The sequence below is a fragment of the Nocardioides pocheonensis genome (genome assembly GCF_003725535.1).
In the GTDB taxonomy this organism is placed as follows: domain Bacteria; phylum Actinomycetota; class Actinomycetes; order Propionibacteriales; family Nocardioidaceae; genus Marmoricola; species Marmoricola pocheonensis.
The window spans coordinates 40,501-88,481 of the sequence record NZ_RJSF01000037.1; the positions used below are offsets into that span (position 1 = coordinate 40,501).

The window sequence follows — 47,981 nt, forward strand, 5'->3', positions numbered from 1 at the left end:
GCCCGTCTACGCGCGCATGCGCCAGGAGGAGGCGCGTCACGCGAACGCCCGCGAGGCCGCCCAGGCGTCGGCCGACCTGCTGGCCGCACAGCTCGCGGAGCACGGCCTGACCTACGGCGAGTTCGTGTGGTCGCTGATCGTGGACCACCAGGAGGTCGCGGTCGCGCACTGACCAGCGTGGGCACGCGCGTCAAACCGGCGCATCGGGGAACAGGGTGGGGACATGTTCGCGATGCGCAGGAGGACGAGAGTGGACCCCAGGGTCGTGGTGGTGACCGGAGCGAGTGCCGGCGTGGGTCGTGCGACCGCGATCGAGTTCGCTCGTCGAGGCAGCAAGGTCGCGTTGCTGGCTCGCGGAGTCCGCGGTCTCGAGGCTGCGGCGCGCGACGTCGAGGCGGCCGGTGGCACGGCGCTGGCGATCCCCACCGACGTGGGCGACTACGACCAGGTCGAGGCTGCGGCGGCGCGGGTGGAGGCCGAGCTCGGTCCGATCGACGTCTGGGTCAACAACGCCTTCTCCGCAGTGTTCGCGCCCTTCACGAAGATCTCCATGGACGAGTTCCGTCGCACCACCGAGGTCACCTACCTCGGCTACGTGTACGGCACGAAGGCGGCGCTGGACCGGATGGTGCCCCGCGACCGCGGCACGCTGGTCCACATCGGCTCCGCGCTGTCCTACCGCGGCATCCCTCTGCAGAGCGCCTACTGCGGCGCCAAGCACGCGATCCAGGGTTTCCACGAGTCGTTGCGCTGCGAGCTCCTGCACGACGACAGCAACATCCGCACCACGATGGTCCAGCTGCCGGCGGTGAACACCCCGCAGTTCGACTGGGTGCTGAACAAGCTGCCCGAGCACCCGCAGCCGGTGCCGCCGATCTTCCAGCCCGAGGTGATCGCGCGCCAGGTCGTGTATGCCGCGGACCATCCCCAGCGTCGCGAGTACGTCGTGGGCGGCAGCGCGGTCGCCACGATCTTCGGCAACCGGGTGGCCGCCGGCGTGCTGGACCGCTACCTCGGCTTCACCGGCTACAAGTCGCAGCAGACCGGCGAGCCGGCCCGCCCGGACCAGCCCTCGAACCTCTGGGAGCCGGCCGACGGCGAGGACGGGCACGACTTCGGCGCGCACGGGTCGTTCGACGCCTCGGCGTCCAGCTCCTCCGCGCAGGCGCGCCTCACCCGCACGGGCCTGAGTCCCTTGCTGGTGAACCTCGGCGCGGCTGTGGGTGCGGGCGCGAAGATGGTGGCGGCCGACCCGAAGGCCTTCATGAAGGCCCTCCTGGCACGTCCGGCGTGACGTCGGGGCAGACTGCACGCGTGACCGAGACCGAGTGGTGGCGCTCCGCCGTCGTCTACCAGATCTACCCGCGCAGCTTCGCCGACAGCAACGGCGACGGCGTGGGTGATCTCGACGGCATCCGCGGCCACCTCGACCACCTCGCGACCCTCGGCGTGGACGTCGTCTGGCTCTCGCCGGTGTACCGGTCGCCGATGGACGACAACGGCTACGACATCAGCGACTACCAGAACATCGACCCGCTGTTCGGGTCGCTGGCGGACCTCGACGCGCTGGTCGACGAGGTCCACGCCCGCGGCATGAAGCTGGTGATGGACCTCGTCGTGAACCACACCTCCGACGAGCACCCGTGGTTCACCGAGTCGAGGTCGTCGAAGGACAACCCGAAGCGCGACTGGTACTGGTGGCGCCCCGCCCGCGACGGCACCGTCCCGGGTGAGCCGGGCTCGGAGCCGAACAACTGGGGCTCGTTCTTCTCCGGATCCGCGTGGGAGTACGACGAGACCACCGGCGAGTACTACCTGCACCTGTTCTCGCGCAAGCAGCCCGACCTCAACTGGGAGAACCCCGAGGTCCGCCAGGCGGTGTACTCGATGATGAGCTGGTGGCTCGCCCGCGGCATCGACGGCTTCCGCATGGACGTCATCAACCTGATCTCGAAGGACCCGGCGCTGCCGGACGGCGAGGTCCGGCCGGGGGAGGAGCACGGCCAGCTCGGCCGGTCGGTGATCGACGGTCCGCGGGTGCACGAGTTCCTCGCCGAGATGCACCGGGAGGTCTTCGCCCCCCTCGACCGCGAGCTGCTGCTCGTCGGCGAGACCCCCGGGGTGACGATCGAGGAGGCGCGAAAGTACACCGATCCCGCCAGCCGCGAGGTCGACATGGTCTTCCAGTTCGACCACGTGCAGGTCGACCGCGGCGCGTCCAAGTGGGACGTGCTGCCCTTCGACATGCGTGTCCTCCGCGCCGACCTCGTGCAGTGGCAGGAGGGGCTGGCCGAGGTCGGCTGGAACTCCCTCTACTGGGACAACCACGACCAGCCGCGTGCGGTCTCGCGCTTCGGTGACGACGGGGAGTGCCGGGTCGAGTCGGCCAAGCTGCTCGCGACGATCCTCCACCTCCAGCGCGGCACGCCGTACCTCTACCAGGGCGACGAGCTCGGGATGACGAACTACCCGTTCCGCACGATCGAGGAGTTCGACGACATCGAGTCGGTCAACTACTTCCACGAGTCCGTGCGGCAGGGCGAGGACCCCGACGACGTCCTCGCCCGGCTCCGGGCGATGAGCCGCGACAACGCCCGTACGCCGATGCAGTGGGACGACTCGCCGCAGGCCGGGTTCACGACGGGCACGCCGTGGCTGGCGGTGAACCCGAACCACGTGGAGATCAACGCTGCCCGCCAGGTCGGCGTGCCGGGGTCGGTGTTCGAGCACCACCGCGCGCTGATCGCGCTGCGCCACGAGGAGCCGGCGGTCGTGCACGGCGACTTCACGATGCTGGTCCCCGACGACGACCAGCTCTTCGCCTTCACCCGCCGTCACGAGGGCACCGAGATGGTCGTCGTCGCGAACTTCTCGGGCAAGCCGGCCGAGCTGCCCGGCGTCCTGGCCGACCGGTGCGAGGGCGCGGAGCTCGTGATCGGCGACCGGACCTCGACCGACCTGCTGCCGTGGGAGTCGCGGGTCTACCGACGCGCGGTCAGCTAGTCGACCAGGCCACCGTGCTCAGCAGCGCGAGCTCGGCCTTCCGGCTGTCCAGGCGGGTGTGCTGCACGACCACCGGCACGTCGCTGACCAGCACCGAGGCGTAGTCGGTGTCGCGGGGGACCGGCTCGGGGTCGGTCAGGTCGTTGAACCGCTGGTGCACGGTCCGGCGGGCCGGCACGGTGAACCGGTAGGGCCCGACCGGCTCCTGGTCGGTGAAGTAGAGCGTGACCTCGACGTGGGCGTCCTGGTCGCCGGCGTTGAGGACGCACGCGGTCTCGTGGCTCTCGAACGCGCGTCCGGAGCCGGTGCTGTCGCCGGGGATGTAACCCTCCGCGATCACCCACGTGGTGCTGCCGAGCGGGTCCATTCAGTCTCCTTCCGGGTGCAGGGCGTCGCTGAACGGGTCCTCGCGCCTCCGCAGCCAGCGGTAGCCGTGGCCGCCGAGCACGAACTTGACCGGGTCGTCTCCGGGAGGCGGGTACTCCCGGTCGGAGAGGACGTCGACGAGCCCCGAGAGGCGGACGTCGGCCAGCTCGCAGGTGACGTCCTCGCCGGCGAGGTTCACCGCCGCGACCAGGTGCCGGCCGTCGAGCTCGTGGCAGAGGCACAGCACGCTCGGTACGCCGGTCTCGAGCACGGTGCACGTGCCCGCGCCGATCTCCTCGGCCCCGAGGCGGGTTCTCGTCAGGTGGCTGACCTGCGCCATCAGGCTCTCGCGGTTGCACGCCTGGGCAGCCACGTTGACCCGCTCGTAGCCGAACCGGCCTCCGCTGATCGGCGCTGCGGCGAGCCGGTCGGCCGGAGCCAGCGAGAAGCCGCCGTTCTCCGCGTCGGTCCACTGCATCACCGTGCGGACCGCCTTGCGCTCGGGCCGGGACAGGTCCTCGCCCATGCCGATCTCGTCGCCGTACAGCAGCACCGGCGTGCCGGGCAGGCTCATCAGCAGGGCGTGGGCCATCGCGATGCGGCGGGTGTCACCGTCGAGCATCGGCGCCAGGCGCCGCCGGATCCCGCGGTCGTAGACCCGCATCTCGTCCTTCGGCGCGAACCGGTCGAGAACCTCGGCGCGGTCCTCCGTGCCGAGCTGCTCGAGGTCGAGCTCGTCGTGGTTGCGCAGGAACGTCGCGTACTGGCCGTGCCGGTGCGGCGTCGGGCGCCGGGCGATCGCTCGGGCCAGCGGCTCGGACTTCTCTCGAGCCAGGCTCAGGAAGGTGTTGTTGTTCAGCCAGAAGTCGATCAGCATCGAGAGCCGGTCGGGCGGGCCGATGTAGTCGGCGTACTTCTCGGGCGGCACGTCGACCTCTCCCAGGAGTACGGCGTCCGGGTGGTGGAGCGCGGCGAACTCGCGGAGCTCGGCGAGCAGCCAGTAGCCGTCGTCGCGCGGGTCGGCCGCCCGGGCGCGCTCGACCATGTAGGGCACCGCGTCGATGCGGAACCCCGAGACGCCCATACGGAGCCAGAACGCCATGATCCGGCGGATCTCCTCGCGCACCTTCGGGTTGCCGAGCTCGAGGTCCGGCTCGAAGTCGTAGAAGACGTGCCGGTAGAACTGCTGCGCCTCGTCGTCCCAGGTCCAGACGCTGTCCTCGACGGTCGGGAAGACCGGCTCCACGTCGGTGTCGTGGGGCTCGTCGGCCCAGACGTAGTAGTCCCGGTACGGCGACGTCCGGTCGCGGCGGGCCTCCTGGAACCAGCGGTGCTGGATCGAGGTGTGCTGCGGCACCAGGTCGACGATCACCCGCAGGCCCAGCGACTCGGCCTTGTTCAGCAGCATCGCCAGGTCGGCCACGTCGCCGAACCGTGGATCGACGGCGAGGTGGTCGGTCACGTCGTACCCGCCGTCGTCGTACGGGGACTGGTAGAAGGGCAGCAGCCAGATGCAGCTGGCTCCCAGGCCACGGATGTGCTCGAGCCGCTCGGTGACGCCACGCAGGTCGCCCCAGCCGTCGCCGTCGGAGTCCAGGAAGAACGCGACGTCGACCTGGTAGATCACCGCGTTGCGGTACCAGAGCGGCTGCATGGCCGCAGGTACCCCTGCGGCAGTGCGCCCATGCCACGCCCCAGCGGCGACAGCTCACTGACCGCCTCGACGCACCGGCTACGTGGGCCCCGTGGGTCTCGAACCCACAACCCGCGGATTAAAAGTCCGCTGCTCTGCCAATTGAGCTAGAGGCCCCGCGGGTCAGGCTTGTGGTGAGAACCCTCGGACAGTGCGACGGGTCCCACCAGCTTCACCGCGTGCCGAGGGTACCCGGTGAGGGCGGAGCGGTCTCAGCTCGCGACGGCGCGCACGACTTCCTGCTCGACCGGCTCGATGAGGATCCGGATCTGGCTCGACCCCGCGCACGGAAGGGCTCGGGCGCGCAACGGTGTGCGCAGCGCGCGCCCGGCGATCTGCACGGCCCAGCGCAGGTCGGCGAGCTGCTGGTCGGTCAGCCGATCGACCGTGGCGACCATCTGCCCGCAGCGGCGTACCGACTCCGCGACGCGGGAGACCAGAGCCTCGCGGTTCTCGTACGAGGGCGGTCCATCGACTCCCAGACCCATCTGGCCTCCTCCCGGTCCAGTTGCTTCGCCTGTCGAGGACCCGTCATGTCCTCCGCCTTCACATCGTCCGGATCGGCGGCAAGGTGAGACGAATCGGGCTGTCATCGGGATTCGAACATGAATCCATGGCCGGCCGGCGTGGCGCGTCGGTGGATCGCCGCAGGTGGCCGGTCGCGCGCACCGGGTACGGCACGCGACGACCGGCCGACCGAGGCGTCGTCAGACGACGCGGCCGTAGGTGACCGCCGACGTCCAGATCCGCTCCCGCTTCACCCGCTGGCCCGGGTACGGCGCGTGCACGATCGTGTGGTGGCCGGCGTAGATCGCCACGTGGTAGACGTGACCGCCGTCGTGGAAGAAGACCAGGTCGCCCGGACGGGCCTCGCGGGCCGAGATCCGTCGGGTCCAGCCCTGCTGCGCCGACGAGTTGTGCGGCAGGTGCTTGCCGGTGGCGATCCGGTAGGCGTAGGCGGTCAGGCCCGAGCAGTCGAACGCGTTGGGGCCGATCGCGCCGTACACGTACCGGTCACCGGACTGTGCCGCGGCGACCCGGAGGACGTGCAGGCCCTGCGCGGCGGTGATCGCGTGCCGGTGGTGGTGCCGGCGGTGGTGCCGGCGGTGGGCGGTCGTGGTGGCCGCCGCCAGCGAGAGGTCCGGGGCTGTGGCCTGGACGGGGGACGTCGCGGCGGGCGTCGACGTGGCGTCGGGCGCCGTGCTGCCGAACGTCGAGCCGCCGAGCACTGCCAGCGTGGCGACGGTGGCCGCCATCGTGGTGTTCAGGGCAGGGCGCAGCAATCCACGGGTCAGTGGGGACATGACAGTTCTCCTCGGTACGCCTGCGAAGGTCGACCTGTCGGATTAGGCCCCTTGGTTGGCCTCCACCGGTGCTGGTGGTTCACCCCGAGCCGCGGCACGTGGCCTCGGCGTCCTGCTTGGTTTCTCCGCCCTCGCCGCAATACGGCTTTCGCTCGGTCTGCACCTGGGCCCGCGGCGAGGTTCGGCGTGATCCAGGTCGCCCCACGGCTCTGGCACGCGGGGACTTCGCAATTCAGTGTGCAGACGCCCGCACGCTGCTCGGACGGCTCCCGGGGGCGCTGTGAGTCAGCCCACGGTCGATCGTGAGCGGCTTCACACGGGCTCCGGGCGCGGCACCGCGACAGCGGCGCAGCGATCGGCTACAGGACGACGCTCAGTCCGCGGACTCGGGACCGGCGGCCTGGTAGTGCTTCACGATCTCGACGAACTGGGTGGGATCGACCTGACGGGCAGAGATCGTGACGGGCTTGCCGCCGTCGCCGCGGAGCACCGCCTTCCAGGAGCGGGAGGACGGTCGGCCGCGGAAGGTGATCTCCGTGGCGGGGTCGCGCAGATCCCAGCCGAGCGTCCGGTTGCCCTCGGCGATCTCCAGCAGCCCGTTGCTGATCGACACGATCGGCGGCGACCAGCTCAGCAACGCCCACCACGACACCATGGCGAGCGAGGTCAGCCCGGCAGCACCGAGGACGGCGTCCTGCGTTCCCTCGGAGACGGCCCAGAAGATCGCGATGACGGCTCCGGCGGCGAACACGGTGAAGAGCGCACCGAAGACGTAGCTCATCACGTTGCCGGGCCGGAACTCGACGAAGCGGGGGACGGGCTCGGTGTCGGCCGGGCGCGGCGTACGGGCGTGCGTGGGTACGCCGCTGCGGGCCGCGGCGGGAAGGGGGCCCTCCGTGGACGGCGTCGACGGGCTCTCGGGGGCGCGACCCGGCGCGCGCGGTGCGGCGGCCTTCGCGGCCCGCTCGCGTGCCTGGCGCTCCCACTCGGCGCGCTCGGCGGCGATCCGCTCCTTCTCCGCGCGCTGCGCGGCGATCCGTTCCTGCTGCTCCTGGAAGGCCGCCAGTCGACGCTGCTCGCGCTCCTCGGCCTCCAGGCGCTGGCGCTCGGCCTGCTCCTCGGCGAGGCGCTCCTGCTCGCGCAGTGCGGCCTGACGGCGCTCCTCGAGCGCCGCGATGCGCTCGGCCTCGGTCTGCTCCCGCGCGAGCCGCTCGGCCTCGGCCTGTTCGGCGGCGGTCTGCTCGGCGGCCAGACGCTCGGCCTCGATCCGCTCCGCCTCGGCGCGCTCGGCGGCGATCTGCTCGGCCTCGGCCTGCTCCCGCGCGAGCCGCTCGGCCTCGGCCAGCTCGGCGGCGATCCGCTGCCGCTCGGCCATCGCGGCCTCGAGGCGGGCGTGCTCGGCCCGCTCGGCCGCGAGCCGCTCGGCCTCCGCCTGTTCGGCGGCGGTCTGCTCGGCGGCCAGACGCTCGGCCTCGATCCGCTCGGCCTCGGCCTGCCTCGGCCTCGGCGGCTCGGCCTCGGCCTGCTCGGCGGCGATCCGCTGCCGCTCGGCCATCTCGGCCTCGAGGCGGGCGTGCTCGGCCTGCTCGGCCGCGAGCCGCTCGGCGGCGATCCGCTCGGCCTCCGCCTGCTCCGCCGCAGCCCGCTCGGCCGCCAGCCGCTCGGCCTCGGCCTGCTCGGCGGCGATCCGCTCGGCCTCCGCCCTCTCGTGGGCGCGGCGCTCCTCCTCGACCCGCAGTGCTGCCAGGCGCTCTCGCTCGGCCTGCTCGGCCGCGGATCGGATCGCCTCGAGGCGCTCACGCTCCGCCTGCTCGGCCGCACGCCGCTCCGCCTCGAGCCTGACCTGCTCCAGCCGCGCGTCCTCGGCGTGCTGGGCGGCGGCCCGTTCGGCCTCGATCCGCTCGGCCTCGGCGCGCTCGGCGGCCAGTCGCTGCTCCTCGGCCTCGATCGCCGCGCGACGCAGGTTCTCCAGGCGCGTCTCCTCGGCGTGCTGGGCGGCGGCCCGTTCGGCCTCGATCCGCTCGGCCTCGGCGCGCTCGGCCGCCAGTCGCTGCTCCTCGATGGCCAGCGCGGCGAGCCGGAGGCCCTCGATGCGGGCCTCCTCGGCGTGCTGGGCGGCAGCCCGCTCGGCCTCGATCCGCTCGGACTCCGCGCGCTCCGCAGCGAGGCGTTGCTCCTCGGCCTCGATCGCGGCGATCCGCGCCGCCTCGAGCCGCTCGGCCTCCGCCTGCTCGGCGGCGAGCCGCTCCGCCTCGAGGCGCTCGGCCTCGGCGGCCTCGGCGGCCAGCCGGACCTGCTCGGCGTGGAGCGCGGCCCGACGAGCCCGCTCGCGGTCGGCGGCCTCCTGGCGTGCCCGCTCGAGGCGCTCGGCCTCGGCGCGCTCGAGCGCAGCCTGCTCGGCCGCGCGGAGCTCCTCCTCGACCTTGAGGGCGGCGAGCCGGGCCTCCTCGCGCCGCTGCGCTGCCTCACGGATGGCCTGGAGCCGCGCGCGCTCGGCCTGCTCCGCCGCGAGCCGCTCCTGCTCGGCCCGTGCGGCGGCCTGGCGGGCGATCTCGGCCGCCTCGGCCGCGACCCGCTGGCGCTCGGCCTCGTCGGCAGCGGCCCGTTCCCGGTCGGACTGCTCCGCCGCGAGACGCTGCTCCTCGGCCAGGCGGGCCGCGTGCTGCTCCGCCTCGGCCGCGGTCTGCTCCGCGGCGAGACGGTCAGCCTCCGCCTGCTCGGCCGCCCGCTCGGCAGCCACCTGCTCGTCCTCGGCCAGGTCGGCTGCCTGCTGGGCGGCGAGGCGCTCCTCCTCGGCCCGCTGCGCCGCCAGGCGCGCGCGCTCGGCCATCTCGGCCTCGTCGCGCTCCCGGTCCAGCCGGCGACGCTCGGCGCTCTCCGCCGCGAGCCGCTCGTGCTCGCTGGCCTCCGCCTCCGCGACCTGCGGATCCAGGTAGGCCGTGAGGAAGTCGGCCGGGGGCTCGCCGCCGTCGACCTCGAGGTCCCAGCGGGGGTCGTCGACGACGTGCTCGACCGGGGCCGCCTGCCCGGAGTCGTCGAGCGGCACGTCCAGGTAGGTCCCGAGGAACTCGGTCGGTTCGTCGGTCGGCGTCGCGACGAGCTGATCGGTGGTGTCGTGCACGGCGGGAGCGAGCTCTGCGGACACAGGCGCGGAGTCGTCGTCGACCTGCTCGGCCGCCGGGGCCTCGACCGTCGCCTCGACCGGGTCGGTGCCGCGACGGCCGGCCTTGCGCCGACCGCGGCGACGTCCGGCACGGCGTACGCCGGCCTCGGGCGCCTCCGTGGGCTCCTCGGTCGTTGCTCCCTCGTCGACGGCGTCGTGCAGCTCACCCGCCGTGCGCTCGGTGATCGCCGGCCAATCACCGGTCGCCCAGGGCTGCTCGGCGAAGTCCTGGGCCAACGTGGTCACGCGGGGCTCGTCGTCGGCCGGCGTCGGCTCATCGGCCGGAGCATCTCCGTCGCTGGCCTCGTCCGGGGCCGGCTCGTCCGTGGGCGCCGTCGGAGCGTCCGCGCCACGGTTGCGGGCGAGCCTTCCGAGCAGCCGGCGGCGAGGCGCGACCTCGTCGAACGCGTCGCCGTCGTCGATGGAGAGACTGAGCACGGCGAGCGGATCGCGGGACTCCTCGTCCGCGTCCGAAGGGGCGGTGGCGCGCTCGGCGCCGTCCTCCTCCTCGACCTCCTCCAGGCCGTCGGAGGCGATCCGGAGCGGATCGATCAGCTCGGTGTCAGCAGGCACGCCGAGCCGGGGGTCGAGCTCGTCGGCGGAAGCGGATCGCGTGCGGCGAATACGTGCCACGACCCCACCCCTTCCTCGTTCCTGCGATGCCCTGGTCTCCGCCCGCTCGTGCGCGCAGAACCCTTGCACGTCTCCGGCTCGCGCGTCGGCGGTTCGCGACGAATTGTCGCATCCCTGCTCCCGATATCCACCCAACGAGCCAGGGCACGAATCGGCACGCTCCGAGCGCGCTCGGGCGCCCGAGCGCCGAAGCCCGGTACGGCGCGCCGTACCGGTTGACCCGGCAACCCTGCGGTCGCCTCGCTCCGGGTCCGATCCGCGGCGATCCACACGAAGTCGGCCGCACCCATGTGACAAGGGGGACCGAGTTGGTACTGTCGGTCCTGCAGATGCAAGTTCCAGCAGTACACCAACGCTTGTTGGAGTTTGTGATCCAACGGCGTTTCTTCTCTTGACGAGGCGGGACGACGTATCACTGCATCTGCGCTGAGACAACCGAGGTGGTCGTCTCTCGCCCAATAAGGAGAAACAGCAGCATGGCTCAAGGCACCGTGAAGTGGTTCAACGCTGAGAAGGGCTTCGGATTCATCGCCCAGGAGAACGGCGGCGACGACGTCTTCGTTCACTACTCGGCCATCCAGACCCAGGGCTACAAGTCGCTCGACGAGAACCAGAAGGTCGAGTTCGACGTCACGCAGGGCCCGAAGGGCCCGCAGGCGGAGAACGTCCGCCCCATCTGATCGAGTAGACCAGCGCAAGGGGCTTCGACCATTCGGTCGGAGCCCCTTGTGTTTTGGGTGTAGGAAGTTTCCACGACAGTGGCGGGGGCACACTGGCAGCAATCGCGAAGGCCGGGGGAGAGACGAGGGAAGGCACGTCGTGTCCACTGACCCGTTCGACGTCGAGCTCGAAGACCCCGAGCTCCTCGACGAGGTCGGCCTGACCGCCAGTCTGATGGTGGCCGCGAACCAGTCCGACGGCCCGCTCCCTCTGGCGGAGATCGACCGCCTCCTCGGCCTCGGCTGATCCCGCTGCAGGCCCGCGCCGACCGCGCAGCGGGACCGGTACGCTCAGGCGTGGCCTGCCCGGCGCCGAGGTCGGGTCCCGGCTTGCCGGGCGGTGCGGTCCACCGCCTAGCATGTGTGCCGTTCTGATCCTGCTCTCCAGGAGTTCACCGTGGCGTTGAGGTTCAAGCCAGTCGACACTGCCTTCTACACCCTGTTGACGACGTCGGCGACGCACCTCGTCGACGGCGCCGCGCTCCTGGCGGAGATGCTGGGTGACGGCAACGATCGGCAGGGGATCGCCGCGCGCATGCGCGACGCCGAGCATCACGCCGACGAGACCACCCACGAGATCATCCGGCGGGTCAACAGCACGTTCGTCACGCCGTTCGACCGCGAGGACATCTACTCCCTCGCGTCCGGCCTGGACGACGTCATGGACTTCATGGAGGAGGCCGTCGACCTGACCCTCCTCTACGAGGTCGAGAGTCTTCCCGCCGAGCTCGCCGAGCAGGTCGAGGTGCTGCAGCGGTGTGCCGAGCTCACCGCGGAGTCGTTGCCGCGGCTGCAGGCGATGAAGGACCTCGAGGAGTACTGGATCGAGATCAACCGCCTCGAGAACGCCGGCGACAAGAGCTACCGGCGCATCCTCGCCAAGCTCTTCAGCGGGTCGTACGAGGCCCTCGAGGTGCTCAAGCTCAAGGACATCGTGGACTCGCTCGAGCACGCCATCGACGCCTTCGAGCGGGTGGCGAACATCATCGAGCAGATCCACGTCAAGGAGTCCTGACCGGTGGATCTTGCGATCGTGGTGACGGTCGTCGCCGTCGCCCTCGCGTTCGACTACACCAACGGCTTCCACGACGCGGCCAACGCGATCGCCACCTCGGTGTCCACCCGTGCGCTCACGCCGCGCCTGGCGCTGACGCTCGCGGCGATCATGAACTTCGTCGGCGCGCTCCTGGGTCAGCAGGTCGCCCACACGGTCAGCGACACGATCGCCGTACCGTCGGGCAACCACGGCCTGGTGATCGTCCTCGCCGCGCTGCTCGGCGCGATCACCTGGAACCTCATCACCTGGTACTTCGGGCTCCCCTCGTCGTCCTCGCACGCCCTCATCGGCGGGTTGGGCGGGGCTGCGCTGGCGGCGGGCGCCACGGTGCACTGGAAGACGATCCTGGACAAGGTCGTCATCCCGATGGTCCTGTCGCCGGTCGTCGGCTTCATTGCGGCGTTCCTGGTGATGCTGCTGATCATGTGGGTCTTCCGCCGCCGCAACCCGCACAAGGTGCAGCGGGGCTTCCGGCTGATGCAGACGGTGTCGGCCGCAGCGCTCGCGCTCGGTCACGGGCTCCAGGACGCCCAGAAGACGATGGGCGTGATCCTGCTGGCCGTGATTGCGGCCGGCTACTACCCGAGCACCCAGGAGAGCCTCCCGCTCTGGATCGTGATCAGCGCGGCGTCGGCGATCTCGCTCGGCACGTACGCCGGCGGCTGGCGGATCATGCGGACGCTCGGCCGCAAGATCATCGCGCTCGACCCCCCGCGCGGCTTCTCCGCCGAGTCGGTCGGCGCGGCCGTGCTCTACACGACGGCGTTCGTCTACCACGCGCCGATTTCCACGACCCACACGATCACCTCGGCGATCATGGGCGCCGGAGCCACGCGGCGCTTCTCCGCCGTGCGCTGGGGCGTCGCGCGGAGCATTGTCACCGCCTGGGTGCTCACCTTCCCGGCGGCCGGCCTGGTCGCCGCCGCGGTCTACATCGTCATGAAGTTCATCTTCCAGCTGCCCTGAGCCGGCCGGGCGCCGGCGTACGGCGGTCCCGGGGTGGTCCTCGCGCGCGTCGTACGGGGACGTGGGACTCCGCGTCGTACGGGGACGTGGGACTCCGCGTCGTACGGGGACATGCGAATGTCGCGCCCCGGTCACGTGGTGCGCACACCAGCCCCTTCCGCGACATTCGCATGTCCGGCTACGACGGGAGATGCCCCGCAGGCTCGCCACGGGGCTGTGGACGGCGCCAGCGGCGGCAGCGACCGATCGGCCACCCTCGGCGGGTGGACCTGATCAGCCACGTCACGCTGCTCGGCGGCGCGTGCACGAGAGCCGTGCTCGTCGAGCGCTGCGGGCGTGCCGCGGTCGATCGCGCGCTGCGTGCGGGCGTGCTGGTGCGGGTGGCGCGTGGGCGGTACGCCCTCCGCACCGCCAGTACGGCGGTCACGGCGGCCGCGACCCTCGGCGGGGTGGTCTCGATGAGGAGCGCCGCCCAACGACACGGGTGGGGGCAGAAGCTCGTGCCGGAGCGGCCGGACGTCACGTTCCCGCGCACCCGCCGGCTGCCGCTCGAGGCCCGGGAGCTGGTCGTGCCGCACTGGTCCGACATCGCCCCGGAGGACGTCGTCGAGGGGATGACCGGGGTGCGCCGGACCCTGGTCGACTGCATGAGGATGCTGCCGCTCGAGGAGTCGGTCCCGATCGTGGACAGCGCCCTCCGGGCGGGCGACGTGACCCACGAGGAGCTGAAGGCGATCGCTGCCGGCATGCGTGGGCGCGGACGCACCCGCGCGATCCTCGTGGCTGAGCGGGCGACCGCGCGGGCGGCCAACCCCTACGAGTCGACCCTCCGCGCGATCGCCTCGACGATCCCCGGGCTGGACGTGATGGCCCAGCACCCGGTCGAGGTGTCGCCTGACCTCGTCCTCCACCCCGATCTGGCCGATCCCGTCCTGGGGATCGTGATCGAGGCCGAGAGCTTCGAGTGGCACGGCCGGCGCGCCGCGCTCACGCGGGACTGCGTGCGCTACAACACCTTCGCCTGCCGCGGCTGGATCGTGGTGAGGTTCAGCTGGGAGCAGGTGATGTTCGACCCCGCCTACGTCGTGACCGTGCTGGTGGACGCCGTCGCGCTCGCACGGGGACATGCGAATGTCGCGCGTGGGTCGCCTGCGGCCGCCGCGTGACCCGACAGCGACATTTGCATGTCCGGCTACGCGGCGGCCACGCGGGGGCACGCCGGCTACGCGGCGCCTGCGCGGCGCCTGCGCGGCGGCACGCCGGGCACGCCGGGTACGCGGGGGGACGCGGCGTACGCCGGCCAGGGCGCCGACCCGCCGGCGCAGCACGCCGGCCGCCCCCGCTCAGCCGAAGCGGCCGGAGATGTAGGCCTCGGTGGCCTCTTCGTCCGGGACGCTGAAGATCTTCTTGGTCGGGTTCATCTCGATCAGGCGGCCCGGCTTGCCGGCGCCGGCCAGGTTGAAGAACGCCGTGTCCTCGGAGACCCGGGCGGCCTGCTGCATGTTGTGGGTGACGATCACGATCGTGTAGTCGGACTTGAGCTCGTGGATCAGGTCCTCGATCGCGGAGGTCGAGATCGGGTCGAGGGCCGAGCAGGGCTCGTCCATCAGCAGCACCTGCGGCTCGACGGCGATCGCCCGGGCGATGCACAGCCGCTGCTGCTGACCACCCGAGAGCCCCATGCCGGGCTTGTTGAGCCGGTCCTTGACCTCGTTCCAGAGGTTGGCGCCCTGCAGCGCCCGCTCGACCGTCGCGTCGGCGTCGGAGCGAGACAGCCGCTTGTTGTTCAGCCGCAGCCCGGCGAGGACGTTCTCGTAGATGCTCATCGTGGGGAACGGGTTCGGGCGCTGGAAGACCATGCCGACCATCCGGCGGACCTCCACCGGGTCGACCGCCGCGTCGTACAGCGACTGCCCGTCGACGCTGACCTTGCCCTCGACGCGGGCTCCCGGGATCACCTCGTGCATCCGGTTCAGCGTGCGCAGGAAGGTCGACTTGCCGCAGCCCGAGGGACCGATGAGGGCCGTCACGGAGCGTGCCGGGATGGTCATCGTGACACCCTCCACGGCGAGGAAGTCGCCGTAGTAGATGTTCAGGTCGGAGATGTCGATGCTCTTGGCCATGGTCTTCCCTCTCAACGCCCGCGCTTGGGGGCGAAGAACTTTCCGGCGAGGCGCGCGATCAGGTTCAGCGCCATCACGATGATGATCAGGATCAGGGCGGCTCCCCAGGCCATGCCCTTGAGGATCTCCGGGTTGGTGCCCGGCTGGGTGTAGCTGGAGTAGATGAACACCGGCAGGCTCGCCATCTGGCCGTTGAAGAGGTTGAAGTTCACAGAGTCCGTGCTGCCGCAGATGATCAGCAGCGGCGCCGTCTCGCCGATCACCCGGGCGATCGCGAGGGTCACTCCCGTGATGATGCCCGCCATCGCCGTCGGGAGCACGACCTTGACGATCGTGCGCCACTTCGGCACGCCCAGCGCGTACGACGCCTCGCGCAGGTCCGCGGGCACGAGCTTGAGCATCTCCTCGGCCGAGCGGACCACGATCGGGATCATCAGCAGGGAGAGCGCCACGCCGCCCCCGAGGCCGAGCTGCGTGCCCGGCCCGATGATCAGCGAGAAGAGCGCGTAGGCGAAGAGGCCGGCGACGATCGAGGGGATGCCGGTCATCACGTCCACCAGGAAGCGGATCCAGCCGGCGAGGCGGGACTGGCCGCCGTACTCCACGAGGTAGATCGCGCTGAGCAGCCCCACCGGCACGGAGATCACGGTCGCCGCCAGCGTGATCAGGAGCGTGCCGACGATGGCGTGGTAGATGCCGCCCGGCTCCCCGACCACGTTGCGCATCGACCAGGTGAGGAACCGGCCGTTCAGCTCGGCGGCACCCTCGGTGACCACCTTGAGCACGAGGGAGACGAGGGGGACGAGCGCGATGGTGAGCGCCACCCAGACCAGCGAGGTGACCAGCCGGTCGGTGGCCGCGCGGGCGTTCTCCACCGCGCGCGACCAGACGGTGAGACCGACGACGTGCAGCACCATCGCGAGCACGACGATGCCGGTCAGGCTCCAGCCGAGGGTCAGCCCCACCAGGGCGGCGGCCGCGGCGGCGAGCCCGACCACGAGCCAGGGCGCGTACGACGGCAGCCGCGGGTGCCGCAGCGGCACGTGCGCGTGCGTCTCGGGAGGCGTGGCGAGGTCGGTCATCGAGGACTCCCCGTCTCGTAGCGCGCGACGACCGAGCGTGCGCCGAAGTTCACGGCGAAGGTGATCACGAAGAGCACCAGGCCCGACGCGATCAGGGCGTTGCGCTGCACGCCGGTCGCGTCGGCGAAGGTGAGGGCGATGTTGGCCGCGATCGTCGACGGGTTGGTGTTCGAGATCAGGTCCCAGGTGACGATGCCGCTGGCGGAGAGCACCATCGCGACCGCCATGGTCTCGCCGAGCGCCCGGCCGAGGCCGAGCATCGCCGCGGAGACGATGCCGGAGCGGGCGTAGGGCAGCACGGCGAGCCGGATCATCTCCCAGCGGGTGGCGCCGAGCGCGAGGGCCGCCTCCTCGTTGAGGCGCGGCGTCTGGACGAAGATCTCCCGCGAGATCGCGGTGATGATCGGCAGCACCATGATCGCGAGCACGATCGAGGCGGTCATGATCGTCCGGCCGGTGTTCGACGCGGGACCGGAGAAGAACGGGATGAAGCCGAGGTGATCGGCCAGCCACTGGTAGACCGGGACCAGACGGGGCCCGAGGAAGCCGATGCCCCAGAGGCCGTAGACGACCGAGGGCACCGCCGCCAGGAGGTCGACGAGGTAGCCGATCACGATCGACACGCTGCGCGGTGCGTAGTGGGAGACCGAGAGCGCGACGCCGATCGCGAGGGGGAGCGCGATCAGCAGCGCGATGACGGCGGCGAGCAGGGTGCCGAAGACCAGCGGGGCGACGTACCCGAGGAAGTTCGCGTGGCCCTTGAGGTCCGCGGGTCCCGCGGTGAGGCCCGGGATGCCCTGGATCGTGAGGAACAGCGCGACGCCGGCCAGCGTGACCAGGATGGTCAGGCCGGCCGCTCGCGTGAGGTTCGCGAAGACCAGATCGCCCAAGCGGCGCTTGGGCGATCCGGTCTCCGTCGGTGTGGTGCTCACGGGGTGGGTGTCCCCCGACTCACTTGGCCGAGATCGAGTCGATGATCGTCTCGGCCTTCTGCTGCAGCGAGCTGGGGAGCGGGGCGGAGCCGGCGTTCTTGGCCGCGTCCTGCTGGCCCTGCGTGCTGACGATGTACTTCAGCAGGCCCTTGACGAGGTCGGCCTTGGCGCCGGAGTACGTCGGGCAGGCGATCAGGTACGACGTCAGCATCAGCGGGTAGGCACCGGCCTCGGTCGTGGTGCGGTCCACCTTGACGGCGAGGTCGCCCTTGGTGCGGGTGTCGTCGACCGGCGAGACCTCGAGGGCCTTGGCAGCGCCGTCGGCGGACGGGGCGACGTACGCGTCGCCGACCTTGATGGCGGCGACCGAGAGGTCCCCGACCTGGCTCTCGTCGGCGTAGCCGATGCTGCCGGCGCCGGACTTCACCGCGGCGATCACGCCGGAGGTGCCGTTGGCGGCCTCACCGGACGAGATCGGCCACACCTTGTCGGCCGGGTGCGGCCAGCCGCCCTCGGCGGCCTGGGCGAGGTAGTCGGTGAAGTTCTTCGTGGTGCCCGACTCGTCGGACCGGTGCACCGGCGTGATCGCGGTGCTCGGCAGCTTCGCGTCGGGGTTCTCGGCCTTGATCGCGGCGTCGTCCCACTTGGTGATCTTGCCGTCGAAGATCTCGCCGACGGTCTTGGCCGACAGGTTCAGCTTGTCGACGCCGTCGAGGTTGTAGACGACCGCGATCGGGCTGACGTAGTCGGGGACCTCGAGCGCGTTGGCGCCGCAGCGCTTCTTGGCTGCGTCGACCTCGCCCTTGGTGGGGTCGAGCGCGGCGTCGGAGCCGGCGAAGTCGATCGCGCCGGCGTTGAACTGCTCGACGCCGGCACCGGAGCCGGAGGGGTCGTAGTTGACGGTCACGCCGGAGTTGGCCTTCTGGAAGCCGGCGCGCCAGGCGTCCATGGCCGCCTCCTGCGCGCTGGAGCCGGCACCCTTCAACGTGCCGCTGAGGCCGCTGCCGGACGTGCTGCCGGACTCGTTGCCGGCGCCACAGGCGGTCAGCGCGAGGCCCAGGGCAAGCGCGGCAGCGCCAGGGGCGGCGATGCGGCGGAGGGCAGTGCGGTTCACTTCGATCTCCTGTTGTCTTAAGCGACTGGACATCCCCGAAGGTAGGAATCCGAAGTGACGCGCCCGCCCTCCACGGGTGAACGTGAGGTGAACGGCTGCCGCCATTTGCGCCTGATTCAGGCGTGGTGAGACACGCGTCACGGGCGAGGCGGCCCTCAGTACGCCGTGTGCCGCTCCACCGCGACGATCCGGCCCTTGCGGTGGTGGCAGACCACCATCTCGCCGGGGGCCAGCGGCTCCTCATCGATGCCGAGTGCGGTGAGGATCTCCGGCAGCACGGGGCGATGGCTGCACAGGACGGCGCTCTCCTTGCCCGACAGCAGGTCGGCCAGCACTGCGCGTACCGATGTGGGCGTCCACTCCTCCTCGTTGAGCCCTGCCTCGGCCTCGACGGGCAGCACGTGGTCGTCGGCGTACGGCTGCACGGTCTGGCGGCAGCGGGCGCTGTCGGAGGAGACGACCCGGGTGACGCCGTACGCCGAGAGCAGCGGGATCAGCTTCTCGGCATCGCGCCCGCCGGGTCCGGTGAGCGGGCGGTCGGCGTCGTCGCCGGCCCAGTCGTCGCGCTTGCGCGCCTTGGCGTGGCGCAGCACCACGAGTGCGCTGGTGCGCTTCGGGTGCTTCGCAGCCTGCTCGAGGAGCGCGACGTCGTCGGCGTAGGTCAGCATCCGGCGGGCCTTGTCGAGGCCGACCCAGGCGACCTGGTCGATCTCGGAGTTCGCGGCGTACCCGGACACGTCGGGGTCGCCGAGCACCCACCCGGTCCAGTAGTGCACGTGCTTGGCCCGGCCGCCCGAGACCAGGTACAGCTGGCGGGGCAGCGGCCGGCCGAGGCGGATCTCCACGCCGGTCTCCTCGACCACCTCGCGCACCGCCGTCACCGCCACGTGCTCACCGGGGTCCTGCTTGCCCTTCGGCCAGGCCCAGTCGTCGTACTTGGGTCGGTGGACGAGCAGCACCTCGCCGCCGTTGGTGCGGCGGAGCACGACCGCTCCGGCGGCGACGACGTCGGGACCGGCGGCGGTGTCGGACGCGCCCGAGTCAGTGGACCCCATGCGGCTAGTCTCTCGGGCAGCCGAGCAATTGGGAAAGCAGACATGGGCAGAGGTCGTCGCCGGATCGCGGTCGTCGCGGTCGTGGTGGTGGTCGCGTGCGTGCTCGGGTTCGTCGGGTTCCGCACCGTCTGGCGCGACACCCACCGCACCGACTTCAGCAGGGCGCTCGACGTCGTCCCACGCTCCACCCTGCGCCTGGCGTTCACCGACTGGTCCGCCGTACGCCAGAAGCTCGGTGTGCCCGACCAGGCGCACCCGTCCGACGCGACGATCCAGAAGCTGACCAGCAAGGCCTACGACAGCGACCTCTCGGCGGCCTCGAGCATCGACGAGTCGACCGCGGCGCTGCAGAAGAACTTCGGGTTCTCCCCGGCCACCGCCCAGTGGGAGGCCTACGCGCAGTCGCGCGCGGGCGCCACCATGGTGCTGCGCATGCCCGACGGGTTCGACATGAGCAACGTGACCGGCCACCTCGACGACCTCGGCTTCACCCGGCCCAGCAAGGCCGCCGGCGTGTGGAAGGGCGGCGTCGACCTGGTCGCGGCCATAGACCCCACGATCACGCCCGAGCTCCAGTACGTCGCGGTGCTGGCCGACCGCCACCTCATCGTCACCAGCGACGAGGAGTCCTACGCCCAGGAGGCCGCGGCGACCGCCCTGGGCGACCGCTCCTCGCTCGGCGACGTCGGGTCGACCCGCGCGCTGGTCGACAAGCTCGACGAGCCGGCCGCCGCGATGGTGTGGTCACGCGACTTCGCGTGCAGCGACCTCGCCATGTCGCAGGCCGACCAGGACGGCCAGGACCAGGCGGAGTCGCTGGTCAACGAGGCGGGCGGGGTGTCACCGCTGAACGGTCTGGTGATGGCGCTGGCGCCCGACCGCGGGCTCACCGTGGCCGAGCTGTTCGAGAGCTCGAGCCAGGCCAAGCAGAACCTTCGTCCGCGGGCCCGGCTGGCCGTCGGGGACGCGCCGGGTCGCGGCGGGAGCTTCAGCGACGACCTGAAGCTGACCGTCTCGCGCACCGACGGTGCGGCGGTGATCCTCCGGCTGCAGCCCAAGGAGCGCACCGGCTACGTGCTCTCGGCTCTCGACAACGGACCGGTCCTGTTCGCGACCTGCTGAGGTCCGGCGTCAGCGGCCGCTGTCGAGTGCGTCCTCGACCTCGGCCTCGAGCTCGGCCTCGACCGCGCGCTGCCGCCGCGGGACGACGGCACCCTCGCTCGAGTCGTCCTCGAGCGAGCGGTACCAGTAGCGCAGCGTGTCCGGCAGTGGCCTGACCGCCTTCGCGGGGTTGCCCCGGTAGAAGGTCTGCTCGGCGCTGAGCCGGGTGTTCACCACGGAGCCGGCAGAGACGATGCCCCGCCGCGGCACGCTGGTGCCGTTCTGCAGGATGCAGCCCGACATCACCGCGGCCTGCTCGCCGAGGAAGACGGGCGCCACGGACCAGCGGTCGCGCACCAGGTCGAGGCTGTGGGTCAGGACCTGCGTGCCGAATCCGGCGATGCGGGCCTGGTCGGCGAGCTCGACGCGGTCGGAGCAGTCGATCTCGTGGTTGACCGTGATCATCGCCCACTTGCCCATGATCAGCGCCGGGTGCCGGTCGGGGAAGCTGGTGAACAGCGCCGGAGCCCCGGGCGGGCAGGCGATCCAGTTGCGCGTGGCGATGTTGGCCCCGACGTCCATCCGGAGCTCGTCGAGGCCGCGGATCACGTTGAACGACCCGATGCTCGCGCGCGGACCGAGGGTGACCTTGCGGGCGAGGATGATGCTGCGGCCGATGTGCGCAGTGGGGTGCACGTCCCACCCGAGCAGCCACCGGCCGAGGTGGCGACGGAGACGCCCGGGAGCCAGCGCGACCAGCAGCGCCAAGACGGACCTCATGCTCAAACCCCTGGCTGTCGACGGCGAGAACGCCCGGAGTCTAGCCCTGCGCTCTCGCGGCCGTGGACGTTCCGCAGTGTGGTCCTCGGGCCACGCCTATCCTTGGCGGCGTCCCGCCCGAACGACCCACGGAGTCACGCCATGGCCAGCGCCCGCACCCGCGCCGAGCAGGTGATCCGGACCTTCCTCCAGCGAGCCGACAAGGACGCCGAGGTCGGCCTGGACGTCCCGATCTTCGGAGAGGGGCTCGGGCTCGACTCGCTGGAGACGGCCGAGCTGTCCGCCACGCTCGAGGACGAGATCGGCTCCGACCCGTTCAGCGCCGGGCTGATGCCCGAGACGATCCGCGAGATCCTCGACTTCTACGGCGAGACCGACCCGGTCGCGTCCTGAGCCGTCCCGGTCGGGCGCCTACTTCGCGCGCCGGCGGCTGTGCAGCGAGATCAGCGACTCCTGAAGGTCGACCATCGGGGCGTCGTCCGGCGACGTGCTGCGGGTCCACGTGCCGTCGGCGGCGAGCTCCCACGCCGACGTGTGCGGGTCGAACGCCAGGTCGAGCAACCGGGTGACCTGGTCGACCGACTGCTCCGTGGGGAGCTTGACGAGCACCTCGACCCGGCGGTCGAGGTTGCGGTGCATCATGTCCGAGGAGCCGATGTGCACGCTCGGCGTACCGGCGTTGGCGAACCAGTAGATCCGGCTGTGCTCGAGGAACCGGCCGAGGATCGAGCGCACGTGGATGTTCTCCGACAGCCCCGGTACGCCGGGCCGCACGGCGCAGATCGCCCGGATCAGCAGGTCGATCCGCACGCCTGCCTGTGACGCCCGGTAGAGCTCGTCGATGACGGCCTCGTCGACGATGGAGTTGGCCTTGATCCGGATGCCGGACGGCAAACCTGCCTGGTGGTTGGCCACCTCGGCGCGGATCTGCTCGACCAGACCGCTGCGCACCGAGTCGGGCGCGACCATCAGCTGGTCGTAGGACGGGTTGCGCGAGAAGCCGGAGAGGTTGTTGAACAGGTGGGCGACGTCCTCGCCGATCGCGTCGTTGGTGGTGAGCAGGCCCAGGTCCTCGTAGAGGCGCGCGGTCTTCGGGTTGTAGTTGCCGGTGCCGATGTGGGTGTAGCGCCGGATGCCGTCGGGCTCGTCGCGGACCACCATCGCCAGCTTGCAGTGGGTCTTCAGCCCGACCAGGCCGTAGACGACGTGGCAGCCGGCCTGCTCGAGCTTGCGCGCCCAGCGGATGTTGGCCTCCTCGTCGAAGCGGGCCTTGATCTCGACGATCACCAGCACCTGCTTGCCGGCCTCGGCGGCGTCGACGAGGGCGTCGATGATCGGGGAGTCACCGGACGTGCGGTAGAGGGTCTGCTTGATCGCGAGCACGTGCGGGTCCGCGGCGGCCTGCTCCAGGAACCGCTGCACCGACGTGCTGAAGGAGTCGTAGGGGTGGTGCAGCAGCACGTCGGAGCGGCCCAGGGCCTTGAACACGTCGACCGGTGACGCGGACTCGACCGGGGCGAGCGACGGGTGGGTCGCGGCGAGGAACGGCGGGTACTTGAGGTCCTGGCGGTCCAGGTCGGCGATGTCGTGCAGGCCGCGCAGGTCCAGCGGCCCCGGCAGCCGGAACACCTCGGCCTCGCTGATCCCGAGCTCGGAGACCAGCAGGTCGAGCACGTGCTCGTCGATCGACTCCTCGACCTCGAGCCGCACGGGCGGCCCGAAGCGACGGCGGAGGAGCTCCTTCTCGAGGGCCTTGAGGAGGTTCTCGGCGTCGTCCTCCTCCACCTCGAGGTCCTCGTTGCGGGTGACCCGGAAGGTGTGCACGTTGAGCACGTCCATGCCGGGGAAGAGCCGCTTGAGGTGCTCGCCGATGACGTCCTCCAGCGGCACGAACCGCTGGTTGCCCAGGGGGACGAACCGGCTGAAGATCGGCGGGACCTTCACCCGGGCGAAGTGCTCCTTGCCCGTCTTCGGGTTGCGCACGAGCACGGCGAGGTTGAGCGAGAGACCGGAGATGTAGGGGAAGGGGTGCGCCGGGTCGACGGCGAGCGGCGTGAGCACCGGGAACACCCGGTCCTTGAAGACCTTCTTCGCGGCCCGCTGCTCGTCCTTGTTCAGCGACTCCCAGCGGACGATCTCGATGCTCTCCTCGCACAGCGCGGGGATGATCCGGTCGCGGAAGACGCGGGCGTGCCGGGTGGCGAGGTCGGCGGTCTTCTCCAGGATCTGCTGGAGCACCTCGCGCGGCATCAGGCCGGAGGCGGCCTTCACGGCGACCCCTGCGGCGATGCGGCGCTTCAGGCCGGCGACCCGCACCATGTAGAACTCGTCGAGGTTGCTCGCGAAGATCGCCAGGAAGCGCACCCGCTCGAGCAGCGGCAGCGTGTCGTCCTCGGCGAGCTCCAGCACACGCTGGTTCAGCCGCAACCAGGACAGCTCGCGGTCGAGGAAGCGGTCGGGGAAGAGGGCGTCCAACTCGTCGGTGTCGGGCAGGTACGGCGGGTCGACGTCGAAGGCGTCCGCGACGACGCGGAGGCCGGCGTCCAGGGGGCCCTCCTCGGTGCTGGCGCCGACCGTCGACGGGAACGATTCGCTGGCCATGTGAGCAGTCTGACAGGGTCGGTTGAACAACAGGTGACGTAAGTTCTCGACCATGTCCCTTGCCCCCACCAGCGCCGCACCCCCGACCCGCGCGATGGCCGCCCACGCTGCGCGCACCGCGGTGGAGACGGCGCTCGCGCGCGCCGCGATGGTGCTCCCCGAGCGGGCGCAGCGCGCGCTCCTGCGCCGGCCGGTCGTCCTGGACGGCCAGCGGCTCTCCACGGAGATGCAGATGATGCTGGCCCTGCAGCGGCTCGCGCGGCAGCCGGAGCTCGGTGTGCTGCCCCTGCCGCAGTCCCGCGAGGTGGTCGTGCGCCAGGGGCGCATGGTCGCCGGCCGGCAGCCGATCGGCGCGCTGCGCGAGCTCACCGTCGACGGGGCCGGCGGCCCGCTCGCCGCCCGGCTCTACATCCCCTCGTCGCGCCTCGGCGCCGACCCGGTGCCGACCCTGCTGTTCCTCCACGGCGGCGGCATGTGCCTGGGCGATCTGGACAGCCACGACGGTGCGTGCCGGCACCTGGCCGAGCGCTCCGGTGTCCAGGTCCTGTCGGTGGACTACCCGCTGGCGCCCGAGCACCCGTTCCCGGCTCCGGTGGAGGAGTGCTTCGCGGCGTACCGGTGGCTGGTGGAGAACGCGCACGCGGTCAACGCCGATCCGGAGCGGCTCGCCGTCGGCGGTGACTCCGCCGGCGGCTACCTCGCCGCCACCACCGCGATCCGCGCGGCCGAGGCCGGCCTGCCGATGGCCTTCCAGCTCCTGGTCTACCCCTGCACGGACTTCGTGAACCGGTCGCGCAGCAAGGAGCTGTTCGACGGCGGCGGCTTCTACCTCAGCCGTGAGGGCATGGACCGGCTGACGGACTGGTACTTCGCGGACCCGGCGACGCGCGCCGACCCGCTCGGCTCGGTGCTGCTGCGCGACGCCTTCCCCGAGGGGCTGGCCCCCGCGCACGTCGTGACGGCCGGGTTCGACCCGCTGCGCGACGAGGGCGAGGCGTACGCCGACCTGCTCGCCGCCCACGGTGTGCCGGTCACCCGGAAGCGCTACCCGTCGATGATCCACGGCTTCTTCAACGTCGTCGGCGTCGGGCGCGAGGCCCGAGCGCACAGCGCCGAGATCGCCGGCGTGCTGGGTCGCGCGCTGCCGTAGCAGAGGTCGGACCGCCCCACAACGGCCTTTCGGATCGCATTCGGACCGTATTTCGGTCGCCTGGTCCCCGCACGAACTGGACATACGGAGTAAACGCGCCGACCTTCGGTGTTTCCCCCATTTGACGGCGCGATCGGCACTAGGTTCGCGGGCGATACACACACTCACAAGTGATCCAAGGGGGATCCATGAAGTCAGTTATGTCCCGATCGGCTCTCGGCCGTCGGGTAATCCCGGGAACTGTGCTCGCGCTTGCCGGCGCCGCGCTGAGCCTCGGCGTCGCCGCACCGGCGAACGCACTCGCAGGCCACGACCTTGAAGGCACGGTGACCGGCGTCGGCGGCGCTCCCGTGAACGACGTCTGCGTGGACGCGTACGACGCGGCCGACGGCAGCTACCTCGGAGAGTCGTGCACGGGCGTCGACGGCGCCTACTCCTTCGACGGGCTCGGCGCCACGGCCAACCAGGTGAAGCTGTTCTACTACGACGACAGCAGCTTCAGCTACGCCGGTGACACCCAGTACGTCTCCACGTGGGTCGGCTCGAAGTTCAAGCCGAATGCCACCGTGCTCACCTACACGCCGGCCGGGGACACGGTCGTCAACATCTCGGCGACCCCGGACGCGATCATCAGCGGCACGCTGGCCGCGGCCGACGGGCACGCGCTGACCGGCTCCTACTGGTTCGACGTCGTGGACTCGGACGGCTACTGGCCCAACTACTCCATCGCCCGTGACGGCATCAACTTCAAGATCGCGGTCGAGCCCGGCACGTACCGAGTCGGCGGCTACGGGTACGACAACCCGGCGACCGGTGACGACATCAACTACCTCGAGAAGTGGTGGGTCGACAGCGACTCGATGTTCACCGCCACGCCGGTGACGGTGACGGCAGCGGGTGTCGGCGGGATCAACTTCCGGCTGACCGACCAGCTCGCCGCCCGTCAGGCGCCGTCGATCAGCGGCTTCGCCGCGGTGGGTCGTCCGCTGGTTGCCTCGCCCGGCACCTGGGCGCGCAGCGCGGGCACCGAGTTCAGCTACCAGTGGAAGCGTGGCACGACCGTGGTCGGCACCGGTGCGATGTACACGCCGACGGCTGCGGACTTCGGTCAGCGCCTGAACGTCGTGGTGCGTGCCGTGAACGGCACCAACGCCGGTGAGGCCGCCTCCGCCGCGACCGACCCGGTTCGCTGGCCGTCCGACGCCAGGGGCCGGGCCAAGGCGCTCGCCGGTCACAAGGCGCGGTTCGCGGTCAAGATCGTCTCGGCGAAGCAGTCCCCGGTGCGCGGCAAGGTCGTCGTGCTCCGTGGCACCAAGGTGGTCCACAAGGCGGTCAAGCTCGTCAAGGGCAAGGCCGTGATCATCGTGAAGGGTCAGCCGAAGGGCAAGCAGACCTACACGGTGCTCTACAAGGGCAACAGCCTCCTCGCGAAGTCGGCGAAGAACTTCACGGTTCGGATCCACTGACACCGGGCTGACAGCCCGACAGACAACGAGCGGCCTCCGGGAAGTCCCGGGGGCCGCTTCGTCGTCCCGGATGGATCAGTGCGTGGCGCCGCGGTACTGCACCTCGGTGCGCACGGTGGTGAACCCTTGCCCCTCGTAGACCGCGATCGCGGGATCGTTGTCGCCGTCCACGTAGAGGATCACCTCGTCGACGCCGCGGGTCGCCAGGTGGCGCAGGCCGACGTTGGTGAGCAGGGTGCCGAGGCCGCGGCCGGCGGCCTTGGGGTTGGTCGCGACGACGTACACCTCGCCGTACGGCGGGCGCTCGTCGCGGTGCACCTTGGTCCAGTGGAAGCCGAGCACCTGCATCTCGGGGTCGGCCGCGAGCTCGAGGTCGGTCTCCTCGTCGGGCACCGCGAGGAACAGCCCGTCCGGGTCGAACCAGGGCTCGCCGACCCGCTCCTGGAAGTCCTCGTGGGTCATGTGCCCCTGCTCCGGGTGGTGGGCGAACGCCGCCGCGTTGACCTCCAGGAGGGCCTGCTCGTCGGACGGCAGGAACGTCCGGATCCGTACGCCGGGAGGCACGACCGCCTTGCCCAGGGGCAGTGACGTCGGCCGGCTCATGATCCGCAGCTCCCGCTCGCGCGGGATGCCGAAGCGCTCGGCGATCCGCGCGGCGCCCGGGTGGTCGGCGTGCGACCAGGCCTCGACCCGGTCGGTCGCGGCGAGCGCCCGCCGGGCCAGCTCGGTGCCGACGCCCTGCCCGCGCGCGTCCGGGTGCACGGCGAGGTCGAGGATCTGCCCGTGCAGCAGGGCGAAGCCGCCGGCGCCCAGCCAGAGCGAGGCGTCGCGGAGCCCGCGGTACTTCAGCTGCAGGCAGGCCTGCTCGTTCAGCGTGATCACGCCGTCCGCCTCGTCGCACGCCTCGGCGATCCGCCGGACCTCGGCCGCCGGGCCGTCCGTCGGGGAGGCCGCGAAGGCCTCGGGGGTGACCTGCTGGATCTCGGCCTCGATCTGCGACATGCACAGCAGGGTAGGGGATCCGCGGGTACAGTCACGCCGCGTGAGCCGCCTGCCTCCGACGCTGCAGCCGATCTGGCCGCTGGCCAAGAGGCTGCACCGGCTGGCGTCGCTGCTGCTGGGCCTCGTGGGCCGCCGCACCTCGGTGGTCTGGGGCGACCGCCGGCTGCCGCGCACCGCGGGCGCGAACTCGGCCGCGACCGCGGCGGCCGAGCCGGAGGCGGTGCGGCTGCACCCCGGCCCGCAGGGGGAGACGATGCGGCGGAGCATGCCCGACGGCGACCCGCCCGGGCACTGGACCTTCCGGCACGCGACCCGGGCGGACCTCCCCCAGCAGTTCACCCTGGAGATCCGCGAGGGCGTGGTGGTCGGCGACTACGGCGCGATCATCACCCCGGGGAACCGTCTCGACCAGGAGACCAGCGAGTACTTCGGCATCGACGGCTGGCGCGAGCACCCGATCTTCCTGCGCCCGCGGCTGCCGCGGATCGAGGACGTGAGCGGCAGCCTGGCCGTCCTGGCCACGCGCGGGGGCAGCAACAACTACTACCACTTCCTGCTCGACGTGCTGCCCCGGCTGGCGGTGCTCGACGCCTGCGTACCGGACGCCAAGCCGGACGCCCTCTACCTGCCGACCGCGACCCGCTACCAGCAGGAGCTGCTGGCCCTCCTCGGCCTGGACACCGCCACGGTCGTGGAGACCCGGAAGCACCGGGCGGTGCGGGCGGAGACGTTGCTGGTGCCCTCGCTGCCCAACCCCGACGAGCTCGCGCCGGGCTGGCTGGTGGCCTGGCTGCGCGAGCGGCTGCCGGCGATCGACACCACCGACAAGCCGCGGCGGATCTTCGTCACGCGGGGGGACCGTCCGCACACCCGCCGGCTCGAGAGCGAGCCGGCGCTCTGGCCGCAGCTGGAGGCTCGCGGCTTCGCGCGGATCGACCCGGGCACGATGAGCGTCCGCGACCAGATCGACCACTTCGCCGCGGCCGAGACGATCATCGGGGTCCACGGGGCCGCGCTGACCAACCTGGTGTTCGCGCGCCCGGGCGTCCGGGTGCTCGAGCTGTTCGCGCCGGCGTACCTCAAGCACTGCTTCTGGTCGATCACGCAGAGCATCCCCGGCGCCGAGTACCGCTACCTCGTCGGCGACGGCGACCCGGTGCCGGAGGGCGGCTGGATGAAGGGCGTGCAGGACGACATCGCGATCGCACCGCAGCGGGTGCTCGACCAGCTGCCCTGGCTGCTCGGCTGAGCGCCGGTCAGAGCGAGGCGTCCTCGCGGTCGCGCACCTGGTCCTTGGGCGGCAGCACGAACCGGTAGCCGACGTTGCGGACCGTGCCGATCAGCGACTCGTTCTCCGGGCCGAGCTTGGCCCGGAGCCGGCGTACGTGCACGTCGACGGTGCGGGTGCCGCCGAAGTAGTCGTAGCCCCACACCTCCTGCAGCAGCTGCTCGCGGGTGAACACGCGACCGGGGTGCTGGACGAGGTACTTGAGCAGCTCGAACTCCTTGAAGGTGAGGTCGAGCACCCGGCGACCCAGCTTCGCGGTGTACGTCGCCTCGTCCACGACCACCTCGCCGCCGCGGATGATGTGCGCCTCGGGGTCGTTCGGGTCCTTGGCGGCGTCGAGGCGGCCGACGGCGATGCGCAGGCGCGCGTCGATCTCAGCGGGGCCGGCGTCGTCGAGGATCACGTCGTCCATGCCCCAGTCGGCGGCGACGACGGCCAGGCCGCCCTCGGTGACGATCAGCAGGACGGGCTGGTCGGAGCCGGTGGTCCGGATCAGCCGGCACAGGTCGCGCGCGTGGGCGAGCTCGCGCCGGCCGTCGATGAGCACCAGGTCGGAGGCCGGTGCCTCGAGCAGCGCGCTCCCCTCGGCGGGGAGGATCTTCACCTGGTGGGGCAGCAGGGCGAGTCCGGGCAGCACGTCGGCCGAGGGCTGCGTCGTGCTCGTCAGCAAGAGCAGGGTGCTCAAGAGGGAACACCTCCTCCGGGCGGGCGTCTGCGATGAGGCAGGATATCGGAGATGAGCGCGCTCACACCGCAGACCGACTCAACAGCCGGACAAGTCCGGTTGCGGTACTGGGCGTCCGCGCGCGCGGCGGCCGGTGTCGAGGAGGACCTGGTGGACGTCGCGGGACCGGTCTCGCTGGCGGACCTGCGCGACCGCGCCTGCGATCTGCACGCCGGATCGGCCCGCTTCTCAGCCGTGGTCAGCACCTGCTCGGTGCTCGTGGACGACCGGCCGGTGGCCTCGAAGGACCCGGGCGAGGTGCTCGTCGAGCCGGGCCAGACAGTGGAGTTCCTGCCGCCGTTCGCGGGCGGATGAGCGCTCGCGCTCGTCGAGCCCGGCGGAATGTTCCGGCCGGCGTGAGGTTGAACCAGTCATGAGCAGCGGTGGCTACGTCCTCCTCGTCGCGGTGCTGGCCGCGCTCGCGTTCGGGGTCTACCGCGCGATGGTCGACGGCCGGTTCCGCGGCACGCACCGCATCCGCGGCGCGGTCGAGGCGGAGCGCGAGATGTCCGCGGACGTCACCTCGGTGCTCGCGGGCACTCCGTGGTCGGAGCAGCTCGGCGAGCGCGCGACGTTCCTGCAGTTCTCCTCGGCGTTCTGCGCGCCGTGCCGGGCCACCCGGCGGATCCTCGAGGACGTCGTCGCGGAGACGCCGGGAGTGGCCCACGTCGAGGTCGACGCCGAGCACCACCTCGAGCTGGTCCGCCGCCTCGGCGTCCTCCGTACGCCGACCACCCTGGTGCTCGACGGTGCCGGCGTCGAGGTGACCCGCGCCGCGGGTGCGCCGACGAAGGCCCAGGTGCAGGCGGCGATCGCGGCGCTCACCGGCTGAGGATCAGGCGCCCGGGTCCTTCTGCACGAAGATCATCAGCGTCGGCTCCAGGGCCGGCGGGGTGAGCCGCCCGAGGAACGCGGCCGCCCGCCAGGCGACCTTCGACTGGCCGAAGTAGGTCGGCTCCGAGGTGTGGCCGTAGACCACGACCTTGCTGGGCGCGGGGAACAGCCGGCGCAGCTGGCGACGCGTGTTCATGTGGTACTCGACCGGGAAGACGTCCTCGTCCTTGCGGCCCGGCTGGAGCCGGTGGAGGAACCGCGTGTGCAGCTTGTTCGGCACGGCCCGGGCGCCGAGCCCGATCATGCCCCACTTGTTCGGGGTGCGGGCGGCGAGCCAGCCGCCCGGCTTGAGCACCCGCAGGATCTCCGCGGCGACCCCGGGCGCGTCGGCCGCACTGACGTGCTCGAGCACGTAGTCGGCCAGCACCAGGTCGAAGGAGGCGTCCGGGTAGGGGATCGGGTCACCGGGCGCGACCACCTTCGCCTCGGCGAGCGCAGCGTTCTTCAGGACCGCGTCGTCGACGTCGATCCCGACGACGCGGGCGACCCGCTCGTGGAACGCGCGGAGGTTGCGGGAGTACTCGGCCAGCGGCTCGGTCATCCAGAGCCCCCGCCCGGCGCCGAAGTCGAGGACGGTGCTCGAGGGATCGAGGAGCGCGTTCACGCGCGTGTAGAACTCGACGAACCCGTCATAGCGGGTGAATCCGCCGACCGTGGACTCCGGGTAGAGGTCGCGGAGGGTCTCGCTCGGCCGGAAGGGATCAGTCGGCATGGCCGCCTCTCGTGGGTCCCAGGCTCTCGTCAGGGTGGCGCGATCATAGCCACCACCGAGGGCCGGGATCTCGGATATGGTCACGCCCTGATCGCACCTCCCGCGTTGCACCCGCAGGAAAGGCACGACAACGATGGCTCCCACGCTCGGCGACCTGGCTTCGCGTCTGCGACTCGCGCTCTACCTGCGGCTTCCCGACCGGCCGGTCCGCCGGCGTGTGCGGGGCATCGAGATGCTGCTGCCGCGTCGACACGCGCTCCCGCACTTCACCCGCGGCAGCTCGCCGTACGCCGTCAACCTCGTCGAGCTCGCCCGACTGATCGCGGAGGCCGAGGACGGGCTGTGCCTGCTCGACATCGGCGCCAACGTCGGCGACTCCGCCCTGCTCGTGCTCGACAAGACCCACGCGGACGTGGTCTGCGTGGAGCCCGACCCGCAGTGGATCGACTACCTCGAGCACAACGTCGGGGCGCTGCCACACGTCGCGGTCGAGCCCTCCGTGCTGGTCGGTCCCGAGGACGCCGGAGCCTCGATGGAGCTGGTGCACGAGTCGGTGGGCACCAGTCACGTGCAGCGCAGCACCGACGGCTCGGGACTGCCGTCCCTGACCACCGACGAGCTGCTCGCGAAGTACCCCCAGCTGGCCGACGTGCGGCTGGTGAAGTCCGACACCGACGGGTACGACGTGCAGCTGGTCCCCGCACTTGCCCGCACGTTCCTGCCGTCGAAGCCGGTGCTGTTCTTCGAGTTCGACCCGCGACCCACCGCGGTCGCCACCCCCGAGCTCGAGCCGAACGACATCTGGGACGTGCTGGTCGACCTCGGCTACGAGCACGCCCTCGTGTGGGACAACGGCGGCCGTCTCATCGGACCCGCCGCGACGGCCGAGCTCCGGGAGAAGAGCGCGGTCCTCGACCTGCCGGAGAAGGAGCGCGGCTACGGGTTCTGGGACGTCGCGGTGGCGCACCGCGACGACGCGGTCGGACGCAAGGTCCTCGACCAGCTCTCAGTCTGAGGGGTAGCCGAGCCGCTCGGCCAGACCGGGCGCGATCGCCTCGAGTGCGGCGTGGTGCTCGGGCTTGAAGACGTCGCGGAAGGTCTTCCGGTCGACCCGGTAGTGCGACTCCGACCCGGCCTCGCGCTGAGCCAGGTCGCGCGCCTGCAGGGCCTCGCGGGACACGTCGTGCAGGACGGTCTCGAGCTCGTCGGGCGAGAGGCTGACCCCGCAGTGCTTGAGCATCAGGGCCACCCAGTGCCGCGGATCGGCGTTCACGTCCTCGAGCCGGAAGCTGGCGACGTCGGGGTCGTCGACGTCGACCCACGTCTCGATCTCGCGCAGTCGCGGAGCGGCGTCCTCGATCAGCAGCAGCAGGCCCTCGTCGAAGGGGAGCGCGCGGATCTCGTCGCGCACCCGCTCCACCTCGGCGAGGTGGGTCGGCCGGTGCGTCTTCACGGCCGAGTAGTAGCCGGACACGACGAGGTCACGCGGGTCGCGGAACATGTAGACGACCCGCCGGGGCCGCAACCGCGGGATCTCGAGGAACTCGTCGTAGCCGGCGTAGATGCCCGGGACGAAGGTGCCCGCGGGGAACCGCTTGTGCGGGGTCTGCTGGTAGTCCAGCTGGGGCAGGGTGAACAGGCCGGTGTGCGAGCGCACGACGGGGTGGTCGAACAGCGCCTTCATCCACTGGCTGCCGGCCTTGGGCGAGGAGGCGGCGAAGATGTTGCCGATCTCGGGGACCCGGCCGGTGAGCTGGAGGCCGCGGCCGCGCGCTGCGGCGTACGCGTGCACGCCGCGCTTGACCGCCGTGCGTGCGGGATTCCACTGCACGGCCTGCGTTGCCCATTCCCGCGCTCGGGCGCTTGGTGCCGCTGACATGGTGATGACTCCTCTGCTCGAGCGTGCGCGCACGGTCCTTGCTTGAGGTCAACGAGGAGTCGGCCGTTCGGCTACCCTACGAGGTCGAAGATCCTCATGCCGAGCGGAGCGTCTTGAGCCAGAGCAAGCAGTCTGCGGGGCGCCGGCTGAGCACGATCACGATCGACCAGGCAATCGCCGGAGCGTCGAACGTGCTGATCGCGATCCTCGCCGCACGCGCCCTCGGCGTCGCGGCGTTCGGCCTTTTCGGCATCGTCTTCATCGTCTACGTCACGGCCCAGGGTGCCTCCCGCGCGTTGATCGGCGAGCCCCTGCTGGTGCACCCCGCCGAGGCCGAGGAGCGACCCGGTGACGCGATCGGCACCGGGGCCGTGCTGGGTGTCTCGCTCGGTGGCGTGGTCGCCCTCGCCGGAGCGGTCGCGCACGTGTGGGACGGGCGGCTCGGCAACGCGCTGCTGGTGCTGGCCGTCTGCCTGCCCTTCCTGGTGCTGCAGGACCTCGGTCGCTACCTCGGCTTCGCGACCCACCGGCCGTCGTACTCCCTCGTGCTCGACCTGGTCTGGCTCGTGCTCGTGGTCGTCGCGGTCGGGGTGCTGTCGGTGACCGACCGCTCCACGCTCACCTGGTTCATCGCCGTGTGGGGCGGGTCCGGCGCCCTGGCCGGCCTGCTGGTCCTGCCGCAGCACCGGATCACCCGGTTGCGCTTCTCGCTGTCGTGGCTGCGCGAGACCTGGGCCTACTCCTGGCGCTACCTGGTGTCGTTCACCGCGACCCAGGGTGCGGCGCTGGTGACCTCCATCGGCGTCGGCGCGGTCGCGGGCGCCCGTGCCCTCGGCGCCGTGCGCGGCGCGATCCTGCTGACCCGGCCGGTCGGGATGGTCCAGGCCGCGTCGATCGCCGCGGGCACCGCCGAGATCTCGCGGCTCGAGCCGGGCAGCCCGCAGGTACGCCGGCACGTCAACCGGACCACCGCCCTCACCACGGGTCTCGCCCTGGCCAACATGGTCGTGCTGCTGTTCCTCCCCGACGTGCTCGGGCGCCTCGTCCTCGGCGCCACCTGGGAGCCCACGCAGCGACTGCTGCTGCCGGCCACCGTGCAGATCGTGATGCTCGGCCTGATCTGCGGCACCCGCGCGGGCCTGACCGGCATGCGCGCGGTCCGCAAGACCGTGCGGATCGACGTGGCCAGCACGGTGATCATCAGCGCCTCGACCGTGACCGGCGCGGTGATCGACGGCGCGCTCGGTGCCTACTGGGCGCTGGTGGTCGGCCAGGCGGTCTGCGCGGTGATCTGGTGGAGCGTGTACCTCACCCACGACCCGCACTCGGAACCTCAGGCGCGGACGCGCGTTGTCCCCGACGGGGCCGCGGCCTCCGCCGAGCCCGCCACCGAGGGTTCCGAACCCGCCGAAAGGAACTGACCGCGTCGATGAAGATCCTGCTCCTCCACCTCTGGCACGCGCTGCTGCGGATCCGCAACGTGGTCGTCGGCGAGAACCAGGCCACCTACAACCGGCTCAAGCGGGCCGGCCGGATCAGCGTGGGCGCCCACACCTACGGCATCCCGATCCTCAAGGACTACGTGTACGACGAGACCAAGCTGATCGTCGGCAAGTACTCCGCGCTGTCGGAGACCTCGATCGTGATGCTCGGCGGCGAGCACGCCATGGACCGCGTGACCACCTGGCCGCACCGGATCGTGTGGCGGATGGAGGGTGCCGGGCAGGACGGCATCCCGGTGCACACCGGCGACACCGTGATCGGCAACGACGTGTGGCTGACCCAGCGCACGTTCGTGCGCAGCGGTGTCCACATCGGTGACGGCGCCGTGATCGCAGCGGGAGCCGTCGTGACGAAGGACGTCCCGCCGTACGCCATCGTGGCGGGCAACCCCGCCAAGGTGATCCGCTTCCGGCACACCGAGGAGCAGCGCGCCGCGCTGCTCGAGATCAAGTGGTGGGACTGGTCCGACGAGCAGGTGCGTGCGGCCGTGCCGTTGCTGGCCGGCTCGGACATCGACGCGTTCATCGCCTACGCACGCGAGAAGCAGGCGGCCGGCGAGGTGCCGGTGTTCAGCACCGAGCCCACCGGGCCCGGGTACGCCGAGCGTCAGGCGGACTTGCGCCAGTAGGCACCGAACGGGTCGATCTGCACGATCTCGTCGGTGATCCCGTGCTGGTCGCGGTAGTCGTGCACCGCCTGGCCGGCCTGCGAGGAGTGGCTGCCGAAGTCGTCGATGATGCAGAACCCGCCGGGCGACAGCTTCGGGTACAACGCCTCGATCGCCTGGATCGTCGACTCGTACATGTCACCGTCGAGCCGCATCAGGGAGAGCCGCTCGATCGGCGCGGTCGGGAGGGTGTCCTTGAACCACCCGACGAGGAACTCGACGTTCTCGTCCAGCAGGCCGTAGCGCTCGAAGTTCCGCCGGACCTGCTCGGCTCCCACGGCGAGGCCGGTCTGGGTGTGCAGCCGGTCGCCCGCGTCCGCCGGGAACTCGGTGGCGTTCGGCTTGGGCAGCCCCTGGAAGGAGTCGGCCAGCCACACCTTGCGGGTGTGGTCGCCCCAGGCCCGGAGGTTCGCCTTCATGAAGATGCACGCACCGCCGCGCCACACACCGGTCTCGATCAGGTCGCCGGGCACCTCGTCGGCGACGATGGCCGCGATGCACTCCTGGATGTTGGTCATCCGGCGCAGGCCGATCATCGACTCGGCGCGCGACGGCCAGTCCAGGCCGTTCTCCCGGAGCTCGGCGTCGTAGGGCTTCTTGTAGGCGATCTCGAAGTTGAACCGTGACGCCAGCTGCCCGACCGAGCTCGCCACGCGACGCTTCAGCGTGGTCGCCCCCTGGGTGCGCACGCCGCCCAGGATGGAGTCGTTGTCCTCGGCCAGAGCCCCCGTCAGGCTGCGCTTCACGAGGTCGAGGTAGAGCCCGCGGAGCTCGTCGGTGGAAACGTCGATGGTGGTCACGCGGCCGAACGCTAGCAGCCGTCCGAGGCGGTTGCGGGCGCATCCAAATTTCGGTCCGGCCATGCTCTGGAAGCCACTCTCACCGGGGTCTACTCGTCGGTACCCTGTGCCAATGCCCGCGACCTCGACCCGCACGATCTACTTCACGATCCTGGCGCGCAACTACCTGGCCAAGGCCGTCGCTCTCGCGGACAGCCTGCGTCGGCACCACCCCGACGCCGAGCTCGTCGTCGTCTTCATCGACGTCCTGCGCGAGCAGGACCTGCCGTCCCTGCCCGACCTGCCGGGCGGCGTGCGCCTGGCCAGCACGGAGGTGCTGGGACTGCCCGAGCGGCAGGTGCTCCGGCTCGCCACCATCTACAACCTCGTCGAGTTCGCCACGGCGATCAAGCCGGTGCTCTTCCGCCGCTTCCTCGAGGAGGCCGAGCAGGCGGTCTACCTCGATCCGGACACCTACGTCACCTCGCCGATGGTCGAGCTGCCGGTCGACCTCGCGGCCACCGAGGGCGGCATCCTGCTCACCCCCCACTACCTGGCGCCGGTCGACGGCGAGGGCGAGCTCGGCGAGGGCCACCTGCTGCACGTGGGCTTCTACAACCTCGGCTTCTGCGCGGTCGACCGACGGGCGCGGGCGTTCCTCGACTGGTGGTGGGGCCACTTGGAGTGGGAGTGCCTGTGGGACCCGATGTCCGGACTGTTCGTGGACCAGAAGTGGGTGGACCTCGGGGCGGGGTACTTCGCCGCGGGCAACTGGCGGCACGCCGGCTACAACGTCAGCATCGCCAACCTGCACGAGCGGCCGGTCGCGTCGGACGACGAGGGCTACTACATCGCCTCGACCGGTGACCGGCTGCGGCTCTTCCACTTCCACGCCTTCGACACCAGCGCACCGACCGAGCTCTCCACCAGGTTCGCCTCGACCGCGCACCTGCGCACCGACAACGCGGCTCTGGACTCCCTGTGCGTCGAGTACGCCGAGGCGCTGATCAAGAACGAGCAGATGCTGCCCGAGGCGCCGCCGTACCCCTACTTCAACGACACGCGCGGCCGCCGCATCTCGCGCCAGCTGCGCCGGGCCTACCGGCTCGAGTCGGAGGGCGGAGCCGACCTTCCCTCGCCCTTCGTCGCCGCCGAGGCGGACGCCTTCGACGCCTGGCGCCGCCATGCCCGGCGCCTGATGGCCCGCGAGCTCGTGGGCGACGCGGCGAAGAGCTTCCGGCTGGCGCTGCCCGAGGAGTACACCCGCATGAAGGGGCGCTTCCCGGCGGTCGCGAACCGCGTGCGCTCGCGGTTCGTGCGCAGCTCCGGCATCTGGAGCTGAGCAGACCAGGGCCCGGAGCAGGGCCTAGAGGATGCCCTCCTCGAGCGCGTGCCGGATCCACGGCACCAGCTCGTCGATCATCTCGTCCAGGGTGACCTTGGCCTCGAAGCCGAGCAGGTCGCGGGCCTTGTCGACCGACGGGATGCGCTTCTGCACGTCGTTCTCGAACGGCTCGTCGCTGACGTAGCGCAGCGGCTCGTCGGGACCCTTGATCTTGCGCCAGATGACGTCGGCCAGCTCGAGCACGGTCGTGTGCACCGGCGTGGAGATGTTGAAGTCCTGGTTGGTCGCCGCCTCGTTCTCGAGCGTCGCGACGATGCCGGCGGCCAGGTCGGAGCCGTGGGTGTAGCAGCGGACCTGCGAGCCGTCGCCGAGGATGTGCAGCGGGTCCTGACCCTTGAGCAGCTTCTGGATCAGGTCGGGCACCACGTGGCTGAGCGCCAGCTTGACGTTGCCGGACTCCTCCTCGACGTCGCCCAGCGCGCGCTGCTCACCGACCCCGACGGCGTTGAACGGGCGCACGATCGTGTAGGGCACCTTGTACTGCTGGTACGCCGCGCGTGCCCAGTACTCCACCGCCAGCTTCTGGAACCCGTAGCTCGACGGCGGCGGCGGGATGGTGAGCTCGTCACCCTCCACCGAGGGCCAGCGGTCGGTCGAGCCGTAGGCCATCGAGCTGGAGACGTAGGTGACCTTCTTCAGCGGCCCGCCGCTCTGGAAGACCTTGATCGCAGCGTCGCAGGAGGCGCCCATGATCGCCTCGTTGATCGCCATCAGGTCGTAGGCGTGCTTGTTGAAGTACGAGATGCCGCCGATCATCGCGGCCGCCGCGATGAAGTGGTCGCAGCCCTCGAGGAGCTTCTCGACCAGCAGCGGGTCGCGGGCGTCACCCTCGGTGAAGTGGTAGTTCGGGTGGTCGTCGTACGACCGCTTGATCGGGCCGTACTTGGAGTAGTTGTCGACGCCGACGACCGTCCAGCCCTGGTCCAGCAGCATCTCCACCAGGTAGCCGCCGATGAAGCCGGCGGATCCGGTCATGAGCACCTTGGGCATGCCATTCCTCTCAGGATCGCGTGGTTGACGCGAAGGCTAGATGCGAACGCCCTGGCCGAAGACGTTCCAGACGTCCGCGACGGGCTGGGTGACCTCGAGATTGCGGTACTCCGGGTGCGGCGTGGCCAGGATCAGCAGGTCGGCCCGGTCGAGCACCTCCTCGAGCGGGAGCAGCTCGGCGTCGGTGGTCACGTAGGGGTCGGTGGTGAGGACCTCGTGGGCCTTGAACCGCAGGATCCGCTTGAGCTTGTAGGACAGGCTCTCCCGGGTGTCGTCCGAGCCGCCCTTGAAGGACATGCCGAGGATGCCGACGGTCATCTTCGGGAGGTCGTAGCTGCGCTCGAGCCGGCTCACGACGTGAAGCGGGAGCCCCTCGTTGACGAGCATCGCAGCGTGGCCCAGCGCGAAGTTGTTGTTGTTGAAGGCACCGAGCTGCATGGTGTCCTTGAACAGGCAGGGACCGGCGGCGAAGCCGGGGCCGGGCATGTCCTTGGCGCGGTCGTAGTCCTGGGTGATCGCGTTGCGGATCTCCTCGAAGTCGAGGCCGCGGTCGTTGGCGATCATGTAGAACTGGTTGACCGTCGCGAACTTCACGTAGCGCCAGACGTTCGTGAACAGCTTGGCGAGCTCGGCCTCCTCGGGGCCGGTGTGCACGAGCTTGTCGGCGAGGGTGCCGAAGAGCTCTGCGGCGCGGACGCGTGCGGACTCGCTGCTGGCGCCGATGATCTGCGGCAGCGAGTAGAGCTCCTCCATGGCGTGGCCCTCGAGGATGCGCTCGGGGCAGAACGCGACGTCCACGTTCACGCCGGCGTCGGCGAACAGCCGCTCGACCATGTGGGTGACGCCGGGGTAGACCGTGCTGCGCAGCGCGACCAGCTGGCCGTCGCGGAAGTACTGGAAGCAGCCGGCGAGGGCGCGCGGCAGGGAGTTCGGGTCGGGGTTGAGGTGCTCGTCGACCGGCGTACCGATCACCACGACGACATTGGCGGCGCTGCCGACCGCAGCGGGGTCGGTGGTGGCGACGAGACGACCCGAGTCGACGGCGTCGCGCAGGACCTCCTCGGCGCCGGGCTCGGCGAAGGGCATCGTGCCGTCGTTGACGATCTTCACGGTGGCTTCGTTCAGGTCGTACGCCGCCACCTTGAGCCCCGCGCCCGCGAAAGCGATGGCCAGGGGGAGGCCGACGCGGCCGCAGCCGCCCACGACGACGACATCGCGCTCGAACCCAGTCTCAGTCATGGCGCATACCGTAGACCGTCGGTCGAACCATCGCTGTAGGGTTCACGCAATTTGGATGGGCCCGGCGGGCCCGCGCCTGGAGGAGTGAGCCTGTGCACGTTGTGTTCGATGCGTTCGCGGTGAAGCCAGGCAGCGCGGCCATCACTCTCGAGAACCTCATGCGGGGCTGGACGGAGCTCGAGCCGACGGACCGGCTCACCGTGCTGTGCGTGGACGAGCCGCCGTTCCAGCTGCCCGAAGGTGCGGACTTCCACGCCGTGACCTCACCCCGGGGAGGCAAGGCCGGTGACCTCTGGTTGCGCACCGTCGGCGTACGCCGGGAGGCACGCCGCCTCGGTGCCGAGGGACTCGTGTCCGGTGTGCCCGCGAGCGCGTTGATGGGCGCGCCGTGCCCGCGCGGGACGATCCTCTACGACCTGCGCCACGAGCTCAGGCCGCATCAGTTCTCGCGCTCGCGCCGGATCGCGCGGCGCTCGTCGTACGGCTGGACCTTCCGGACCACCGGCGGGATCTACTGCATCTCCCACCGCACGCGCGACGACCTGCTCCGCACGCGACCGCGGCTGGAGTCGAAGGCGGTCCTCGCACGCTACGGCGCCGACCACGTGGACCGGTGGCCGGCAGCCGAGAGCGCGCCGGCGCCGTACGCGCTCGCGTTCGGGCAGTTCGCCAACAAGAACGTCAATGCGGTGCTCGACGCGTGGGCCGTGTTCTGCCGTGAGGACGAGACGCTCACCCTGCGGCTGGTCGGGATGGGCCGGGCAGACCGTGCCGCGGCGACCGATCGGGTTGCGCGGCTGGGCATCGGGGAGCGGGTCGAGCTGATGCCGTGGCTCGACGACGACCAGTTCGTGCAGTGCTTCGCGGGAGCCTCGCTCGTGGTGTTCCCCTCCGACTTCGAGGGCTTCGGGCTGCCCGCGGTGGAGGCCCTGCGCCTGCGCATCCCGCTCGTGGTCTCCGACGACGTCGCCCTGGCCGAGGTCACCGGGGGCCACGCCGTCGTCGTCGAGGACGTCGAGCCCGACACGGTGGCGAAGGCGATGCGGGTCGCCCTGGAGCAGACCGACGCCGAGCTCGATGCGGGCCGGGAGTACACCGAGCAGTTCAAGTGGCGTCACATGGCGGCCGCGATCCGCGCGGACCTCGCCGCTCAGGCCGGGTCGAGGTAGTTCGCCGACTCGGCGACGCCGGTGCGCAGCCGGGCGAGCTCGGTGCGCACCATCTGCTCGACCTCCTGACGGATCGTCCTCGTCGGTGACCAGCCCAGCACGTCGGCCGCCTGCCGCGGATCGCCGCGGACGTTGTCGAAGTCGTGCGGCCTGCCCGCGTCGCCTGATGCGGTGACCGCGGCGTCAGGGGCGCCGGCGGCGTCCAGTGCCCACCGGCCGAGCTCCTCCAGGGTGTGCAGCGCTCCGGTTGCGATCACGAAGTCGCCGGCCGGCGACTCTGCGGCTGCGGCGAACGCCCTGACGAAGTCGGGCGCCGAACCCCAGTCGCGCCGGGTCGCCGGGTTGTGCAGCGCCACGCAGTCGCGCCGGCCGAGGCCGACCTCGGCCGCCTGCCGCGCGAGCGACGGGATCGCGAACCGCACCGGGTGCAGCGCGCTCGTGTGCCCGAACAGCACCAGGTTGGTCGCGTGCAGCCCCTCGGCCCGGGCCGCCCGGACCGCGTCGTGGGCTCGGGCCTTGGCCTCGCCGTAGGGGCTCACGGGCTGGATCGTCGTGCGCTCGTCCACGAGCCGCGCCGGATCCGCCGGGCCGAAGATCTCCGAGCTGGAGGCGTGCACGAACACGGGTGCGCGGTCGCCGTGATCGCGCAGCACGTCGAGCATCCGGACGACGGCGTCACCGTCGACGTCGGCGACCTCCTCTGCCGCCTGCCAGCTGGCCCCCACCGACGTCATCGCGGCGAGGTTGTGCACGACGTCCGGGCTCACCTCGTCGAGGATCTTCGCGAACGAGTCCTGGTCGCGCACGTCGAGCGCGGCCAGCTCCACGCCCTGCAGGTAGCAGCCCCGGTCACCGCCGGAGCCGTCCCGGCTGGTGCCGACGACCCGGTCGCCCTGCCTGACCAGCAGCCGGCTGAGCCAGACGCCGTCCTGTCCCGTCACGCCGGTGACGAGGTGGGTGCGCCTCACGAGTCGAGCAGACGGCGCATCTGCTCGATGTCCGCGTCGACCATGATCCGGGCGAGCTCCCCGGCCTTCGTGCGCGCCTCCCAGCCCAGCAGCTCCCGCGCCTTGCTCGCGTCGCCGATGAGTGCGTCGACCTCGGTGGGTCGCTCGTACTGCTTGTCGTAGCGCACGTGGTCCTCCCAGTGCAGACCGGCGTGGGCGAACGCCGCCTCGCAGAACTCGCGCACCGTGTGCCCCTCACCCGTGGCGAGCACGCAGTCGGTGGGCTCGTCCTGCTGGAGCATCCGCCACATGCCCTCGACGTACTCGGGGGCGTAGCCCCAGTCGCGCACGGCGTCGAGGTTGCCGAGGTCGAGGTGGTCGGTCACGCCGTGCTTGATCGCGGCCACGCCGAGGGTGATCTTGCGGGTCACGAAGCTCTCGCCGCGACGGGGTGACTCGTGGTTGAACAGGATGCCGGACACGGCGTACAGGTCGTAGGCCTCGCGGTAGTTCACCGTCACCCAGTGCGAGTAGAGCTTCGCGGCGGCGTACGGGGAGCGCGGGTAGAAGACCGTCGACTCGTCCTGGGGCGGCGGAGTCCGGCCGTACATCTCCGAGGTGGAGGCCTGGTAGAAGCGGCAGTCGATCCCGGCAGCGCGGATCGCCTCGAGCAGGCGGAGCGTGCCGCTCGCGTCGGTGGACGCGGTGTACTCCGGCATCTCGAAGGACACCTTCACGTGGCTCTGCGCACCGAGGTTGTAGACCTCGTGCGGCTCGATCGCGTAGATGAGGTTGACCAGGCTGACGCCGTCGGTCAGGTCGCCGTAGTGCAGCTTCAGCTGCGGGTTCTGGTGCAGGTGGTCGATCCGGCCGCGGTTCAGGGTCGACGCGCGACGCACCAGGCCGTGGACCTCGTACCCCTTCTCCAGGAGGAGCTCGGCCAGGTAGGAGCCGTCCTGGCCGGTGATCCCGGTGATCAGAGCCCGCTTCATGACGCGGACTCTAGGCCACCGGTGACCAGCGTGACTCCTGAGCCGTCCGTTCGTTCATCTGAGCGGGGAGTCGCGAAGGGCGGCGCCTCGCATCTTCCTGGGGAAAGGCTCGGACGTGAGCAACGTGGACGTACTCGTCGCAGGTGGCGGCGGCTTCATCGGGGGACACCTGGTCGGCGACCTGCTGGCGCAGGGGCTCTCCGTGCGCTCGGTCGACATCAAGCCCACCTCGGAGTGGTACCAGGTCCACCACGACGCCGAGAACGCGCAGGCCGACCTCTCGCTGCTGGAGAACGCGCTCGAGCACACCGACGGCGCCCGACAGGTCTACATGCTGGCCGCCGACATGGGCGGCATGGGTTTCATCGAGAACAACAAGGCCCTCTGCATGCTCACCGTGCTGACCAGCACCCACATGCTGCAGGCCGCGCAGAAGGCCGGCGTGGAGCGCTACTTCTACTCCTCCTCGGCCTGCGTGTACGCCGCGGACAAGCAGACCGACACCCACATCACCGCCCTCAAGGAGTCCGACGCCTACCCGGCGATGCCCGAGGACGGCTACGGCTGGGAGAAGCTCTTCACCGAGCGCATGTGCCGCCACTTCCTCGAGGACTTCGGCCTGACCACCCGGGTCGCCCGCTACCACAACGTCTACGGCCCGAACGGCACCTGGACCGGCGGTCGCGAGAAGGCGCCGGCGGCCGTCTGCCGCAAGATCGCCACCGCGGTGATCACCGGCAAGCACGAGATCGACATCTGGGGCGACGGCGAGCAGACCCGCTCCTTCATGTACATCGACGACTGCGTCAAGGGCTCGCAGCTGATCATGCACGGCGACAGCCCGGAGCCGGTCAACCTCGGCAGCGACGAGCTGGTCAGCATCAACCAGCTCTACTCGATCGTCGAGGAGATCGCGGGCATCAAGTGCACCCGCAACTACCAGCTCGACGCCCCGCAGGGCGTGCGTGGTCGCAACAGCGACAACACCCAGATCCTCGACACCTACGGTTGGGCGCCGTCGACGTCCCTGGCCGACGGGATGGCGAAGACCTACGCGTGGGTGTACGACGAGGTCAAGCGCTCGCTCGGCTGATCGCCGGCCGACCGAGTCCACGCCCATGCGGATCCTGCTGCACGACTACAGCGGCCACCCGTTCCAGGTGGAGCTGAGCCGTGAGCTGTCGCGGCGCGGCCACGACGTCACGCACTCCTACTGCGACGCCTACACCTCGGGCAAGGGACACCTGCGGACGGAGCCGGGCGAGACCCTGCGGTTCGAGCCGATCGGCGTCGGGGTGGTCATCGCGAAGATGAGCTTCGGCAAGCGCCTGGTCCAGGAGCTGCGCTTCGGCGTCGAGCTGGCCCGCCAGGCCCGGCGTACGCGCCCTGACGTGGTGATGGCCTCCAACGTGCCGATCCCGACGCTGGTGATCCTCGCTGCCGTGCTGCGGCTCAGCGGCATCCCATGGGTGCTGTGGCACCAGGACGTGCAGGCCGTGGCGATCCGGTCGTTCGCCGGCAAGAAGCTCTCCCGTGCCTTCACCGTCGTCGCGACCCTCATCGGTGCGGGGGAGAAGTGGTGTGCCCGGCGCGCTGCCGCGGTGGTGGTGATCGCGGACTCGTTCGTCGACGTCCACCGGCGCTGGGGCACCGCGGGCAAGACCACCGTGATCCCGAACTGGGCGCCGCTGGAGGAGATCCGGCCGGTCACCCGCACCAACGCCTGGTCGCACGAGCACGGGCTCGACGAGACCAGGACACTGCTCTACTCCGGCACGCTCGGCCTCAAGCACAACCCGGGGCTCCTGGTCGGGCTCGCGCGCCAGGTGATCGACGCCGGCCAGCCGGTGCGGCTGGTCGTGGTCAACCAGGGCCCGGCGGAGGAGGTGCTCCGCGAGGAGGCGGCGCGCCTCGACGTACCGCTGCTGCTGCTGCCGTTCCAGCCCTACGAGCGGCTCTCCGAGGTGCTCGGCAGCGGTGACGTGCTCGTGGTCCTGCTCGAGCAGGACGCCGGCGCGTTCTCGGTGCCGTCGAAGACGCTGAGCTACCTGTGTGCCGGCCGTCCCGTGCTCGGCCTCATGCCGGCCGAGAACCTCGCCGCCACGCTGGTCGCGAGCGTTGACGGCTGCGTCCTGCCCCCGAACGAGACCTCGCTGCCCGAGGCCGCGGACTGGGTACGCCGCGTGCTCACCGACGACGAGCACGCCGCCACGCTCGGCAAGGCCGCGCGGGCGCTGGCCGAGGAGGAGTTCGCACTGGCCCGCTGCGCGGACTCCTTCGAGCAGATCCTCACGACCAGCGGCGGCGTCGAAACGCTCGCCCTCACGCGGTGAATCTCATATCGCGGACGGTCGTCTCAACATTCGGTATAGCGGTTTCCGTCCGCGTTGCACCGACCCCTAACCTCTTCACATGAGCTCGACCTGGCTGACCAAGCGGCGCGCGGTGGATCACTGCCGCGTGCGCTCGTCGCTGTGTCGAATGTCCTGACCGGACGTCAGTCGCCGCTCCTGCGGCCTCTCTGATCGCACGTCGTCGTCGACGCGTGTCCTGACGTCCCGAGCGCCCACCTCCCGCCGAGTCAGGAAGCATCGTCATGACCACTGCCCGTTCCCAGATCGATCCCCGCGGTCCGCGGTTCACCGCCGCGGTGACGCTGGCCGTCTTCGCCGTCGTCCTGCTCGCCGCTCCGGCGCCGCTCGGCATCGCGCTCCTCGCCGTGCAGACGGTGTTCTTCGCGATCGGCGCGGGCCGCGGCGTGCAGCACACCCCGACGGCGTACGTCTTCAGGAAGCTGATCCGTCCCCGCCTCGCCGCGCCGGACCACCTCGAGGACCCGGAGCCGCCGCGGTTCGCCCAGAGCGTGGGCCTGGTCTTCGCCGCGGTCGCGCTGGTCGGCTACCTCGCCGACCTGACCCTGCTGGGCCAGGTGGCCGCAGGGTTCGCGCTCGCGGCGGCCCTGCTCAACGCAGTCTTCGGCTTCTGCCTGGGCTGCGAGATGTACCTGCTGATCGGCCGCCTCCGGGCGGCCACCACCCACCGGAACCTCACCATCACCACCGAATCACACAAGGAAGAAGTGACCGCATGAGCCGCGAAACCGCTCTCGTCTCCGCCGACTGGGTCGAGGAGCACCTCGACGACCCGAAGGTCGTCCTGATCGAGGTCGACGAGGACACCACGTCGTACGCCAAGGGCCACATCCGTGGCGCGATCAAGCTCGACTGGACCACCGACCTGCAGGACCAGGTGCGCCGCGACTTCGTCAACAAGGAGCAGTTCGAGGCTCTCTTGTCCGACCGTGGCGTGTCCAACGACCACACCGTCGTGCTGTACGGCGGCAACAACAACTGGTTCGCCGCCTACGCGTACTGGTACTTCAAGCTGTACGGCCACCAGGACGTCAAGCTGCTCGACGGCGGCCGCAAGAAGTGGGAGCTGGACAGCCGCGAGCTGACCGACGCCCTGCCGACCCGCGAGAAGACCAGCTACACGGCGCAGGAGCAGGACCACTCGATCCGCGCCTTCCGTGACGAGGTCGTCGCGGCCATCGGCGCGCAGAACCTGGTCGACGTGCGCAGCCCCGACGAGTACGCCGGCCGGCTGCTCGCCCCGGCCCACCTGCCCCAGGAGCAGGCGCAGCGCGCCGGGCACATCCCGACCGCCGCGAACGTGCCGTGGAGCAAGGCGGCCAACGACGACGGCACCTTCAAGTCCGACGACGAGCTCAAGCAGATCTACACCGAGGCAGGCGTCGACTGGAGCAAGGACACCATCGCCTACTGCCGGATCGGCGAGCGGTCGAGCCACACCTGGTTCGTGCTCAAGGAGCTGCTCGGCGAGGAGAACGTCAAGAACTACGACGGCTCCTGGACGGAGTACGGCTCGCTGGTCGGCGTGCCCGTGGCGCTGGGCGACGAGGCGGGCGAGGCCTGATGTGCGGCGCGACTGAAGGCGGGCTGTCCCTCGACGGGATCGACGTCGCCAAGGAAGCCATCATCCAGGGCCAGGTGGTCAAGGGCGGCGAGCCGGTCGGCAACGCCTACGTCCGGCTGCTCGACCGTACCGGCGAGTTCACCGCCGAGGTGCCCACCTCGGCGACCGGCCACTTCCGTTTCTTCGCCGGCCCGGGGGAGTGGACCCTGCGCACCCTGGCGCCGAAGAGTGACCCCGTGGACAAGACGGTCACCGCTGCGACCGGTGTCGTGGCGGAGGTCGCGGTCGCCCTCTGACCGCGGCTCGAACCCTGTGCCTCGCCCTCGCACCCTGCGGTGCGAGGGCGAGGCCGTTCGTGCCCAGGTCGTGAGCTACGCTCAGCCGCGTCATGCCGGGCCCTGAGTTCCCCGACGCTCCTCCGCCGGAAGTGCCTGAGGAGTTCGCTGCCGCCTACCGCGACGCCTACCAGCGCGCCCTGGAGACCGGGCACGTCGACGACGCCGGCTCCGCGCTCGGGGTGGTCGCTCCCGAGGTTCCGGTCGAGCACACGCAGGTCATCCCGGAGCCGTCGGACGGCGTCGTCGCGGCGACCAGCGGACCGCTCGACCGCTGGCGCGCGTCGCGGTGGTTCCTCGTCTCGGTGGTGACCGCGGCGGCCGCAGTGCTGGTGGCCGCGGCGTACGCGGTGGGCACGACGGTCTCCCACGGCGACGACCACGGCACGTCCGGAGTGGCCGTGCCGCAGTCCAGCCGCACCACCGGCCCGGCCCGCTCCGGCTCGCCGTCCAAGGTCACGCCGACCCACAGGTCGACCGCCCACGTGCCGAACGCCTGGGACGGCCCGGTCCGGCCCGTGAGCGTCGACGCGATCGCTGCGGACTGCACGGCTCCTCCGGGCACCGACTCGGCCGGCAACAAGGTCACCTACGTGCCGGAGAACGCCACCGACGGCCGAGCCCAGACGGCGTGGCGCTGCGACGGCGCGGCGACCGGCCAGAAGCTCACGCTGCGGCTCTCCGGCGCGACCGACATCGCCGAGGTGGGGCTCGTGCCCGGCTACGCGAAGACCGACCCGGCGAGCGGCACCGACCGGTACGCCGAGAACAACCGGATCACCAAGGTGCGCTGGACCCTCGCCGACGGCGTCACCGTCGTGCAGCGACTGGACCCGGACCCGTCGTCGCGGGCGATGCAGGTCCTGCGCGTGCCGCGCACCACCACCGACACGGTCACCCTGCAGATCCTCGCGGTCGCCCACGGCCCGCGCGACACCACGGCGATCAGCGAGATCAGCCTCGCCGAGGCTGCGTCCTAGGGCCTGCGGCCGGCGCCGCCCGTCGGCCTGGCCGGCTCTCGGGCCGGTAGGTGTGCCCGGGCACGCCACTGGCCCGGCGCGTGCGCCGGGTGCGGGGCGGGGTGGCTACTGGTCGGGCGGCTCGACCGGTGGCGGGCTCAGGTCGGTGGTGCCGGTTCGGTCGCGCAGCCAGGCATGTCCGTGGGGACTGTGCCAGAGGTACTCGCCGGGGGTGAGCATCGTGTAGGTCCAG

General features: G+C 71.0%; 46 protein-coding genes and 1 tRNA gene. 25 read left to right on the forward strand and 22 right to left on the reverse strand.

The features are described 5' to 3' along the window. Nucleotides 1-250 precede the first annotated feature (250 nt). Complete coding sequence (locus tag EFL26_RS09955; protein ID WP_221176922.1) at nt 251-1,294, forward strand: SDR family oxidoreductase; 1,044 nt, start codon at nt 251-253, stop codon at nt 1,292-1,294. A 20-nt stretch (nt 1,295-1,314) separates the two neighbouring features. Continuing rightward, the gene (locus EFL26_RS09960) at nt 1,315-3,003 is read left to right on the forward strand and encodes a glycoside hydrolase family 13 protein (RefSeq protein WP_123222748.1); all 1,689 of its coding nucleotides are present in this window, start codon (nt 1,315-1,317) and stop codon (nt 3,001-3,003) included. Here the strand turns inward: EFL26_RS09960 and EFL26_RS09965 are convergent. The 6 genes from EFL26_RS09965 to EFL26_RS24890 all read right to left on the reverse strand — a co-directional run bounded on the left by EFL26_RS09965 (nt 2,996) and on the right by EFL26_RS24890 (nt 10,162). Further along, the gene (locus EFL26_RS09965; RefSeq protein WP_123222749.1) at nt 2,996-3,370 is read right to left on the reverse strand and encodes a sensory rhodopsin transducer; all 375 of its coding nucleotides are present in this window, start codon (nt 3,368-3,370) and stop codon (nt 2,996-2,998) included. The genes EFL26_RS09960 and EFL26_RS09965 overlap by 8 nt on opposite strands. Beyond that, a complete protein-coding gene (locus EFL26_RS09970) occupies nt 3,371-5,023 on the reverse strand; it encodes an alpha-amylase family protein (protein WP_123222750.1) in 1,653 nt (550 codons plus the stop codon). An 83-nt stretch (nt 5,024-5,106) separates the two neighbouring features. Next, a tRNA-Lys gene (locus EFL26_RS09975) sits at nt 5,107-5,179 on the reverse strand. Nucleotides 5,180-5,274: 95 nt separating this feature from the next. After that, the gene (locus tag EFL26_RS09980; protein ID WP_123222751.1) at nt 5,275-5,550 is read right to left on the reverse strand and encodes a hypothetical protein; all 276 of its coding nucleotides are present in this window, start codon (nt 5,548-5,550) and stop codon (nt 5,275-5,277) included. A 219-nt stretch (nt 5,551-5,769) separates the two neighbouring features. After that, the gene (locus EFL26_RS09985; RefSeq protein ID WP_148046674.1) at nt 5,770-6,366 is read right to left on the reverse strand and encodes a C40 family peptidase; all 597 of its coding nucleotides are present in this window, start codon (nt 6,364-6,366) and stop codon (nt 5,770-5,772) included. A gap of 373 nt (nt 6,367-6,739) precedes the next feature. Further along, nucleotides 6,740-10,162, reverse strand: a complete 3,423-nt coding sequence (locus EFL26_RS24890) for a coiled-coil domain-containing protein (RefSeq protein WP_148046675.1) — start codon at nt 10,160-10,162, stop codon at nt 6,740-6,742. A gap of 476 nt (nt 10,163-10,638) precedes the next feature. Between EFL26_RS24890 and EFL26_RS09995 the strand changes: the two genes are divergently transcribed. The 5 genes from EFL26_RS09995 to EFL26_RS10010 all read left to right on the forward strand — a co-directional run bounded on the left by EFL26_RS09995 (nt 10,639) and on the right by EFL26_RS10010 (nt 14,070). Beyond that, nucleotides 10,639-10,842 carry a cold-shock protein gene (locus EFL26_RS09995; protein WP_123222754.1) on the forward strand — a complete coding sequence of 68 codons (204 nt, stop codon included), beginning with the start codon at nt 10,639-10,641 and terminating at the stop codon, nt 10,840-10,842. Between the two features lie 139 nt (nt 10,843-10,981). Next, the gene (locus EFL26_RS24190; protein ID WP_183408128.1) at nt 10,982-11,128 is read left to right on the forward strand and encodes a hypothetical protein; all 147 of its coding nucleotides are present in this window, start codon (nt 10,982-10,984) and stop codon (nt 11,126-11,128) included. 150 nt (nt 11,129-11,278) lie between these two features. Beyond that, nucleotides 11,279-11,896, forward strand: a complete 618-nt coding sequence (locus EFL26_RS10000) for a DUF47 domain-containing protein (protein ID WP_123222755.1) — start codon at nt 11,279-11,281, stop codon at nt 11,894-11,896. Nucleotides 11,897-11,899: 3 nt separating this feature from the next. After that, entirely contained in the window at nt 11,900-12,904 is a 1,005-nt protein-coding gene (locus EFL26_RS10005; RefSeq protein ID WP_123222756.1) for an inorganic phosphate transporter, read from the forward strand. A 263-nt stretch (nt 12,905-13,167) separates the two neighbouring features. Next, nucleotides 13,168-14,070 (forward strand): hypothetical protein, encoded by a 903-nt coding sequence (locus EFL26_RS10010; RefSeq protein WP_123222757.1) that lies wholly within the window; start codon nt 13,168-13,170, stop codon nt 14,068-14,070. Nucleotides 14,071-14,247: 177 nt separating this feature from the next. Here the strand turns inward: EFL26_RS10010 and pstB are convergent, their stop codons facing one another. The 5 genes from pstB to EFL26_RS10035 form a co-directional block, all read right to left on the reverse strand. After that, entirely contained in the window at nt 14,248-15,027 is a 780-nt protein-coding gene (gene pstB / locus EFL26_RS10015; RefSeq protein WP_123222758.1) for a phosphate ABC transporter ATP-binding protein PstB, read from the reverse strand. A gap of 11 nt (nt 15,028-15,038) precedes the next feature. Then, complete coding sequence (pstA, locus tag EFL26_RS10020; protein WP_123222759.1) at nt 15,039-16,109, reverse strand: phosphate ABC transporter permease PstA; 1,071 nt, start codon at nt 16,107-16,109, stop codon at nt 15,039-15,041. Further along, entirely contained in the window at nt 16,106-17,041 is a 936-nt protein-coding gene (pstC, locus tag EFL26_RS10025) for a phosphate ABC transporter permease subunit PstC (RefSeq protein WP_123222760.1), read from the reverse strand. The genes pstA and pstC overlap by 4 nt, the downstream gene beginning before the upstream one ends. Before the next feature lie 19 nt (nt 17,042-17,060). After that, a complete protein-coding gene (gene pstS / locus EFL26_RS10030) occupies nt 17,061-18,155 on the reverse strand; it encodes a phosphate ABC transporter substrate-binding protein PstS (RefSeq protein ID WP_123222761.1) in 1,095 nt (364 codons plus the stop codon). 155 nt (nt 18,156-18,310) lie between these two features. Next, entirely contained in the window at nt 18,311-19,210 is a 900-nt protein-coding gene (locus EFL26_RS10035) for an NUDIX hydrolase (RefSeq protein ID WP_123222762.1), read from the reverse strand. 42 nt (nt 19,211-19,252) lie between these two features. Here EFL26_RS10035 and EFL26_RS10040 point away from each other — a divergent pair, with 42 nt between their 5' ends. Beyond that, a complete protein-coding gene (locus EFL26_RS10040; RefSeq protein WP_123222763.1) occupies nt 19,253-20,332 on the forward strand; it encodes a hypothetical protein in 1,080 nt (359 codons plus the stop codon). A gap of 9 nt (nt 20,333-20,341) precedes the next feature. On the opposite strand, the gene EFL26_RS10045 is transcribed toward EFL26_RS10040, so the two are convergent. Further along, on the reverse strand, nt 20,342-21,091 hold the full coding sequence (locus EFL26_RS10045) for an acyltransferase (protein ID WP_148046676.1): 750 nt from the start codon (nt 21,089-21,091) through the stop codon (nt 20,342-20,344). A 141-nt stretch (nt 21,092-21,232) separates the two neighbouring features. Here EFL26_RS10045 and EFL26_RS10050 point away from each other — a divergent pair, with 141 nt between their 5' ends. Then, entirely contained in the window at nt 21,233-21,484 is a 252-nt protein-coding gene (locus EFL26_RS10050; RefSeq protein ID WP_123222765.1) for a phosphopantetheine-binding protein, read from the forward strand. Between the two features lie 18 nt (nt 21,485-21,502). Here the strand turns inward: EFL26_RS10050 and EFL26_RS10055 are convergent, their stop codons facing one another. Further along, nucleotides 21,503-23,692 (reverse strand): RNA degradosome polyphosphate kinase, encoded by a 2,190-nt coding sequence (locus EFL26_RS10055; protein WP_123222766.1) that lies wholly within the window; start codon nt 23,690-23,692, stop codon nt 21,503-21,505. Nucleotides 23,693-23,744: 52 nt separating this feature from the next. On the opposite strand from EFL26_RS10055, the gene EFL26_RS10060 reads away from it, so the two are divergent. Continuing rightward, complete coding sequence (locus tag EFL26_RS10060; protein ID WP_246000129.1) at nt 23,745-24,842, forward strand: alpha/beta hydrolase; 1,098 nt, start codon at nt 23,745-23,747, stop codon at nt 24,840-24,842. Between the two features lie 188 nt (nt 24,843-25,030). After that, nucleotides 25,031-26,308: a PLP-dependent aminotransferase family protein gene (locus EFL26_RS10065; RefSeq protein ID WP_183408130.1), complete on the forward strand. Its 1,278-nt coding sequence runs from the start codon at nt 25,031-25,033 to the stop codon at nt 26,306-26,308. A 75-nt stretch (nt 26,309-26,383) separates the two neighbouring features. On the opposite strand, the gene mshD is transcribed toward EFL26_RS10065, so the two are convergent. Next, the gene (mshD, locus tag EFL26_RS10070; RefSeq protein WP_123222769.1) at nt 26,384-27,310 is read right to left on the reverse strand and encodes a mycothiol synthase; all 927 of its coding nucleotides are present in this window, start codon (nt 27,308-27,310) and stop codon (nt 26,384-26,386) included. Between the two features lie 40 nt (nt 27,311-27,350). Between mshD and EFL26_RS10075 the strand changes: the two genes are divergently transcribed. Beyond that, a complete protein-coding gene (locus EFL26_RS10075; protein WP_123222770.1) occupies nt 27,351-28,559 on the forward strand; it encodes a glycosyltransferase family 61 protein in 1,209 nt (402 codons plus the stop codon). A 7-nt stretch (nt 28,560-28,566) separates the two neighbouring features. Here the strand turns inward: EFL26_RS10075 and EFL26_RS10080 are convergent, their stop codons facing one another. Further along, the gene (locus EFL26_RS10080; RefSeq protein WP_123222771.1) at nt 28,567-29,283 is read right to left on the reverse strand and encodes a winged helix-turn-helix transcriptional regulator; all 717 of its coding nucleotides are present in this window, start codon (nt 29,281-29,283) and stop codon (nt 28,567-28,569) included. A gap of 51 nt (nt 29,284-29,334) precedes the next feature. Between EFL26_RS10080 and EFL26_RS10085 the strand changes: the two genes are divergently transcribed. Next, nucleotides 29,335-29,637 (forward strand): MoaD/ThiS family protein, encoded by a 303-nt coding sequence (locus EFL26_RS10085; RefSeq protein WP_123222772.1) that lies wholly within the window; start codon nt 29,335-29,337, stop codon nt 29,635-29,637. 58 nt (nt 29,638-29,695) lie between these two features. Further along, nucleotides 29,696-30,154: a TlpA family protein disulfide reductase gene (locus tag EFL26_RS10090; RefSeq protein ID WP_123222773.1), complete on the forward strand. Its 459-nt coding sequence runs from the start codon at nt 29,696-29,698 to the stop codon at nt 30,152-30,154. Nucleotides 30,155-30,157: 3 nt separating this feature from the next. Here the strand turns inward: EFL26_RS10090 and EFL26_RS10095 are convergent, their stop codons facing one another. Beyond that, nucleotides 30,158-30,928, reverse strand: coding sequence for a class I SAM-dependent methyltransferase (locus EFL26_RS10095; RefSeq protein WP_123222774.1), 771 nt, complete (start codon nt 30,926-30,928; stop codon nt 30,158-30,160). 133 nt (nt 30,929-31,061) lie between these two features. On the opposite strand from EFL26_RS10095, the gene EFL26_RS10100 reads away from it, so the two are divergent. Beyond that, nucleotides 31,062-31,943 carry an FkbM family methyltransferase gene (locus EFL26_RS10100; RefSeq protein ID WP_123222775.1) on the forward strand — a complete coding sequence of 294 codons (882 nt, stop codon included), beginning with the start codon at nt 31,062-31,064 and terminating at the stop codon, nt 31,941-31,943. Here the strand turns inward: EFL26_RS10100 and EFL26_RS10105 are convergent. Next, nucleotides 31,935-32,807, reverse strand: a complete 873-nt coding sequence (locus EFL26_RS10105) for a sulfotransferase domain-containing protein (RefSeq protein ID WP_123222776.1) — start codon at nt 32,805-32,807, stop codon at nt 31,935-31,937. The genes EFL26_RS10100 and EFL26_RS10105 overlap by 9 nt on opposite strands. Before the next feature lie 113 nt (nt 32,808-32,920). Between EFL26_RS10105 and EFL26_RS10110 the strand changes: the two genes are divergently transcribed. Beyond that, on the forward strand, nt 32,921-34,228 hold the full coding sequence (locus EFL26_RS10110) for an oligosaccharide flippase family protein (protein ID WP_183408131.1): 1,308 nt from the start codon (nt 32,921-32,923) through the stop codon (nt 34,226-34,228). Nucleotides 34,229-34,236: 8 nt separating this feature from the next. Continuing rightward, entirely contained in the window at nt 34,237-34,938 is a 702-nt protein-coding gene (locus EFL26_RS24895; protein ID WP_123222778.1) for a CatB-related O-acetyltransferase, read from the forward strand. On the opposite strand, the gene EFL26_RS10120 is transcribed toward EFL26_RS24895, so the two are convergent. Continuing rightward, nucleotides 34,917-35,777: a TylF/MycF/NovP-related O-methyltransferase gene (locus EFL26_RS10120; protein ID WP_221176924.1), complete on the reverse strand. Its 861-nt coding sequence runs from the start codon at nt 35,775-35,777 to the stop codon at nt 34,917-34,919. The genes EFL26_RS24895 and EFL26_RS10120 overlap by 22 nt on opposite strands. A 112-nt stretch (nt 35,778-35,889) precedes the next feature. Here EFL26_RS10120 and EFL26_RS10125 point away from each other — a divergent pair, with 112 nt between their 5' ends. Beyond that, the gene (locus tag EFL26_RS10125) at nt 35,890-37,098 is read left to right on the forward strand and encodes a hypothetical protein (RefSeq protein WP_123222780.1); all 1,209 of its coding nucleotides are present in this window, start codon (nt 35,890-35,892) and stop codon (nt 37,096-37,098) included. A 24-nt stretch (nt 37,099-37,122) separates the two neighbouring features. Here EFL26_RS10125 and EFL26_RS10130 read toward each other — a convergent pair whose 3' ends face one another. Both EFL26_RS10130 and EFL26_RS10135 read right to left on the reverse strand, forming a co-directional pair. After that, nucleotides 37,123-38,151 carry an NAD-dependent epimerase/dehydratase family protein gene (locus tag EFL26_RS10130; RefSeq protein WP_123222781.1) on the reverse strand — a complete coding sequence of 343 codons (1,029 nt, stop codon included), beginning with the start codon at nt 38,149-38,151 and terminating at the stop codon, nt 37,123-37,125. Between the two features lie 36 nt (nt 38,152-38,187). Next, on the reverse strand, nt 38,188-39,390 hold the full coding sequence (locus tag EFL26_RS10135) for a nucleotide sugar dehydrogenase (RefSeq protein WP_123222782.1): 1,203 nt from the start codon (nt 39,388-39,390) through the stop codon (nt 38,188-38,190). Nucleotides 39,391-39,482: 92 nt separating this feature from the next. On the opposite strand from EFL26_RS10135, the gene EFL26_RS10140 reads away from it, so the two are divergent. Next, complete coding sequence (locus EFL26_RS10140; RefSeq protein WP_148046677.1) at nt 39,483-40,559, forward strand: glycosyltransferase; 1,077 nt, start codon at nt 39,483-39,485, stop codon at nt 40,557-40,559. Here the strand turns inward: EFL26_RS10140 and EFL26_RS10145 are convergent. Next, a complete protein-coding gene (locus EFL26_RS10145; RefSeq protein WP_183408132.1) occupies nt 40,541-41,527 on the reverse strand; it encodes a GDP-mannose 4,6-dehydratase in 987 nt (328 codons plus the stop codon). The two genes, EFL26_RS10140 and EFL26_RS10145, sit on opposite strands and share 19 nt — an antisense overlap. Further along, entirely contained in the window at nt 41,524-42,498 is a 975-nt protein-coding gene (gene gmd / locus EFL26_RS10150) for a GDP-mannose 4,6-dehydratase (RefSeq protein WP_123222785.1), read from the reverse strand. Before gmd ends, EFL26_RS10145 begins: the two co-directional genes overlap by 4 nt. A gap of 115 nt (nt 42,499-42,613) precedes the next feature. Between gmd and EFL26_RS10155 the strand changes: the two genes are divergently transcribed. The 6 genes from EFL26_RS10155 (at nt 42,614) to EFL26_RS10180 (ending at nt 47,749) form a co-directional block, all read left to right on the forward strand. Further along, complete coding sequence (locus EFL26_RS10155; RefSeq protein ID WP_246000130.1) at nt 42,614-43,591, forward strand: NAD-dependent epimerase/dehydratase family protein; 978 nt, start codon at nt 42,614-42,616, stop codon at nt 43,589-43,591. A gap of 25 nt (nt 43,592-43,616) precedes the next feature. Next, nucleotides 43,617-44,831: a glycosyltransferase family 4 protein gene (locus EFL26_RS10160; protein WP_123222786.1), complete on the forward strand. Its 1,215-nt coding sequence runs from the start codon at nt 43,617-43,619 to the stop codon at nt 44,829-44,831. Nucleotides 44,832-45,094: 263 nt separating this feature from the next. Beyond that, nucleotides 45,095-45,589: a DUF4395 domain-containing protein gene (locus EFL26_RS10165; protein ID WP_123222787.1), complete on the forward strand. Its 495-nt coding sequence runs from the start codon at nt 45,095-45,097 to the stop codon at nt 45,587-45,589. Then, nucleotides 45,586-46,434 (forward strand): sulfurtransferase, encoded by an 849-nt coding sequence (locus EFL26_RS10170; RefSeq protein ID WP_123222788.1) that lies wholly within the window; start codon nt 45,586-45,588, stop codon nt 46,432-46,434. The genes EFL26_RS10165 and EFL26_RS10170 overlap by 4 nt, the downstream gene beginning before the upstream one ends. After that, nucleotides 46,434-46,730 carry a DUF1416 domain-containing protein gene (locus EFL26_RS10175; RefSeq protein ID WP_123222789.1) on the forward strand — a complete coding sequence of 99 codons (297 nt, stop codon included), beginning with the start codon at nt 46,434-46,436 and terminating at the stop codon, nt 46,728-46,730. Before EFL26_RS10170 ends, EFL26_RS10175 begins: the two co-directional genes overlap by 1 nt. 92 nt (nt 46,731-46,822) lie before the next feature. After that, the gene (locus EFL26_RS10180) at nt 46,823-47,749 is read left to right on the forward strand and encodes an NADase-type glycan-binding domain-containing protein (RefSeq protein ID WP_148046678.1); all 927 of its coding nucleotides are present in this window, start codon (nt 46,823-46,825) and stop codon (nt 47,747-47,749) included. Nucleotides 47,750-47,981: the final 232 nt, after the last annotated feature.

Coding starts and splice junctions, on each gene's coding strand:
- EFL26_RS09965 (WP_123222749.1), bottom strand. CDS start 3,370: ATGGACCCGCTCGGCAGCACCACGTGGGTGATCGCGGAGGGTTACATC.
- EFL26_RS09970 (WP_123222750.1), bottom strand. CDS start 5,023: ATGCAGCCGCTCTGGTACCGCAACGCGGTGATCTACCAGGTCGACGTC.
- EFL26_RS09980 (WP_123222751.1), bottom strand. CDS start 5,550: ATGGGTCTGGGAGTCGATGGACCGCCCTCGTACGAGAACCGCGAGGCT.
- EFL26_RS09985 (WP_148046674.1), bottom strand. CDS start 6,366: ATGTCCCCACTGACCCGTGGATTGCTGCGCCCTGCCCTGAACACCACG.
- EFL26_RS09995 (WP_123222754.1), top strand. CDS start 10,639: ATGGCTCAAGGCACCGTGAAGTGGTTCAACGCTGAGAAGGGCTTCGGA.
- pstB (WP_123222758.1), bottom strand. CDS start 15,027: ATGGCCAAGAGCATCGACATCTCCGACCTGAACATCTACTACGGCGAC.
- pstA (WP_123222759.1), bottom strand. CDS start 16,109: ATGACCGACCTCGCCACGCCTCCCGAGACGCACGCGCACGTGCCGCTG.
- EFL26_RS10035 (WP_123222762.1), bottom strand. CDS start 19,210: ATGGGGTCCACTGACTCGGGCGCGTCCGACACCGCCGCCGGTCCCGAC.
- EFL26_RS10040 (WP_123222763.1), top strand. CDS start 19,253: ATGGGCAGAGGTCGTCGCCGGATCGCGGTCGTCGCGGTCGTGGTGGTG.
- EFL26_RS10045 (WP_148046676.1), bottom strand. CDS start 21,091: ATGAGGTCCGTCTTGGCGCTGCTGGTCGCGCTGGCTCCCGGGCGTCTC.
- EFL26_RS10050 (WP_123222765.1), top strand. CDS start 21,233: ATGGCCAGCGCCCGCACCCGCGCCGAGCAGGTGATCCGGACCTTCCTC.
- EFL26_RS10055 (WP_123222766.1), bottom strand. CDS start 23,692: ATGGCCAGCGAATCGTTCCCGTCGACGGTCGGCGCCAGCACCGAGGAG.
- EFL26_RS10060 (WP_246000129.1), top strand. CDS start 23,745: ATGTCCCTTGCCCCCACCAGCGCCGCACCCCCGACCCGCGCGATGGCC.
- EFL26_RS10065 (WP_183408130.1), top strand. CDS start 25,031: ATGAAGTCAGTTATGTCCCGATCGGCTCTCGGCCGTCGGGTAATCCCG.
- mshD (WP_123222769.1), bottom strand. CDS start 27,310: ATGTCGCAGATCGAGGCCGAGATCCAGCAGGTCACCCCCGAGGCCTTC.
- EFL26_RS10085 (WP_123222772.1), top strand. CDS start 29,335: ATGAGCGCGCTCACACCGCAGACCGACTCAACAGCCGGACAAGTCCGG.
- EFL26_RS10090 (WP_123222773.1), top strand. CDS start 29,696: ATGAGCAGCGGTGGCTACGTCCTCCTCGTCGCGGTGCTGGCCGCGCTC.
- EFL26_RS10095 (WP_123222774.1), bottom strand. CDS start 30,928: ATGCCGACTGATCCCTTCCGGCCGAGCGAGACCCTCCGCGACCTCTAC.
- EFL26_RS10100 (WP_123222775.1), top strand. CDS start 31,062: ATGGCTCCCACGCTCGGCGACCTGGCTTCGCGTCTGCGACTCGCGCTC.
- EFL26_RS10105 (WP_123222776.1), bottom strand. CDS start 32,807: ATGTCAGCGGCACCAAGCGCCCGAGCGCGGGAATGGGCAACGCAGGCC.
- EFL26_RS24895 (WP_123222778.1), top strand. CDS start 34,237: ATGAAGATCCTGCTCCTCCACCTCTGGCACGCGCTGCTGCGGATCCGC.
- EFL26_RS10125 (WP_123222780.1), top strand. CDS start 35,890: ATGCCCGCGACCTCGACCCGCACGATCTACTTCACGATCCTGGCGCGC.
- EFL26_RS10130 (WP_123222781.1), bottom strand. CDS start 38,151: ATGCCCAAGGTGCTCATGACCGGATCCGCCGGCTTCATCGGCGGCTAC.
- EFL26_RS10135 (WP_123222782.1), bottom strand. CDS start 39,390: ATGACTGAGACTGGGTTCGAGCGCGATGTCGTCGTCGTGGGCGGCTGC.
- gmd (WP_123222785.1), bottom strand. CDS start 42,498: ATGAAGCGGGCTCTGATCACCGGGATCACCGGCCAGGACGGCTCCTAC.
- EFL26_RS10160 (WP_123222786.1), top strand. CDS start 43,617: ATGCGGATCCTGCTGCACGACTACAGCGGCCACCCGTTCCAGGTGGAG.
- EFL26_RS10165 (WP_123222787.1), top strand. CDS start 45,095: ATGACCACTGCCCGTTCCCAGATCGATCCCCGCGGTCCGCGGTTCACC.
- EFL26_RS10170 (WP_123222788.1), top strand. CDS start 45,586: ATGAGCCGCGAAACCGCTCTCGTCTCCGCCGACTGGGTCGAGGAGCAC.
- EFL26_RS10175 (WP_123222789.1), top strand. CDS start 46,434: ATGTGCGGCGCGACTGAAGGCGGGCTGTCCCTCGACGGGATCGACGTC.
- EFL26_RS10180 (WP_148046678.1), top strand. CDS start 46,823: ATGCCGGGCCCTGAGTTCCCCGACGCTCCTCCGCCGGAAGTGCCTGAG.